Below are 41280 nucleotides of genomic sequence, written 5' to 3'. Positions count from 1 at the left end.
CCACCCGCTACGACAAACTCGCCGTCGTCTACCGCGCCGCCGCCGTCCTCAACGCAGTCATCGCCTGGACCCGACATTTGTCAGACATGCTCTAGGGCGTGTCGGACGGATAGAGCAGCTCCGGCGGTCGAGCGCGAAGGCGAAGCTGGTCCGGTCGAGATCGACGCAGAATCAAGCAGGCGGCTGCCCGCTTGGTGGTGCTGCTCCTCGCGACGATCCCGCCATTCACACTGCGCCATGTGCAGCGTGCGCCAGAGTCCCAAGAAGGCTCATCCGAAGCATTGCGGTGAGACCGACTGCACGCCGCCGATCTGCTCTTGGCACCTCTGCGAGCATGCTCGGCGTGGTGCCCACAATCATGGCGACCCTCCCTCGAGCCTTGCCTGGCCGCTTCAGTCGCGTAATCTGTGCTTCCCTGCCGGCTTTGAAGGACGGCTCTGGACTTCGGCGTACATTGACTTGATGCCCCGGGTGACAACGTGACAGCAAACGGCAGATGAGTACTGATCCGACTTTGACAGCGGCTGAGGCTGAGGCGGTCATCGCTCGCAGGCTTGCCGAGGTTCTTCCTCCTCGACAGCCCTCGCGTGGTGTGGGCGAACGGCCGCGTTTCGTCGTACTCGCCGGACAGCCAGGCGCCGGGAAAACGACGGCTCAGGACCAGATTCGGACGATCCTCGGCCCGGAGACCGTCGCGGTGTACGACCTGGACGACAATCCCTCGGCCCACCCGCGCTACACAGCGATCATGCGGGCGGCCGGGCTGAACGGCGACAATGTGGTGCGGGGGTCTCTGCCGCGAGACCTGGGCGGGCGTTGTCTCGAGCCGGTGCGCCTGGGAGGGTACGACGTGATCATGAGCGCACCCCTGGTTACCGAGGTCAGCGCAGCGCAACTGGCGGAGGGCTGGAAGGCCGACTACCGGACAAGTGCGGTCTACGTCGCCACGAGCAGGGCGGACAGCACCCTCGGCGTCGCCAACCGGTATCAGCAAGGACGAGACGCCAACGGCGTGGGCAGATGGATTGCCCTCGCCGACACTCAGTACCTCTTCGAGCCGATCGTGGAGACCATCGCGGCGGTCGAACGTACCGCAGTCTTCGACGATCTCTACGTGGTCGACCGGCTTGGTCGTGTCCTGCACGAGAACCATGTGGCCGAGGGTTCGACCCAGCTCTCGAGCGACCCACGTGCCGGCGAGGCGATCGAGCGCGAACAGAACCGGCCTCCGACCGAATCCGAGGATCGCCTGTTCCGGCAGACCGCGTTCCACCTGCTCCAAGGTCGAGACCCGAGGCTCGGCCCCCTGCACCCCCAGGTCGAGGAGATGGTCCGTACGGCGATGCGCTGGCACCACGACCGAGGCACACCGATTCCGGACCGCCTACTGGCGAACCCGTCCCTGCCGACGATCGGCGAGCGTCTCACGGGCGGGCACCAAGCCTTCACTGCCTCCGAACGAGCCGGCATCCGAGCAGCCATGCCACCACCATGCGGCGCGGCCGCGCGTGGATCGAGTCCGGCGGCAGAGCAACCGCGAGTACAACGCCCGAACGCCAGCCGCTCGGCTCTCCACAGAGACGTCTGATTGCCGTCAGAAAGTCGCGGCGACGTGCAGGCGGTGCGTGCCGGAGATGGCGGTATCGGTGACTCGCCTGCACTCGAACGTTGCCTCAAGCATTCGATCAGTGGCTCGGCGACGGCACCGTCGAGTTCATGAGCACGAGACCGACAGGCTGGTCCTCGCGGTCGAGCAAGAGGGATTCAAGCGCCTCGAGGAGACCAACCGCATCGCGGCGGCGATGCCCGCCACTCCCGGCTGGAATCTCAAGAGCTGGGACAGGGACGCTCCCGGCACATCGACCTTCGTCGCACCGGTCACGGCCCGGTTGATCACCGCAACCGGTCAGGTGGTTCCCGTCTCCAGCAGCAACGACGACTACCTCCTCTCCGCACCCAGCTCAGCCAGATCCATGCACCAGGCGAGTCCACCGACTGAGCCGATCGTGGGAGTAGATCTGATGACCGAGATGATGTCTGGCGTGGAGCACGCTGAGGAGCCGAAGCCCGAGCCGGGGCTGGATGGTCTGGACGAGCAGTTGGTCGAGCAACTGGTGGGACAGGCCAGGGCTGGCGGGCTGCACCTGCCACCCCTCTTCAACCCGAGTTACACCGTCCGTTTGACAGTCCCTGGGGACGTTGAGCGAGCACGTCGAACGGTCGTGATCAAGCCTGCGCAGCGACGTCAATCGGTGCGCAGTGCGGCGCAAAACCTCGAATACGCGCCCCGCGTTCCATAACCAGCTACTTATCATCGCAGGTCAAAGAGCCGGTGAGGGGACTCGAACCCCTAACCACCGCTTTACAAGTGCGAGGGTTGCCGTACGGCGGGACGTCTCCCGCCGGAAACTCTGCAATCTCGGCTGTCTCCACTGTCGGATCTGCCCCCAGATGACCGGGCTTCATTGACAGAGCCATTGACAGCGTAGCCACAGCTAGTGCACGAGCTAAAGGTCACTGTCCTCGAAGAAGTCGTCGTCTACGGACTTGAGTTGGAACGTCTCCTTGACGGCTACACCGACGCCGTAGCGAACCATAAGCCGGGTCAACTCAGTGCCATCGATGAGGACGAGTCGAAGCGGGACCTGTTCAGCGAAGAGCCGAGCACCGCCGCTGAAGCGGCCAGTCGTGACGAAGACACCACGACTGGTCTGAGCACCTTGCAGGGCACCGACGAACGCCTGCATTTCGGGTCGCTGGACCGAGGAGTCCCTGTCGTACCGCTTGGCTTGGACGCCCACCAGGTCCAGGCCCAACGCATCCTGGCGAATGATCCCGTCGAGGCCGGCGTCGCCCGGCTTGCCCGTGTGCGTCAGCAATGCCTCCTTGCCGCCGTAACCCATCGCCTTCAGGAGGCGCAGCGAGAGCCTCTCCAGGAATGCCGGAGCTTGAGCAAGCACACGGTCCAGTAGCTCCGCTGCGATGGCGTCGTCCGCGTCAGCGATCAGACGCTCGATGGCTTCCGTGGGAGAAAGCGCTGCCACTGTGGTCGACTGGGGGTCGCCTTGTAGGCCGACAGGCTCGCCCTTGTCATTCCGCCTGGTCTTGAACTCCAAGAACTCTGGAAACTGTGCGAGGACCTTGTTATCCACCCGGTCAGGTTGACCATCGAGTACGTGACGTCCCCGATCCGTGATCAGGTACACGCCGCGCTTTGGCCGGCTAACAAGCCCGGCCTGAGACATATATGTCAGTGCCCACCCCACTCGGCTGCCGAATACCGTCGCCTTACCGCTCGGAAGCATTCGCTCGAGGTCCTCGCCGAACACGCCCGCCACCGGAGCGACAGCCTCACGGAGCTGTCCCCGCGTCTTAGGCTGACCGTCCGCCAGCGCCGCCAGGGTCGGCCTCATCAACGTTTCGTAGTCAGGCACCGCCATAGACCGGACAATAGCGGCTCAGCCACCCGGGTGGCGGGCCGCCGCGACACGGTGTGCCCTGTGCGGCGCCCGGCGTTCGTCCTCGAGGCGGCGGATCGGGTCTGACGGCGCCGTGCCCGAGCCGATGCCGAATCGGACGGGCGCTGTCGACTCCACCCGTGTGTGCCATGGTCGAACCTCGGGCTGATGACCTTCTCATTACGAGGAGGAACGACACCGGCGAATCTGGCCTCTACCAGCGACTTTGCCATCGCCTGCTTCGCACCACGGCTACATGTCCCACATGAGTTGACGCCAGTTCGCACCACGATCCGCACCACGCCTAAGCGGCCTGCCGCAGCCCGCCACCTCTGTGGATAACTTGCCGCACTCGTTCCGAGGATGATGCATCCTGTTGATGGATCTCCGGGCCGAGGCCACCGCCGCCGCACCCGTCACGTGACCGCACATGCCGGCTTCGGGGTTGAGTTCGGCGGAAGGCCGCCCGGAGATTCCACGTACCGCCGGATCCTGGATCTCACGCGACCTACGGCGTGACTTCATATGCGGACCACGGATCCCCTGTACGCAGCACAACGATCGAACTCATGCACCGCGTGGGGCACCAGGGATCGGCGATTTGCTGGCACAGTAGGCGCGTCGCGATTAGCATTCATGCTATCGAACATACATTCGATTTTGGGAGTGAGTTATGGCGACCCGGAGCACCATCGAGTGGACCGAAGTGACCTGGAATCCGGTGACGGGTTGCGATCGCGTCGCGGCCGGCTGCGATAACTGCTATGCGCTTGCGCTGGCCAAGCGGCTGAAGGCGATGGGCGCCGAGAAGTACCAGCAGGACGGGGACCCGCGCACCTCCGGACCGGGGTTCGGCGTCGCGTTGCACCCCGCGGCGTTGCGGCAGCCGTACAGGTGGCGTAGTCCGAGGGTCGTCTTCGTCAACTCCATGAGCGACCTTTTCCACGCCCGGGTTCCGGTCTCGTACGTCCGCGACATCTTCGACGTCATCCGGGAGACTCCGCAACACACGTACCAAGTACTTACGAAACGATCGCATCGAATGGCGCGTTTGGCCGACAAGCTCGAGTGGCCGCACAACCTGTGGATGGGTGTCTCGGTGGAGTCCGCGGAGGTTGTCAGCCGAATCGATCACCTGCGCGACACTCCGGCCAGCGTCCGCTTCCTGTCCTGCGAACCTCTCCTCAGTGCGCTACCGAATCTGAATCTCGATCGCATCGACTGGCTGATCGCGGGCGGGGAATCCGGGCGTCGAGCTCGACCGATCGAGCCAGCCTGGGCGCTCGATGTTCGGGATCAGTGCCGAGCTGCCGGCGTCGCGTTCTTCTTCAAGCAGTGGGGCGGCCGTACGCCGAAGGCGAACGGTCGCGAGCTGGGGGGCCGTACGTGGGACGAGATGCCTCAGCTCGCGACCGCCTGACGATCGGAGCGCCCCTCAGCTGGCCTTGCGGATGACGTGCTGGTGAGGCTTGTTCCCCTTCTCGACGTACTCGACCTCGCCCGCGGCAACGAGCTGCCGCAGCGCCAGGCTGAACGTCTTTTCCAGCGCCTCACCCCAAACATCACCGAAGATCGTCGTCGTGTGCTCGACCACCTTCTTCGGCTTGCCGTCGGCAACCAACTCCCGGACGTTGGCCGTGATCTCCTCGGCCGCCTGCGTCTGCTCCGACTTGAACTGTTCCTCGACCGCATCGAACAGCATTCCGTCGCGGGTCTCCTGGTCCGGCCCCAAGAAGTCGAGCCACTTCTGGCGCGCCTTGGCGGCGGCGGCACCGAAGACCCACAGACCGTGCGGATCCATCGTGAGGAAGATCAGGAAGTACACCGGCTGGTGATGCATCTGCCGCCGGACGGGCGCGACCACCCAGCCGAACGGGGTGTTCCTCGTCAGCCGCCGCCCGTACTCCACCGCGACCGCCTCGGCCGCTGCCTCCCAGTCCTTCTCACCGGACTCGATGTGCGCCTGGAGGGCGAGCTCGCGCCACCACTCGCCGCCACAGACCTTGTCCAGACTGGCGATGCCCGGCTGGTCAAGCTGGCCCTTCTTGTACTGCCCGCCGGCGCGGCGGACGAGGTCGGCGTTGAAGTTCATGAGGAACTCGGTCCGGGGCCAGTTCGGCCGCCCCTTCACGATCTCCGACAGCGTGTCGAACGGCAGCATCGCGCCGCACGGGTCGAGGAAGAGGAACAGGCTCGCGCCCTTGGCGTAGGTCACTACCTCGTCGAGGTAGTCCCCGCAGTCCCCGTAGCGAGTCTCGATGTCGAAGCCCTGGCCGCGGTATTGGTCGGCCACGGTCTCGAGCTGAAGGTAGTCCTCCTTCTTGCGTTCGACGAGGAAGATGTCGATCTGGGTGCTCTTCTTCATCTTCTGGGCGGCCAGCATCATCTGCTCTGCCGATGCGGCCTGGCCGCCGTCGAACCTGCCACGGCCGGCGAATCCGTCGAACAGAACCGCCCGCTTGGGGTCGAGCCTGCTCGCGGTCATCGTGGCGTAGCGGATCGCGTGCTGCTCCAGGATCCCGTGCTTGTACACCGACTGCGGGCGCGGGCTGTCGAGAAGCCCGGCATCTGTTCCAGTGGCCATCACACCTCCATAGGTTCTTGCGACGTGCGCGAGAACCTCGGCGACGCAGCCGGAAGAGCATCGCATTGAATAACAGTGCAATAACTATTCCCGCTGAATCTACCGGTTGGTGTAGACGGAGCCGTGGAACCCAGTACGGTCTGATGCGTCACGGCTAATGACAGCAACGAGACCTCGGGCGGCACCACGTCGACCGGGGTCTTCGCGTTTTCCGGAGATGACCGTACACCCGGCGACCTTCAAGTCCCGTACCCCAGATTCCACTGATGTAATTACGCCATGCATCCGGCCGAGAACGTTGAGTCATTTCCAACAAAATCCAACATCTCGTGAATTGCATCACAACAGCTGCCCTTGAAGGCGTTGACGCGCTGGGAAAGCGCTCGCTATAGCACCGAGCGCATTCGCAGGTGGTACAAGGCGTCACTGGGACCTGTTCACAAACGCACATCCACGGCGTGACCGAATTGTTATGTAAAGGCCTCTACACATGTCCGCCGCGAGGGTGATAAGCGAATCAGGCGACTCGATTGATCACTCAACGAGTTCGACTTTGTGCGGAAAGTAATGCCGCCACGACCGACCCGTCCCCCACATCCAGGCCCCGGCGTACTCCGGCTCGGCCATACTCAAGGGCAAAAGCCTCAGCTGCCCGCACCTGACGGTTTGCGTGGCCAACCGTCTTCGGCGGTCCAGATCCAGCGGGTGCTGCCGGGAGACTCCTGCCGGTACGCGAGCGGCCAGCCACAGAACTCGTCGGCTGTTCGGCCCATGTTCTCCGCGTCCCGGCGGGTGTCTTCCCAGTCGGAGGCGTAGTAGACCATCCGGTCCCAGGGTCCGCCGACCAGAGTGATGACGGACTCGCGCAGCGGACCGGGCATCAGCCGCTGTTGTTCGCGCGGTTGGTCGCGACACCGTCGTGGCTGGGGGCTGGGCGGATGTCGTTCTGGTCAATGAAGGCCACCCGGCCATCGGCGCGTCGAACGCGGCCGAGCCAGCGGCCTCCTTCATTGACCCAGGCGTCCAGCTGGCCGGCGCTCGGCGTCCAGGCGTCAACTGTGATCGGTGGGTCGACGCGGCGAACATTCGCAGGGTCGCGCGGTCCGTGGACGGTGTACTGCAGCTCCAGATCTGCAGCGAGCGCGTTGGCCTCGACCTCGGTCCGGTACCGGCGCAGGTGACTTGTTCGGCGGTTGTCGTATTCAGTGGCGCTGCCCAACGGAGGCAGGTCTGGGCAGGTGAAGAAGGCATCAGGCGTGTCGAGGTTTTTGGATGAGGTGTAGGAACCTTCATCGTCGGAAGACCTCGACTCCTACGACGACAACGATGCGCCACACCCGCTCTACACAGTCAACTGTGAAGAGCCTCGTGTGACGCCGTTAAGCCCGGGGTGTTGCGTGCGGGACTGCCGTGCCATGGTGAGGGGCGCCGAGGCCTTGCTGGCAAGGCCACGGCGGATCGACTTCAGTCCCGGTTGGCGGCCTCAACCCAGTCAACCAATTCTTGGACAGCCCATCGGGCGTGGTTTGGCACCGCTTGTTCGTGGTATTCACTCACCTTCTCGACATACTGTCGCAGCGTGCGCGTCAGGACCTGCGTCTCATCACGTCCTGATCCCCTCACGAGAACATGGCCTGAGTCGGTCGGGATCAACTCGAGGCGCTGTCCCGAGTCATCCCAGCCGACGTACTCTCCGCCGGCCACGTCGATCGCCTCGACCCAGCCATCGAGATCCTCGACGGACCGGAAGACGTACACGTTCTCACCAGAGTCACGAAGTATGTACTTGGTCACCAGAACCTATGCCACCACTTCTTGTCGTGTTTGCTGCTCTCCCATGGACGATGCCGGCCGATGCCGCCCCCAGGGGGAGTGTTTCCACCGCCGTCCACGCGACGGTGATGATAGTGCGGGATATAGTTGTACCAATGCTTGCCCTTGCGATTGCCCCAAGGAGCAATACGCCAGTTGTTGTTCAGCTTGAACTCGTAGCCGCGCCGGACGTGGGTGTACGCCTTCTTTCCGAGGCTCCAGGACTTCTTCCCGAACCACTTGGCGCCCTTCCAGGCCTTCTTGCCACCCCATTTTGCCGCACGCCAGCAGTACCGAACGCAGGCGCGCACTGCCGCTCGCGCCGCGATTCGGACGCCGATGCCAATGGCGATGGCGGCGAACCACCACAGGTTTCCGTCCAGATCGTAGGCGTTTACCGGATCTGTCGGGTAGGCGTATCCATTTGCGCCGCCGCCGCGGACCGGATCCATTGACAGGAACAGACCGGTCGCCGGGTTGTATAGGCGTACCCCCATGAGGGTGAGGCCAGAGGTCGACGTGGCACGCTGCTTGCCGCCAACCCATCCGTAATTGACGAGCCCTGTACTGGCATTTGCGTTTGTGACGTTTCCGTACTCATCGTAGTTGTTCCAACCGTCGATGCCTTCTGCTACTGCGACGCCGGGTGGGAGGACAATTGTCGTAACGACGTCGCCGTGTGGGTTGGCGACCGTGAGGTCGGCGGATCCGGCCTGGTCGACGGTGAGGGCGAGGTCGCTGCCAATGAGTTCGGCGTACCGCTCGATGGTTGCGCCTCGGCTGACCCAGGTGGGGTTGTCAGAGGCGTCGGTGTAGTGGCGAACAGTGTCGGTCGACCCCGAGCCATTGGTCACAGTTTCCGTGGCGCGGCGGTCGAGTGCGTCGAGGGTGAAGCTGGTTGTGGTGCCGGCCTGGGCGATCGAGCGCGCGAGGTTGTTGTCGTAGTACGACAACGCGATGTCACCGTCGATCGGATGGGGCGCGTCCGACGCCGGCAGGGCAGTGGTGCGGCCGAGGGCGTCATAGGAGTAGGTGCCTACGCCATTCGCGCCCGTGGCTGGGCGGTCTGCGGTGTCGAAGGCGCGGGTCACTGTGGTGGCGCCGCTGGTGGCGCAGGAGCCGTCGGCCGCGGCCGGGGCGGTGGCTTTGGTGACGCGGTTGTCGTTGGCGTCGAAGCCGTAGGTGCGGGTGACGCAGGCTGGGGCCTGGGCCGGGTCGGTGATGTCGACGCCGGAGGTTGCCGCGGTGCGGTCGTTGACTTGGGTGAGGCGGCCGGCGTTGTCGTAGGTGTAGTGCCGGTCGTACGGGATCGCGCCGCCGGTCGCGGTGGTAAAGGCGTTGCCGTCGGGGGTCCACTCATGGGTCACGCGGCCGCTGACGTCGTTCTCGAGGGACCAGGACAGCCAAGGTCCGTTGGGGTCGACTGTGATGGAGCCGTCGGGGTTGGTGGTGGTGACTTGGCCGGTGTAGCGCAGGCCGGTGGGTTCGCCGGTGTTGTCGATGTCGTTGTACTGGGTGACCCCGCCGGGCAGTTTCTGGACGATCAGGGAGCCGTCGGAGTCGTAGGCGCCGGTGGAGGTCCAGGTGGAGCCGGCGGTGGTGACGTCGACCTTGGTGACCTGGCCGCGGTGTTCGGTTTTGCCTGCTGCGTCAGTGCCGTCGTAGGTGTAGCTGGTGGTGCCATTCGGGTCGGTCACCGATGCGACGTCACCGGCGGCGTTGTAGACGGTGGTGGTGGCCGCGTCGCCGGAGGGTTGGTAGCTGGTTTGGCGGCCCCAGGTGTCGTAGCCGGTGGTGATGGTGCCGGCGACGGTGGTGTCGGCGTTGGTCGCGGTCACTACGGTCGGCTGGCCGCTGGTGGGGTCGTAAGTGGTGGTCTTCTTGGTGTTCGGCGTCGACCCGGTCAGGCCGCTGACGGTGGTTGCGGTGGTCTCGGTGCGGCCATCGCGCAGGTAGGTCGTGGTCGTGGTGCGGGTGACGGTCCCGGAGGTCTCGGTGACGGTCTTCGGCGACAACAGGTAGGTGAAGTTGGATGTGGTTGTCGAGGGCAGGGTCGGGCCGGAGCTGGGCGCGGCGGCGGGGTAGGTCTTGCAGACCAGGCCCGCCCACTGCGGCTTGCCGCCGCACTCCGGGAAGCTGGTGTTGGCGGCGGTCGTGTAGTAGACGGTCTTGGTGGTGCCGGCGTCGGCTCCATTCGACTTCGGTTGCCGGGTCTCGACAACCTTGCCTTCGGCGTCGTAGCGGGTGATCTTGACGATGTCCCCGGCGCTGTTGAAGCCATCCAGGTCGACGTCGGTGATGATCTTTCCCGGCAGGCTCCGCGACCACCCGTCGGTATCACCGGCCACGGGTGCGGAGTAGTCGGTCAGGGTCTGGCCGGTCATCTCCAGATCGGTTGCGGTGCCCGGGTCCTGGGCGTACGACGTCTCGGTGGTGGCCAGCCGGTACGGGAGGCTGGTGTCGAGGTTGATGCCGTTGTTCGGGGCGCCGTCGTCGTACTTGGTGTGGGTGTGGGGGCGGACCCAGGCGATGGTGCCGTTCTTGAGCGCGGCCCAGCGGGCCGGGCCGTAGGTGTCGGTCACCAGGGTGCCGGCCGGGGTCACCACCGTGTCGCCGGCGGCGTTCTTGATGTCGTCGTTGTAGACGGTGATGCTCGCGAGCTGGTCGGCGGACGCGTTGTTGTCGATGACGGCGCGCAGGGCGCGTTCGTCGAGTTGACGCGCGGGGTTGCCTTGGTCGTTGTAGTCGGTGGCGGTGAGCTGCCAGTTCCCGGCGCCGTATTTGGCGGTGTTGACGGTGTAGTTGGCCGCGTTCGTGTATTGCAGGTCGGCGTACTGCCAATCGTCAGCGGTCGGCGCACCCGACAGGACATGATCCGGTCCGAAGACCGCATAGCCGTGCGCGGGCACGGTCTTTTGGTTCCACTTCGCGACCGCGGTCGACGACAGGTCCGGTGCGCCGGGCCCGGACAGCGGGACGTTGTCGTAGACGTACTTACCGAGGGTGGCGGTGCCGCCCGCCGGGTCACCGGCGGGCCGGGCGCGGGTGACCGTGTCGAGTTTTTGGCGGTTCTCGGCGGTGACGTAGTTGAACTGGTAGGGCACCTGTCCGGCGGGTTTGATCGAGGTCAGGTGGTTCGCGGCGTCGTAGGTGTACTCCGTCGACAGGCTGTTGCGCGGGTCGGTGACCTTGGTGAGTGTGGCGGTGCTTTGGTCGTAGGTGTAGGCGGCGACCTGGATCGAATCCATCCCCGCCCCGCCGGCCTTGTCGGGGTTGTAGATGTCGAGCCACGCTGCGGCGATCCGGACCTTGGTGGAGCCGATGGTGGTGTAGGTGAACCGGAGCGCGCGGCAGCCGGGGTTCATCCCGTTCAGCGGGTTCGCGGGGTCGTAGGTGCCGCAGGTCACGCCGGGCGGGGCGGGCGCGATGATGCGCACGACGCGGCCGGTGCCGTCGTAGGAGAAGGTGGTCTTGCCCGCGACACCGGGCTCGGATATCCCGGCCGGCCGGAACTCCGCATCCTTGCCCGCGACGGGCGCGGCCAGCAGGTTCCAGGTCGTCACGGTGCCGTCGTCCTCGGTGTAGGACAGACCGGTCGACGCACCCGAGCCGGTGACGGTCAGCCGTGACCCGTCTTCGGCGGTGTTGTCGTCGGCCGGGACCCAGTCACCGATCGCGAACGCGGCCGTCGAACGGCGCTGACCGTTGGGTGACTCGTAGATCAAGGTGGTGCCGTCGCCGTCCATCAACACGATCGTGCCGTCGAGGCGTGTGGAGTCGATCACCTGCATGCCCGCGGCGCCGGACTCGGCGCCGTCGAACTGGGTGCTCCAGCCGTCACCGAACACGTTGTAGACCGGCGTCCGCGGCGTCTCATAGGTCATGTGCGACCGCGAGATCGACAGGTCGCCGGTGTAGCCCGGCACCGAGATATCGGTCGCGGACACGTTGAGCTCGCCGGTGGACAGCGCGACCTGGCCCGGGCCTGCGTCGGCGGTCGGGTACCCGTCGCCGAAGGCGTGCGGCAGCCGCTGGATCGCGGTGTCCGGGGTTTCCGACCACGTGCATTGCACGGTCGCGTTGTAGGTGAAGCAGACCTGAATGTCGAGCTTGACCGGGACCCTGGCGTTCAGCACGGTTTTCTGGACGTCGGGGGTGTCGGGATCGGAGTCCAGGTAGAGGTCTTCCTTGGCGTTGTTGGTGTCCCAGGTCGTGTTCACCGAGACCCCGCCGGAGCCGTTGTCGACCACCGGCAACACCGTGGCGTCTTCGTTCCAGCCGACCAGGTCGTCGGCACCGCCGTACCCCGACACCCGCCACCGCACCCGCGCCGAGACGGACGGTGCGGTGCCCTTCGGCGGCCCGGCCGCGATCAGCCGGATCGTGTCCGCGGTCGTGACCGTGGGGTCGGCGGTCGGTGAGGACAGTGACGCGCTGCCCCAGCCGAGCCGCTGGGTCGCGGTCGTCGAGTAGTTGCCGCCCGGTGTCTGCGCCTCGGCCACGATCGTGTGCAGGCCGGGCTCGGTGTGCTTGAACGTCACGAAGTACTTCGCCACCGCCGGGTCACTCGACGGCGTGATCTTGACCGCGCCACTCGTGTCGTTCGACGCCGGGCGCTTCCCGTCGATGAACATCCACAGGTAACCAGGCGCGCTGTACCCGGTCCCGGTCGCGGTCACGGTGCAGGTCACGTCCGTGGTCGGGGTGGTGTCGGTCCAGGTGTTGTTCACATCGTACGGCGCCGGGCACGACACCACCGGCTGCGCCGGCGTCGTGGCACCGATCCGCAACCGGGTCTGGTAGCTGGTCCAGGGCCCGTCCTTGCGGCCGTCGTTCGCCTTCGCCCGGATATACACCAAAGTGTTGTCCGGCAAATCCGCCGATGGGCTGCAGCCTGCCGTGGTGCCGGAGGCGTACACCGACGACGTACAGGTCCCGACCACGGTGGTCGAGTCGGTCATGAACTCGAACACGTACTTCACGGTGTTCCCGTCGGCATCGGTGGCCTTGGTCCGCACCCACGGCCGCCGCGTGCCCGAGTACATGTAGGACGTCGCGTCGCCCGGCGCCGCGAACGCCGCCGCGTACGGTGTCTCGACCGTGGCCGGCGCGTTCGGCGGCCGGTTCCAGGTCAGCGAGATGTACGGGACCGCCGGGCCTTCGGACGAGTAGAACCGCTTCCAGGCGTTCGCGTCGGTCTCGTTGGCGGCCTTCAGCATCACTGCGACCGTCGCGTCGGTCTGGGTCGACCAGTACTGCGCCAGCCCGGTCATGTCCACATACACCCGGTCGGCCGGGCAGGCGCTCGAAAACCCCTTTGCCGCTGACACCGAGCCCCAGACCTGCGAGCTCGTGACGGGCATGTTCGTCCACCGGGTCGCGGTCGACGCTGGCAGCGACGCGTGCAGGTTCATCTGTGTCGCCGTGCAGGTGGTCGCGCCCCATTGCATCAGCGACAGCGAGGCCGACACGACGTCCTTTCCCTGGAAGGCCGAGCCCGGGAAGTTCAGGAACGAACGCTCCGTCGTGGTCCCGTTCTTACCCACCCGCAGATCGGTCGTGGTCGACAGGTCGTTGGGCCAGCCCGACTGCACGAACGTGTCGAAACTCGACAGCACCGACGTGTTCGCGTATACCGGATCGACCGTCACCGGGTAGACCCGCGCCGGGTCCAGGAACCACTCCTTGTCTGGCGCGATGACCAGGGTCGCCTTGCCGGGCGATGCCTGCTCGATCGACATCTTCACCGCGGCCGTGTTCACCGGCATGTGGTTCGTGTCATCGGTGACCGCGTCCCACATCTGACCGACCGGGATCCGCGAATGCACCACGTCCTTGGCGTCAACGAACTCGATCGATCCGTCCGCGGCCTGCCGGGCGGTCAGGCCCTTCGTGCGCAGCGGGATCCGCCACACCGGTGCCACACCGTCAGCCGGGCGCTGCTTCACCACGAAGTCGGACTCGAACCCTGAGCGCCGCGCATCCAACCGCAGATCCACACCTGGCTGGACCTCGGCGTACGTCGCCGTCGTTCCGTCCAACGTCGGCGCGGGCAGCTTCCACGGGGACAGCCACTCCACCTGCCGCCCCGTACCAGAAGCGGACAGTGCGAACGGCTGCCCGGCGGCGCCGTTGCGCTTGCCGAGCTGCAACCCGTACTTGTGGCCACGCGGCGCGACTGTGCCGTCCTGCCCCTCCTGCAGCGTGAGGTCGATGTCGCGCCACTTGCCCGAAGGATCCTTGAACCGGATATCGCCGGCGTTCAGCTCGGTGGTCATTGTGCCGTCCGGATTCGCCCATGTGGTGGTCGTCTCGGTCCGCAGCGCGAGGACCTCGACCTTGGAGCCCTGGGCCCGCGCCGACACCACCGCCGAGACCAGATCCGGCCGCGATTCCACCTTCGCCACAGGTGGCTTCGGATCCGCCGCCGGAGCAGCAACCGCCCGCTCCCGCGCCTCCAGACCGGTCGCCAGCAACGCGAACGAAACCAGCACCGCCACGAACCGCACGAACAACTGCACGCGGGCACGCCGGGAACGAGACATGACAACCTCCGCGTCACGCCGACCCGGGACAAAGCACCGATGACCGGGCGGGGCACGGGCTGGGCCAGCATCGGCTACATCGCGACCGAGGTTCCGGGTGTTACCGGAATTGCAGCAAGCTGCAGATCACATTGACGAACGCATCGATCCGGCTGTAGAAGCTGCCCACCGAATGCGATGGAGCTGACATCGGGCGGCGCGGGGTCGCGGTGGTGGGGACAATGTCACCGACCGGCACGAGGGCCGTCCGGCGATGCCTGACATTGCCTTGCTGGCCGCTGCTCCGAGGCGCGGCGGTCACACTGCGACGGTGCGGGCTGGGAGGATGGTCGCAGGCGCAGTTTGCTGTTCGCCTGACCACTCACAGGACCTCAGCGGGTCTTCGCGGTTCGCGTCGTCATGACGCGTCCTTGGTCGGCCGGACGTCGTTTCCCAGGACGAGGCTGACCCGGCCTGAGGGGTCGCGGAATTTGGCGTACCAGGCGCCGGTTCCGGTGTCGCGGACCCAGGCCTCGATCTGGCCGTCGGACCAGGTCGCGCGGCGCACCGGTTGCGGGGCCGGGAGGACTCTGACCGCGTCCGCGGGGCGCGGGCCGTGGGCGTCGTACTGGATCTCCAGCTCGACTGCCTTTTCGGCCGCCGCGAGTTCGTCGTGGAGCCCGCGCGCCCGCCAGCCGCAGACCGCGCCATCCCAGATCGCATAGCGCCCTTCGGCCTCGTCGTCTGGCCGCACCGTGAACCGTCCGAGCATGCCGTCATCGTAACTCATATTCGAAGATATGTGCGAAGGGCCGGTTCCTGCTCCGCGCGGCCGCCGTGCGACGGCCAGGTCACCGTTCGGCGATGTAGGAGGTCCAGTCGGTCTTGGTTTGGCGGGCCCAGTTGATGGCGGTGGAGATGTGGATGTTGAGCAGGTCGGCGAGTACGGATGCGGGTAGCTGTTCGGCTAGGGCGCGGAGGGCGGAGTTGCGGGCGGCGTATGCGGTGATGCCGTGCCGTCGGAGTTTGTGGGTGAGTGCGGAGGGGCTGCTGGGCTGGCCGGCGATCATGCCGGGAAACAGGTAAGGGGTGGAGCCGGTGACGTGGCCGGTGCCGTGGCTGATGGCCGACGGGTCGCTTCGTTGGTCGAGCAGTTGCTGGATGAGGCGGGTGAGTGCGGGTGGTAACTGTAGGGGTGTGTCGCCGAGGGTCAGGCAGGTCGGGAGGTCTCGTTGCTCGTCGTCTTCGGTGGCGGCGTCGGTGGTGATGTTGTCGGTGGTGAGGGTGGCGATGCGTGGAGCGGGCACGCCGAACAGCAGGATCAGCGTGCCGGCGACGCGGACGTCGAGTGGCAGTGTGGTGTCGTGGATGCAGCGGCGCAGTTGGATGGCCTGTTGCTCGGTGTCGAGGAATGGTCCGGGGCTCTTGGCTCGCCGGGTGGGGATGGTGAGTGGGGTTGCGGTGAGGTGGTGGCTGGCTGCCCAGTGCAGGAACTGGGCGGCCTCGTAGCGCCGTGGTGGTCCTGTGCTGAGCCATCGGTCGATGTCGTGCTGGTCGATGCGGTCCAGGGTGGTGCCTTCGTCGTTGAGCCAGTTGAGGAGCTCCAGTGCCGCGAGTACCTGGACTCGGGGTGTCCGTGCCGAGTAGATGGTGAATCGGCGGCGCCGTGCTCGGCGGCGAGCCCGGGGCAGAAGGTGCCAGTGCGTGAACGGGCGGATGAGGTGGGCATGTTGCGGCTGCTCGGCCAGCAGCCGGTCGGCCCAAGGGCCGATCCGTTCGAGGTGCTCGTCGCGTTCGGCCAGGACTCCGGTGCGGACAAGGATTCCGCGCAGGTAATGGGCTGCCTGAGTGTGCGGGGACCGGTCGAGGTAGTCGTGGCTGATCAGGTCGGGCTGCCGCGCGAGTTCAATCAGAAGCCGCGCGGCGGGGCATCTGCGCAGCCAGTGGAGTGTCGACCGCGGTCTCGGGACGGCCTGCAGCGCCTGGCGCAGCGGTTCCAGGCCGGCGTCGATGGCGCCGTCAGGGCCGGCGAGGAGGTCGACGATGCGTTCCTTGAGGACGCAGCGGTCACACGCACCCTCCACGTACAGGTCACCTGGCTGCCCGCAGGTGCGGCATTTGTAGTCGATATCGGCTCCCGCGCACGGCCCACAGACCGGAGCGCCGGCGGTGTTCTTGCCGATCAGGACGCGGCGGGTCGAGCAGTCCGCGCAGGCCGCGGGGCTCGCGCGGACAATCTGGTAGCAGGCTCTGCAGACCGGCCCGGCTGGCCAACTGGCGCGCAGGCGTCTGATCTGGTGGCAGAAGCTACACAGACGCTGTGGTTCTGGCCGGCAACCGTCGCAGACGGGTTCGCCCGTTGCGTGGTTGCGGCGGCACAGCCGGATCCGCCCGCAAACCGTGCACGCTTCCTCGACTCCCTGATAGCAACTGCCACACAGATCCGGGGTGTCGACGGTCGCGCGATGGTAGATCCGCCTGATCCGGCCGCACCCGCCGCACAGGCGCTCGGGGTGGCGGTAGCAGCTGGCGCAGACCGGGCCATCCCTGCCGAAGGCCTGCGCCACGGCGGTCTTGCCACAACTGGAGCAGACGTACGTGGGTTTCGGTCGGCAGACTTGGCAGAGTCCGGAGCCGTCGGCGAGGCGGCGCGCGACGCGGCGAGTGTGGCCACAGCTGGCGCAGGGTTCGTGTCTGGAACGGTCGGTCTGATAGCAGCGGGAGCAGATCCCGCCTTCCGGCCGGCGTGCGATCACCCGATCGGGTCGGCCGCACCACGCACAAGGCCGCTTGCTGGTCCGGGCGTGCCTGCATCTCTCGCACAGCCGGCCACCCGTGGCGTCGACGGACGGCATCGTTGGGTTCACGTTGCCGCACCCTGCGCAGGTTGGCAGGGCGACGTCTTGCCTGCACTGGTTGCGGAGGGCGTGCGTCAGCCGGACGAGCGCGACCGGGACGTGCGACGACACCGTCAGCAGTGCCTCCGGGTGCTCCTGTAGATAACGGGCCAGCATCATGAGCGACCGGGTCGAGTTACAGCTACTCGCCTCCAGCGCGCTGACTGCTTCCCGATCGCTCAAGCCGGGAAGGGACCGCCGTAGGTGGTCGACCACCTCGGCCCTGGCTGCGGCCTGGTCGATGTGTGGCTTGGTCACGACAGATCAGGCCTGCGGATGGTCGTGCGGCGAACAGCGGGCGCCGGCTTACTCATCTGCCCTGAGTCGCCGGCAGTCTTGCGGACATCGGCGTTGACGACGTCGACCTCGATCAGGTCGTTCGGGGTGCAGTCGAGAATGTCGCACAGCGCCGCGAGGGTGTCCATCGACAGGCGCTGCGGCGGCTGGGTCACCAGCCGGAACACCTGCTCGCGGGACAGATGGATCCCCCGCTCGGCCAGCAACGGCACCAGATCGGTCGTCTGGAACAGATCGCGAGCCGCCATCAGGTGACGCAGACGCCACTGGATCTTCATCTTCTTGATCACGAACGGTCCTCCCACAGGTCGGCGTGACGAGCCTTCAAAGCGCGCTGCAGCAGCCGGTTGCGGTACTCGTCCGACACCCCGGAGTAGATCGCAGTGGTGGAGGCGTAGGAGTGGCCGACCTGGTCCTGCACGAACCGCTCCGGGTAATCGAACTCGATCAGGTGCGTGACATACGAATGCCGCAAGCAGTGCAGGTCGAGCTCGCCCGGCAGCCCAGCATCGGCGCGGACCGTTTCGAAGGCCTCGTCCAGCCGCCGGCGCGAGATCCGGCCCCGCTTCTCCGTGACCCACAACGCCGGATGCTTGCCCGGCGAGAACAACGGCCGAACCTCGGCCAGGTAGTGCTCGAGTATGTCCACGATCCAGTCGAACTCCGGGACCGTCAGCACCGTGCGCCGCTTCGGCGCCCCGCCCTTTGACGCCTTGCCGTGCCGGACGAACAAGCCACCGAACCGCCCAAAACCAGGAGCTCTCGGGTTGTGCCGCAGATCCGCCAGGTCCAGCATCGTCGCCTCCTGCCGGCGCAGCCCGAACGCGTACACGGTCTTCAAGATCGCCGCGTCCCGCAGCGCCGCCAACGCACCCTTGCGGCGCCGCGACCGGATCTGTTCAACCCGGCCGTCGGCCGCGTCGAACAGCACCTGCACCTCGTCGTACGTCAACGGCCGCCGCCCAGGAGCACCCTCGTAATCGTTGGTATGGGTGACGGTGTTCCACTCATGCAGAATCTGCGCCGGCGCCTCGCCGAACAACTCCAGACACCGCGCCGGCCACCCATACCGAGCGTCAGTGACGTACTCGCCGAACAGCCGCAACCCGTTCTGATAGTTCCGGGCCGTCGATACCGCGAACCCCCGGCCCTGCTCACGCCGCCGCGCCCGATGCCAGTCCATGAACGCCTCGACATCCTCGGCACGCCACCGCCACGGATACTCCCCCGTGAACTCCGCGAACCGCCGCACCAACGTCAACCGCGGCTTGATCGTGCCCTCCACATTCAGAAACCGCGTCCGCTGCTGCCGCGCCCACCCCTCCAACATCGCCTCGAACACAGCCTCAGCCGGATCCAGGTGCACAACCCCATCGGCCAGCACCAGATGCGCGGCGCCCGGTAGGTCCACTTCACCCATGATGCATTCAACGCAACATCGTTGAATCCGTTACGGGTGGGCTGTCGGACAGCCCACCCGCCGTCCGCGAGTTGGCACCATGAACGTTCTCACCTGCGGATACTCCGGTGTGCCATGCGTGCTGTAAGCCGGATCAGATGCAATGCCGCTCAGAACAGCGCCCGCGGTGGCCGTTCACCGCGTTGTCCCACACCAGCCAGTCGCCGTCCCCGTTGTCACCGGGCCGGACATTGAAGCGTCCCACCATGACCTCATCATGACATTAATCGAACTCATGTTCTAGTCGGTCTGCCCTCGGGCGGCCTTCAGCCGACAGTCGGGAGATCTTCCGGGCGTAGGTCGGCCCGTACTCGGATGTAGCGCATGCCGTGGCGGACCTGGCCGGCCTGGGTCGCGGCGTCGGCGCTTACCTCGGCGACGACGGTCGGCTGGACCTTCACGAGCAGCAGCTGCGCGCCACCGGCCTCGCGGTCACCTGATCAGGTCGCCGGGAGCGTTTCGACGTCGGAGGGGTCAAGGTCGCTGCGGTGCCGAACCAGCCGCAGCGGATGCCGGTAATGGCCAGCCTGCAGCGCTGCGTCGGCGGCCACCTCAACCACGACAGCCGGGCGGACCTTGACGATCGAGGTCTTGCTTCCGCGGCCCCAGTGGGTGCTGATCTGATCCGGCCAGGGATGCCTGGCCCCGGCCGGTTTCAGTAGCTTCCCGATCGCGGCCGCCTGGTCGTCATGCAGCTGCACTGTCCGCCCGACCACCTCGAGCTCCTTGCCTCGGTACCGCCCCACCACCAGCAGTTCCGGGTGTCGCAGCGACCCCGTTACGGCGCCGATGATCGCCTCGATAGTGTCCCTGGTCTTCCATTTGACCCAGTCCCGGCGGCCGGGCTGATACCGCGTCGTCGCGCCCTTGACCACCAGGCCCTCCACGCCGCTGGTTTTGAACGCCTCCAGCCACTCCTGAGCCTCGGCTATGTCGGCGGTCGTCGGGGACAGTTGCAGCGGTGGCCGCCACCGCTTGGCCAGTTCCTCCAGCCGGGTCCGGCGGGCGGTCCAGCGCATCGGGCGGACGTCGACGCTATCGACCGCGAGTACGTCGAACACCACCAGCGAGGCTGGTTGCGCCGGCGCGAGCCGCCGCCGCACGGTCGCCGCGGTATTGACCATCCGCTGTTGCAGCGCGTCGAAGTCAAGCCGGGCGCCGTCCCAGACGACCAGCTCGCCGTCGAGAACACAGTCCACGTCGACCTGCGCCTGCAGCGCCGCCTGGACGTCGGGGAACTTCGCGGTGAAGTCCTTGCCGTTGCGCGACCACAGCCGCACCTCGCCAGCTACGCACACCGCGCCGGCCCGGAATCCATCCCACTTCAACTCAAAGCGTGAGCCACCGGGCATGGCATGCTCGCCCGGCAACTGCTCGACTGCCCTGGCGAGCTCCAGCGCGACCGGCCCGGTCAAGTCGGGCGACAGGTTGCCCATGGCCACAGTTTCGCCCCGTGCACGGCCCTGGGGCACCCGCAGTCGCGTCCCAGTTCAGCAACGGCGTCCGTTCTGGACGCTGCGTGTCCATGCTCGGCGCTGGGTCGTGGCAGCTGGTGTCTCGGCTTCGGGACTTGACTCTGTAGTTGGGTCCAGGGTTGAGGATGGGGTTATGCGAACCAGCGAGCTGGCCGGCCAGGCCGGTGTGAACACCGAGACGCTGCGCTACTACGAGCGTCGCGGGCTGCTGACCCAGCCGCCGCGGACTCCGGGTGGCTACCGCGACTACCCGCCCACGGCGGTGGAGTTGCTGCGGTTCATCAAACGAGCCCAAGAACTCGGTTTCACCCTCGGCGAGGTCGAGGAACTGCTGCACCTGGACACCGGCGGTCCGGACAGCTGCGACGCAGCCCGTGTGCTGGCCGAGCACCGCCGCGCCGACCTGGCGCGCCGGATCCAGGACCTGCAACGGATGCACGACTCGCTCGCTGATCTGGTCGCGACCTGCGATCTGCCGCGCGCCGACCGGAGCTGCGCGCTGCTCGACGCGATCGATCACCGCCAGGAGACCTCATGAAGCTCGAGGTCCTCCACGTCCCGGACTGCCCGCACCTGGCCCCGATGCTGCAACGGCTCGCCGAGGCCAGCGACCTGCCCGTGGCCACCCGGTTGATCGAAACCGACGCCGACGCGGCTGAGTTCGGCATGGCCGGCTCCCCGACCCTGCTGATCGACGGGGTCGACCCGTTCGCTGCCGGTGACGACTGCGGCTGCGGGGTTTCGTGCCGCCTCTACCGCGACCGCGACGGGCGAATCGTGCCGGCGCCGTCTGTCGAGCAGTTGCGCGCCGCGATCACGGCCGCCGACCAGCCTCACGACACCACCACGCCCGGGGACGTGCTGAGCGCGTGGCGGACCCAGGCCCTGCCGCTGGACCCCACCGAGAAAGCGGTGCAGCAGGCGATCCTGCGCGCGTTCGCCACCACCGGGCACCCGCCCGCACCGAGTGACCTCGACGCCCTCACCGCCGACAGCGGCCGCGGCAGCACCGAGATCCTCACCGCCTTGCACGACGTCGACGCGATCCAGCTGGCTGCGAACGGCCACATTGCGCTGGCCTACCCGTTCTCCGCGACCCCGACCCGCCACCGGGTCCGCATCGATGACCGGGTCGATGTCTACGCGATGTGCGCGATCGACGCACTCGGCATTGCCGCCATGCTCGACAAAGACACCCGGATCGAGTCCTTCGACGTCACCACCGGCGAACAGGTCACCGTCACCACAACTGCCGGCCGAGCCGTCTGGGAACCGTCCGGTGCGGTGGTGTTCGTCGGCGCCGACGCAGGCGGCGGGCCGTCGGCCGACTGCTGCTGCGACTACCTCAACTTCTTCGCCAGCAATGCGGCCGCCGAAGCCTGGACCACCGAACACCCGCAGGTTCCAGGCCAGATCCTCGGCCAGGCCGAAGCCGAGGAACTCGGCAACCGCCTCTTCGGGCACCTGCTCACCACAGCCTGACCGGGCTACGGCAACCGCCGGTCGATCCGCCGCAACAGGCCACCGATCACCGGAAGCTCGTGCCAGCGGTGGCCGATCACCCACTCCCGCGCCGAGCGCACTATTCCCCGCAGCCGCGTCCCGCGGGACGGGCGCAGCTGGTCTTCGCGCTCCTCGGCCCTGCGTTGCAGGAACCGGGCGCACCCCAGACAGACACCGACCTCGGGGTGGGCACCCAACCGCACCAGGTCTCGATCATCGAACTCACGGGCACAACACCAGCACACCGTTGTCGATTGCTGGACACTCTCCGGCGCAACAGTCATACGCCCATCCTCCGCGCCGCCACCGCCAATAGCTATCTACCCGAACGGGCCCATCCACGATCGCGCTCACGAGTCCTACGCTCGATGCAGGTCACCAACCGGCGAGGTGGAAGCGATGTTGACGCGAACTCCCCAGTTACGGATCTCCGGGCACGGTGCAGGACTGCGCCTCAGGCACCGCAGCAGCTGGCAGCGCGATCCGCTCCAGGCGGTCCAGGAATGCTGCCGAGCATCGATCGCGCTCGACAAGGCGCTCGGCGAAGCTGTCCGAGAAGCCCTCGCGACAGGCGCCTCATGGCGCGACATCGGACTGGCGCTCGGCGTCGCCGAGAACGCCGAAACAGATCAAGACGTCATCAACGCACTCGGCCAGGCAAAGCGCGCCGTCTGGACCCGGTTCTGGAACTAGCCCCTCGCGGGCCCAGCACCGGCGGTTGACAGAGTTCAGTGAAGGTAGCCGTCCCATTTCACTTCGTAGCGTGATCCGCCCGGCAGGGCATGCGGTCCGGGGATTTCGTTCGCCGACTTCGCCAAGGCGACCTCGACGGGCCCGGCCAGGTCGGCCGGGACATGCGGAGGTGGCACCTCACGGCGTGGTCTGGCCGGTGTCATCGTCTCGCCTGTTCTCGCGCCGGCGGAAGGGTGGCCAGACCACGATGATCACTCGCCGTACCGTGAGCTTGGTGTCACGGTGTGGGCAGAAGCGGTGGTGCTCCGGAACGTTCGCCCCGTCGCACTTCCCGCACCGCCATGCAGCGCCCACGACACCAGCATGCGCCTGGCTGTCAGCTCATGTCGCCGTACGGTGACCGGTTCGGCGGTGAGAGGGTGATCCCTTCGGCCTGCGTCTTGGACCGGATCGCGCCCTCGGATCGGCCCAGCTTGACGCTCATCACGCCAACGGGCGTGTTCGCTCCCGCCAGCTCACCCAACTGCCGGATCTGCTCCTCGGTCCACTCCTCGCCGCTGTGACCGCCTGACTTCGCCTCGGACACGGTGATTCCCTTCGCCGTCGGAGTAGTTGCTCCTGGCATCCAGTACCCGGCACGACACCCCGCTCACGCAGATTGCTGGGGTCCAGCGGTGGCCCGCTCCGATCCGGCGAGGGTAGAAACTGTCGGCAGTCGGTGGGATCGTGTTGTGGTATGGAGCTGACGGCCCGGGATTTCGAGCGGATACCGCGGCACAACCTGCGTGTCCCGGTGCGCGAGTTCGCCCGGGTCTGGTTGGCCGCGGAGCGTCGTGGTGACGCAGAGGAAGCGGCGGGACTGCCCGAAGACTCCTACCTAACCGGCGTACAGACGACGTGCCGGTGGCTCGCAAATGCCATCGTCACGGTTCACCGCCCGAATGGGCCGGTACGGCAGTGGGCGCACGCTCCACTCACTGATACGTCCGAGAACGCGTACGAGGAGCTGGTCGAGCTGGAGACTCAGGCCGCGGAGCTTGCGGTCGCTCGTAGCGGGTCCGGGCAGCCGGGCTTCGAGGACGGGGCGCTCGCGACGCTGGCGTGGGCGTGGCGTCGATCGGGTGTTCCCCCGATCGAGGTGGATCAGACTTCGGCCAAGCAAACTGGCTAACTGGACCGTGCCTGGAAGGGGTCTCGGGAAGCACAGAACAGCTTCTCTGAGGCCCCTTCTCCGTTAGGCGGTTCGCTGTCGCGGGTGGCGTGCGCCGGCGGTGAGTCCGGAGGCGATTGTGCGCTCGGCTTCGGCGTGCGATAGACCGATGCGGGCAGCGGCCGAGAGGAGTTCGTCGCGTGCCATGTGCTGGTCGAGCAGTAGCGCACCGACGAGTTGGCCGAGTGCGAAGGCGGCACGGTTCAGGGTGTCGTTGCGGTGGCCTGAGGTGGCGGCCAGTACCTTCTCAAGTTCCCCGGCGAGGGCAGCGAGGGTGTAAGCGCTGGCGTTCCTCAGCGCACGGGTTTCGCTGGGCGCCGTGGTGGCTGGCGGTGTGGTGTCGAGGGCGGTGAGGATCCAACCGGGCAAGGGCTGTGGTGCGGTGGAGACGACCGCAAGGTAGCGGCCGGTGGAGGTGATCGATCCGGCGCCGACGACGTAGCCGCCGTGTCCGCGGGTGTCGATCTTCCATCCGATGCGGCCGGCGCTGTTGCCGAGCTGTTCGCCGGCGCGCTGGCGGTAGTACAGGTGTTGTCCGCCCGAGGGCGTGGCGACGGTGTAGGTCGGCCGCACAGAGCCAGCGTCATGGTCGGCTGCCACGAGTGCCAGTACGTCGGCTCCGCCTGCTGCACCGCGCTCTCGCCACCGTGCGGGGGCTTCGTCACTCGGGTCCTTGGGCTGGTCCAGGTCCACGACAAGTAGCGTTGACGGTCCGGTTGCGACGCCGATGTTGTACGCCGCTTTGCGCCATGTGCGGGCGATGGCGAGGTGGTTGGTGGTGGCGGCGGCTTCCCAGTCAGCCACGGCCGGGTTCTTGCGTCCGGGTGCCAAGGGAAAGACCGAGAACCCTTGATCGGCGTGCCAGTGCGCGGCCCGGCTGAGCGCCTGCTGGACGGGATCGGTGACTCGTTGCTGTGGCCGAGTGGTGCTCACGGTTCGACCTCGTTGCGGTGGGGGTGGACTCGTTCGCTGCGGACCCGTTGCGGTGCGCTCTGGTCGGTGTGTGCGGTGTTCTCGCGCAGTTCGAGGTAGACGCGGACGCCGAGGGAGCCGTGGTTGGGGTAGGCGCGGTCGCTGCCGGCGACCTCGAAGTGGGCGCGGAGATGGTCCACGAGGTGGGCGATTTCGTCGGGCTCTCCGGACAGCCGGACCTTGATGGTCACCGGTCCTCCTCCCCACGCATGCTTGTCGGCAGGACCGTGAGGTCGCCGTTGAACAGCACGTACAGCGGTCCACGGACTCCTGGCAGGTCGTCGAGGTCGTACCGGTCCGGGAGGTCGTCGTCGGGGCATTCCATGGTGCCGGCGTAGGCGTCGCCGTCTTCGGTCTCGAACAGGATCCAGCTGACACCGGCGGAGTCGAGCACGGCGGGGCAGTTCCCGCGAGGCGCCCAGTTGATCAGCCGGTGAAGGTCTCCAACGGCGCTCACGACGGCCCCGTTCGGGATCAGAGACGGGAAGTGGCGCCCTTCCCAGCTGTTGCTACCCGGGCACGGCCACGGCTCGGCGCAGCGGCGGCATGTGACGCCATGAGTAGCGGCGTGGCCGGCTGCGTCCGTGAAGTCGGTTGTGTCGCTCATCAGATCAGCCCTCCGGTCGACAGGTAGTGGTCGATGAGGACGGGCAGGCAACCGCAGTCGGTGAGTTCCATGTGGTGGAACCCGTTCGCGCACCGGTCATCGGTGCAGCCGCACAGGTCGCCTGTCCAGGTCAGGGCCTGATCCGCCGGCGGTACGTATCCGTACCAGGAGGCCTCGATCCACTGCTGCGGCGTGATGCCGGCCATGGCCAGGGTCGCGATCGCGACTGGGGTCAGACCTGCGGACTGCTCGAAGTCGGTGCCTCCGCAGTGGGCGCAGGTCACAGCTGTGCTCGGTACCTGTTGAAGGCTTGTTGCGGTCGCGGCTGCTACGTCGATCTTGGTGTCGCATTCGATGCAGCGCCACTGTGATGGGATTTGGTTCGGGATCGGCTGGGTCATTTGTCGGTTTCTCCTTGCGTAGTTGACGGTTACGTGTCAGGTCTGGGTCAGGCGGCCAATGCGAGTTGTTCGCCGCTGATGGCTTCGTAGAGGGCGGACATGAGGACTTCGGCGACCGGTGGGGTGACGGCGTTGCCGTAGCCGCGGACGTGGTCGGACGGTTTGCCGGCGGTCTTGTAGCCGAGTGGGAAGGCCATGCCGGCGCCGATCTCGGGCGGGGTGAGCATCCGGATCCGGCAGTCGTCGACGCGCAGGCTGTCGGGCACCTCGATCAGCGCGTACCGTGCCCGGGTGGTCAGGGTGCGGAGCGGTTCGGTGACCGCGTGCGGAACTCCGTTGCTGTAGTAGGGCAGCAGCAGGTGCCGCCAGTCGATCCCTTCGGTTCCGGGTGGGGTGACGAGTGCATGGTGGTAGCCCTGTGCCGAGAACGTGGCCAGGGGTTTGTCGATCCCTCGGACGGTGGAGCCGCCGCCGCGCAGCTCGGCAATGAACGGGCGCATGAGACCGGTCCGGCGGATCCGCTCCAGGCCGATCTCGACCTTCGCCTTCGTCGCGTCGACGATCGCGCGGTCCTTGCCGGACTTGGAGGTGCGCTCGCCGATCGGTTTGCCCATGGGGATGCTGAAGTCGATCACCTCGACTGCCGGCACGACGTGGGGCTCGATGACCTCGAAGCGGCAGGTCGAGTGCGGGCACCGGTACATGTACTGGCCGTTGGTCTGCCCGTAGCGGCCCATGTCGTTGCGCAGGTTCTTGAACACCTGCATCGCGTACACCTGCCCGTCACAGGTCGGGCAGTACGCCTTCGGGCGCAGCCACTTGTTCCAGTCCGGGGTACGCCGTAGCGACCTCAGCCAGAACGCCACATACAGCCGGTCCCTCGACTGCGGTGCCCGCCGGGTGTTGACGCCGGCCGCGTGCATCGAGTTGAACGCGATCACTTTGGTCTCGTAGCCCTCGGCCTGGATCTCCCCGATCCACCGAGGCCATTCGTCCCACCGGCGGCATTCCACGACGTTCTCCACCACGCCGGCCAGGACCGGCTTGCCCTTCAACGCCATCGCCCGCAGATACCGCGGGACCTCCTCCATCAGCGCACGGGAGCGCACGACCTCGGGGTCACTGACCACTCCCAGCTCGTCGTCGAACATGACGCCCTGCAACGAGTTGTCGAAGTCCCGTGCCACCCCCCGCGCGTTCGACCACTTCGGGCACGCCGGCGAACCCCAGTACAGATCCGCCCGCGGCAACCGCGTGATGTCAGCCTTCGCGACGTCACCGCAGTAGTGGTCGGCCCGCGGGAAGTTCTTGCTGTGGACCTCGATCGACAGCTGGTTGTGGTTCAACGCCATCATCAGCTCGATCCCCTGCACCGCGGTTGCACCGCTGGAGCTGCCGCCCCACCCGGAGAACTCGTCCAGCAACGTCAGCGTCATCGCCGGCCACCCTTGCTGGCCTGTGCGCCGGGGAGCTGCTGGACCTGTCGGGACCAGTCCTTGTGCAGCCGTTCCAGGGACCCGTTCAGCCGCTCCCAGCGGCGTTGCAGGGCATAGGCCTTGAGCCAAGCGGGATCTTCGATCACATGGGCCGTGACCTGCTCGTCAGTGGCGTCCGCCGCGGCCGTCTGCTCGGCGAGTTCGCTGCGCCGGTCCCTGAAATCGAGCATGACTCGGTTGATCCGGGCTGTCAGCGCATCCATGTCCTCGCGGATTTCGGCGACCTCTCGCGCGACCCGCCGGTCCCACTGCTCGTCGTAGCCCATCACTTCACTCCCTTGCGTTTGCGCGGGTTCCGGACGGTGTAGACGCCCGGGCAGCAGTACGGCGAACCGCACGGGACTCGCTTGGTGCACCAGGGCTGGCACGCGGTGCTGGACACGCCCTTGATTCGTTTCGTCCTCATCGGATCTGTCGCCTCCCCGCTGGTGGGCTTATGTGACGGCAGCCCCCGTCCTTTGGGGCCTGCCGGCAGCTGCCGTCTGCCAGGCCGCTAGAGGCTCCGAAGTCAAGGGGTTCTCGGTTGGTGGACAAGGAAATAAGGGAGCGCAGCGAGCGCCGCCGTCGTCCAGGCGAGAACCCCTTGACTTTGGAGGGGGCGGTCTGGCACCCGCCCGCCAAACCCAGCCACAGAAGGCTTTTCGCCCGGCCGAAGGTCGGGGTTGCTCTCCCGCCCGCCAGGGCGGGAGAGCCTGGACTGCGCTGTTAGTCGTCGTAGCTGCCGAGTTCCATGACTGGCTCGCTGTCCTCGGCTGCCTGTGCCTCCGTGGCGTCGCGGCTGGTCTCGGCATGCGGCGTGTAGTTGGCGGTGTGGTCGTCGTGGTGCCAGCGGGCGAGTTCTTCCTCGCGCGCGGCTTCGTCGTCGGAGTGACGTTGTTCGGACTCGCGGCGGTGCTGAATCTCGATCAGTGCCCGCTGCGCTCGGCGTACTGCCTCGGCGGTCTCGTCCGCCGTTGGAACGCGCGGCACATCGGATTCCGCGACTTGTTCCTCGGCCGCGGCGACCTCGCGGATGTCGAGCGGGGCCAGCGCGTCGCGTGCTGCCTGCGATGCGGCTTCGTCGAGCTCGGCGGCCGCGCGGATCTGCTCGCCGTCAGCATGGTCGACGACGATGTCGGCGTCTGGGATCTCGTCCAGTGCCACGTTCTCGACGCTGCTCGGCAGCTGATCGTTGACGAGTTCGGCCTCTACGAACTCGTCGCCCGGCTGCGCGGTCTCGAGGTCCCGGGCACGGGCCTCGGCGACCTCGGTCAAGTCGTGCTCATCGACGACAGCCAGATCGTCGTGCGCTTCGTCGGCGTCGAGCCATTCCTCAGGTGTGGGTCCGTCGTCGGTGTTGTCGACGCCGCGGGTCTCCAGCTCGAAGGCGGCGCGTTCGGCGGCGGCGCGGGTCTCGGCGGTGTGGGCGAGCCAAACGGCACGGGCGTCGTCGGCGGCCTGGAGTTCGGCGGCGCGGGCGTCGAGTGCCTCGGCCAGCGCTTTGGCCTGCTCGGCTTCGGTGCGCAGCTGGTCTCTCGCCGCGTCGTCCAGGTCGTTGTCGCTGGCGTCGGCTTCGGCGATTCGGAGGGCGGCGGTGCGGCGCTCGCGTTCGGCGGCCTGCCGGGTGCCGGCGAGTTCCTCGCCGACGTACGGCGGTGCCCAGGCCTTCTCGCGCTCGTAGGCGCGGACCCGAACACGCAGCTGGCCGTTCGACATCTCGGCTTCCGCGCGGTCGGCTTCCGGTTTGTCGAGTGCTCGCCACGCGGCGCGCCATGAGGCGTACTGCTCGACTTGGCCGGGTTTCGGCGGCGTACCGAGTGCGTCGTCGCCGGCCTCGTGGCTCATCACCTCGCGGTGCGCCGCCACGATGCCGGCGCGCAGCGTCCAGGCGCTGCGCTGGCCCACTTCGGCCGCGGTCGGCGGCTCGCCGAACGCTTCGAGCGCCCACTGGGGTCGCTCGGCGGCGACCTGCTCGCCGAGCTGCGCGGCGCGGCGGTCGGCTTCAGTGGCGAGGCTGGACAGGTAAGCCGACCACTTCGGGTCATCGACGTGTGGAAGCCGATCAGCGAAGCTGTCGCCGACTGGATCGAGGCTGCCGGTGGCGTTCTTGATCCGGTCTTGGATGACATGGCTGATCTTGCGGGCGTCGTGCAACGAACGCTGCTGGATCGCGTCCGTCAGGACCTGGCGCGGGTCGTGCCCGGCGAGTTCCACCCGGCGCAGGAGCGTCTGGAGCGTTCCTGCGCCGTCCTCGACTGCCAGCTTTGTGCGCTGGTCAGTCGTGAGAACACCGGCCTCGGTCAGTTCGTCCAGCCAACTGGCCGTCCGGCCGGCGGTAGCAAGTGCGATGCCGTCGGCGAGAAGTTCGGCGGGCGTGCGAAGCCGGTTGGCTTCCGCGGCGTCCTCCGCGGCGGTCTGCAACGCCGACAGCTGCGGGTCGTCCATGTCGAACGCGCCTCGCAGCACCGACAAGGCCGTCCGCTTCTCTGCGGTGCTGGTTTCGCCGTACTCGGCTTCCTTGGCCAGCGACTGGGTGACGACGTGCGCGGTGTTCGCGACCCGGCCCCGGGTCATCGCGACGTACAGCGCGTACACGGATGTGTTCTGGGTGGCGACCAGGTGACTGGTGTCCACGGTCAGGCCTTGGGATGAGTGGACGGTGGCGGCGTAGGCCAGCGACACCCAGTCTTGGACGTAGTGCGCAGGCAGCACCATGGTTTCGTCGGGTACGGGTTGGCGGCTGCCGCGGATCAGCGGCGCGACCCGCAGGGCGCCGTCGTCCAGTACCTCGACCACCTTGAACTCGTCGCGGTTGAACGCGGCCCGCTTGTTTCCGCTGTAGCCGTTGAGGTGCCAGGCGTTGAGCCGGGTCTGGATCAGGTCGCCGGCGCCGACCCGGTTCCCGGTCGAAGACAGCCAGGCGGTGCGCTCGTCGTCCACCTGGCCGTACCCGACCAGCCGCGCGCGCAGCTGCGCGGACAGCTCGGCAGCCTGGGCGTTGCTGTCCACGATCAGCAGCGCGTGGCGCCCGTTGAGATGGTCGGCCAGCCACGCGTCGGCCGCAGACCGTTGCGCGGCCTCGAGGTGGCCGCCGTCGAGAATGCGGCCCTGCTTGTGGTACTCGCCCAGCACCGACTCGTCGCCCTCGCGCAGCCGCAGCGACGCCGGGCCTTCCCATCCGGCGGTGAAGCGGCGGGTTTCGCTCAGCTCGTGGTGCAGCGCGTTGGCGGTGACCAGCCGCATGCCGCCACCGGCACCGACAGCGGCGAGCTGCCGGTGGTCGCCGACCAGAAGCAGCTTCGCGCCGGCGGCGTCACAGTACGTCTGGATCTGGGCCAGGTCGGTCGTGTTCGCCATCGCGGACTCGTCCACCACGACGAGGTCACCGTCGCGCAGCGCCCACGCCTGATCCTCGGTGGCGGCCGAGCCGTCGGCGAGCCGCTGCTGGGTCATCAGCCACCGGGTGATGTTCTTCGCGGTGACCCCGTCGGCCGCGAGGATTTCGGTCGCGACCTGCGACGCGGCCAGCCCGACCAACCGGCGCTGCTGTCCGCCCCACAGGCTCGGGTCTTCCCATGCTTTCGCGAGCGCGCCGACGACGCGGGACTTGCCGGTGCCGGCCGGGCCGACCAGCGTCTCGACCTTCGCGCCGGAGGTGAGGACGCCGCGCACCGCGGCCTCCTGATCGGCGCCGAGCTGAAGACCGTCGGCGGCCAGCCGCTCCACGAACGCCTGCACGCACGGCGGGCTCATCGCGGCAGCGCCGCGGGCGTAGCCGGCCGTGGCGAGCTGCCGTTCGGCCTTGACATGATCCGGAGTCACGTACCGGGTCGCGCCCGGCGCCGAGTACGCCGACGACCCATCGCCTCGGCGTAGCTCGTCCGGCAGCGCCGCGAGCTCGTCGGGACTCTGGCCGGGCCGATCGGCGTCGACCTGCTGCGCGAGCTTGAGGCCGCGCTCGGTCAGCCGGTCCAGCAGCCGTTCGATCCTGGCCGGGCGCATGTTGCCGAGGTTGTCGGGCAGGGCATCGCTGATCGCCTTCGTCAGGTCGGCAGCGCGCCAGGTCGCCTGCTTGGACTGCACCTCGGCCAAGGCCGTCTCGAGCACCTTGGCCTGGTTGATCCGGCCGGGGAGCCACTGGCGCTGCTGCAACGCGAGCACGTCGCGGGCGACCTTGCCGAGTCCTCCGCGGACCTCGGCGCGCAGCTGACGGTCCCAGCGTTCCAGGCGCTGCTCGACGGTCTCACCGGTGTGCGACTTGGCCTTGCGGGTCGCCAGCGACGCCTGTTGCTGGATGTAAGCCAGCTCCAGGTTGTTCGGTTCGCGGCCCTTCTTGGCCTCGAACGCGCGCACCATCGGCGCGGTCTTCTTGGTGATCGCCTTGCGGCGCGAGGAGAACATGTCCATCACGGCCTGGTCGATGCCGACGATCTCGCGGGCCTTGCCGTCGGGCCGGGTCTTGAACTGCACCCCGAGCGCCTTGATCAGGTGCTGTTCCATGACCCGTTCGCCGACGGCCGCCGCGGCGGGCTGAACCCGGTGCAGCGCCTTGGAGTCGACCGTGCGCCACTTGCCGTCCGGTCCCTGCACGCGGTTGAGGATGGCGTTGTGGATGTGCAGCTGCGGGTCGTGCTCGCGGCTGTCGTGCTGGAAGAAGGATGCGATCGTCCAGCCGTGGGCGTCGGCCCAGCGGCCGGACACTCCCCCGAAGTGTCCGACGCGGGTGTAGCCGGCCTTGTCCTGGAGGTAGTTCAGCGCGGCGCGGTTGCCTGCCCAGATCGCATCCTCGACCGCCTGGCGGTGCTTGCCCCAGTGCACCGCTTCGCGCTCCGCGCGCTGCACCGCAGTGCGGTGCAGGTGCACCGCTGCGCGGTTGCCGGTGCGCTCCGCGTCGGCCAGTGCACCTTCGAGTGCACCGCGCGCCCGCTCCGCTTCGGTGCGGGCCTGCACCTCTTGCGCCTCGAACGCGGTGTGCAGCACCGTCACCGACTTCTGCGGACTGAACGTGGCGTCATGGAACGACACGTTCTTGCGCACCGCCTTACCTGCCAGTGCACGCAGTTCGGCGCGGCGCTCCGGGGATGCACCGGGCTCCTTGGCCAGTGCATCGGCGTACACCTGTTCCTCGGATTTGTAGTTGCGGCCGGTGTGGCCGAGGGTCTCGGCCTCGTCCCACCGCGCCGGGTCCCGGAACGCGTCGCTGCGCGGGTCGATGAACCGCTCGTACAGCGCGGTCATGTCCTGCGCATCGACCTCGCCGGTCAGCCCGAGCGCTTCGGCGCCCTTGCCGAACCAACGCCCGGGCGGCTCGCCGGCCGCGACCGCGCCGGTGTAGTAGTTCTCCCGTCCCGACGCGACCGCGCCGGTCAGGTAGTCGGCCCGGTGACCACTGCGAACGCTCACTACAGCCATGCCGCACCCCCACATACGACCGGCGCGACAGCGTCGACGGCCGCCGCAGACGGCAAGCCGATACGACGACGCGAAGCGGAGTCGAGGCTCCACTTGATCGTGATGCCTAGGTGTGATCTGAGTTCTTTGATCCTGCTGCTGCCTGCTGGCTGCTGCTGAATCATCAGATCGCTCGACTGCTGCATCGGCTGGGTCTTGGTCGCTGCGAGTCGATTGCTGTGCTTCTTCGTAACGTCTGGATTCGTGCTGTGGATGCTCATCGGCTGTTGCTCGATTCAAGTTCGCGGCTGGTGCTGGTCTCGTCGGAGTCGTTGGGTTCGTTGACGAGTTGGAGTTGTCCCCTGACCTGCGGAGCAGGTGACGCCGTGTCGGTGTTCTCGGCGGCGGTGGGCTCGGCCCACCCCGCCAACTCCTGGAGCCGCTTCGCGCGGCCGAAGCCGACCGGCTTCCCGAACGCCTCCTCGGTGGCGCGGCGGATCTCGCGCTGCCCCAGAGGCGCACCACCGTGCTCGGCCGCGTGGCGCACCACCGCATCGAGCAGTTCGGCATCCGACGGCCCCGCCGTCTTACGCGGTGCAGTCTCAGCGGCCCCACGCGCCGCAAGGCCAGTGCGGTGCGGTTCGTGCACCGGTGCAGGTGCACCGTTCGGGGCGGTGTCGTGCACCGGTGCGGCCGGTGCAGTGCGGTCCTCGCGGTGCACCGGTGCACCCACCGGCGCAGTTGCCCATGCACCAGGTGCAGTTCCCGGTGCGGGTTGCGATGCGGTGCGCAGTGCACCGAGCAGGTACGCGAGCAGCCAGACCGGTGCAGCCGACGGCTCAACGCGCTCGGCGCTGCGGCCCTCAGCGCTGTTGGCTGCGGCCTGGTCGGTGGTAGCGGGGCCGGTGAGGCCGAGCGCGGCGGAATCGACCAGCGCGAGCAGTTCGCCGGGCGTCAGCCGCCCGCCGGCCGGGAGCAGAGCGGCCAGCTCGCCGGCAGACAGCAGGCCGTCGCGGATCGTCTGGAGCGCGGCGGTCCGGGCGGCCCGGGCTGCGTCGAATGGCCACAGCTTGCGGCTCGGGCACAGCGTCGCCAGCCGCGACGCCATGCGCACGACCTGCTGGACCAGCGCCCGCGCGGCGGCCGAGTCGTCGGTGCCGGTGCGTGACAGGTGCAGCCACACGCGGGTGGTGATGACCGGCGAGGTGATCCAGGTCAGCGCCGACAGCCGCGGCTTCGCGGGCTGCGCGAGCCGCAGGTACAGCCGCAGCAGATGCGCGAGCATCTCGACCAGGACGGCGTAGGCCAGCGGGGCGAGCGCGTGCGCGACCGCGTCCGCAATCCCGTGCGCGGTGTCGATGTTGAGCCACACAGTGCCGCCGATGAACACATAGGTCGTGACCAGGGCACCGGGAATCCGCCAGCCGCGAGTGAGCGCGGCGAGCCGCAGCGCGGTGCAGGCGACGATCATGCCGTCGGCAACCAACGGCACCAGCGGGCTGTCGAACTTGGCCGACACCGCACCGAAGGAGCGGGCACCGCCGACGCCGGCCACGCCGAGTGCGGCGATGATCGCGACGACGATCAGCACGCGCCGCGTGGTCAGTCGCCCGGTCTCGATCGCGGCGGCGAGGGTGCGCCCCGCCCGACGAACGGCCAAGGTCAGGCCTGTCAGAACAGCTGCGGCGACGAGTAGCCCAGCGGCGCCCGCGGCGATCATCGGCCAGGTGAGCTCGTCCAGCTGGTCGAGCCTGTCGAACAGCCCGACCGACAGTGTGCTGGGCAGGATGGTGGACTGGGTGGTCATCGCTGGCCTCCAGCGGTCGTGTTCGGTACGGCGGCCAATCCGCGGTCACCGCGGCGGCCGGCCTTGATCTGCTCGGGCGTCGGCGCGGGGCCGTGGGTGTCGCGGGCGGTGGCCCACCAGGTCACGAACGGGTCGGCGTCGACCGCCAGCGGAACGGTGACGGCTGGCTGCCCCGCGTCATCGCGGTGGGTGAGGACGTCGCAAGCCGGGGCGTACTCGCCGATGCGGCGGGTGACGCCGGGGCGCTGGCGGTCGTGCCAGTCACCGACGAGCTTGTTCGAGGCCTCGTCGCTTTCGTAGGCGGTGGTCCAGGCGTCCATCAGCCACAGCAGTTCCTCGACGATTTCGGGGTGCCACAGCCAGCACGGCGGCAGCGTCTCCCGTGCGGTCGCGTACCGCAGATAGATGGACTCCATCCACGGCAGCAGCTCGCTCAGTACCGCCTGCACGACGGCCTCGTCGCTCTCGGGCAGGCGCAGCCACGACCGCACCGGCTCGACCGAGCTACCACCGGCGGCGGCCTTGCTGCCGCTGCTCGGCTTGGTGGCCAGTCGGGTGAGTAGGTCTTCGAACGCGGCGACCGTATTGCCAAGTGTGGCGACGGTGTCGTTCAGCCGCGCGACGGCGGTCTTGCTGGCGGTCTGGCGAAGACCGGTCTTCATCGCGGCCACGTCGCGGGTCAGGGCCTCGACCGAGCGGGCCAGACCGGCGACCGCCGCGAGCGCGGCGGTTGCGGGGTCCTTCTCGTCGTCGTACTGCATCAGTCGTCTCCCTCGGCGTACAGGTCCACCAAGCGGTCTTCGAGCACGACCGGGTCGATCGCGACCCACCCGGTCGGCTGGCCGTCGCGGTCGTACGCCGGGACCGCCTCGAGGTCGAGGACCTCGGCGAGGTAGTCGCAGCTCCATCGCGCACGCAGCTCGTCGCCGGGTCCTCCGGCCGGGGTCGTCACGCCGCACTCCCGTCCGTGTCGCGGCTGTTGCCGACCAGTTCGCGGGGACGGCCGGTGTGACGGGCCGCGAGGCCCGCGCGGGCCTTGCGCATGGCGCCGGCGAGCCGAAGGCGGGCGAGCAGTTCGCGCGCCGGGTCGGTGGCCTCCAGCCACGTCACCGCCGCATCGATGCGTGCCGCGATCCGTCGCACGACCGGGCCGGTCAGCCGCTGCCGTGCGGTGCTCATCCGGTCGATCCCGACGAGCAGTTGGTCACGCACCCAGGCGGCGTCGCCGAGCATCCGGTCACCGACCCGGTTCTCGAGCGCGGCCAGATGGCGGGTGACCCACTGGACGGTGCGGTGGTTGTGGAACCGTTCCATGCGCAGGTCGCGCCGGTTCCACGCCATGCGCACGCGGCCGATCGCGGGCGGCATGCCGCGCGTGATGATCAGTGCCTGCCCTGCCCGCAGTTGCGCGACCTGGCCCGGGGTCAGGACCGGGACGCGGCGGTCGCTGATCGACACGCCGCCGGTGGTGCGGTCGCGGGTCGCGACCTGCTCCAACCGCTCCCCGCACAGCGTGGACCAGAACTGCAGATCGTCGCCGTCACTGGTGCCCGCCAGCACAACCTTCGTCGTCACGTTGGTCATCAGCGCACCGGTGGCGGCCTCGCCGAACCGGTCGCGCAGCTGGGCGCGGGACTGCGCGGAGATGTGCAGCGTGATCCCGCGGGACCCGAAGTCACCGGTCCAGCGGTCCAGCGGGATCAGGCAGATCAGCGCAGCCTCGTCCAGCACCATCGTCAACTGCGGGTCCAACCGGCGGCCCGGCGTCCGTACCGCAAGGGCCTTGGCATGGCGGGCGATGTGCGCCGTCAGCGCCGTGACCAGCGGCGCGGTCTTCCTGTCCTCCGCACCCAGCAGATAGACGGTGCCGGTCTCGGCCAGCAACCGCTCCACATCGAACGGCACCCCACCAGGCGCCGCGGCAGCAGCGGCGGTCGGGACCGACAACCACGACAGGGCAGGCATGATCGTCGTGGAGATGCTCGAGCGGGTGCGCTCGTTGTTGGTGAAGAACTGCATCGCCTGCTGCTCGAACCCGGCCGCGTTCGCGACCCGCAGCTCCCACAGCACGTCGTTCTTGGCCTGGTCGTCGGGGTGCGCGATCCACCGCTGAACGTCGGCCATCGTGTAGCTGCCCAGCGCGGCGGCGTGCATGAGCGCCGTCAGCGCCTGCCGGGCCAGGTTCAGCCAGTGCTCGGCATCGTCGGACTTCGCGCCGACACCGTCCAGCAGATCCGACGCGCGGTCCATCACCACACCCGCATCAGTGCAACCCTTCAGCGGGTCGAACGTGATCGTCGACCCGTCCCCGGTCAGTCCGTCAGGGTCGAACACCCACACCGGTCCACGCTTGGCGCGCTGAGCCCGGGTGACGTCGAGAATGTCCGTCTTCGTGGAGGTCGCGATCACCGCACCCGGCGCGTCCAGCAGATGGTTCATCATCAAGCCGGTCTTACCCGCCCGCGGTCCCGCGACCGTCAGGGTGTGGTCCTCGGCAGACGACCGGACCTTGACCCAGCCGACCGTCGCCACGGTCGCGCCGAGCTGCGTAAGCGGCACGAACCGCCGCCTCCACGCGGGCACCTCGGCCAGCGAGGGGCGCACGATCTTCGCCTTCTTGCGCAGCATCCGCGCCGACGACACCCGACGCACATCCCACCCCGACGCCAAACCATCCGTCACCCGGCCGGCGCGGCCCAGACGACGCAGCAGACCCCGCGAACTGGACCGCGACCGCAGCGTGAACCCCGCCGTCCCCAACAACACCACCCCGGCCGCCAGCAGCAACTGCCACCAACGCCCCGACACCTCCACACTCGACGGCAACGCCCGCAGCACAAAACCGGCGTACGCCAGCCACAGAGCGAACGCGAGACCCCCACCGACCGGACGGTTCACCGCCACCAGACCAAGGGTCAGCAGCAACAACGCGCCACCGCCGATCACCCAGCCCGATGCACCGCCGGGCGTACCGAGCCGCAGCCCGACCGCACCGGCCAGCAGCACCCACAACGGCGTGGCGATCAGCGCGCCGTGCAGCAGCCGCCAACCCAGCAAGCCAGCGGTCACCAAACCGACCGCCCCAGCCGCCGCCGTCCAGTAGCCCAGCTCCGTCAACGCAGGCGTCTTGTCCCACACAATCGCGACCACGCCCACCGCGAGCAGCGCGGCCATCGCGAGCGTGTAGCGCGGAACCAACACGCCCTCGGTCCTGGTCGGCCGCCGCATCATCGCGCACCACCGATCAGCACACCGGCCACAGCCAGCACCGAACCCGCAACAGCCGCGACGAACGACACCCGCACCCACTGGTACTTGGTCCACGCGATATCAGCCAGCCGCTTCGCCTGATGCGTCACCGCCACTAACGGCGCGGCCACCTTGGCCGCCGTGAACTGTGGGTCGATGTGGTGGTCGACCAACTGGTCAACCGAACGGCGGCGGACTGCGCCGAAGTACAAGAACTCACCCGGCACCAGCGCATCGGCTGGCCGATAGAGCCGGGGCACGACCACGAGCAGTGCCGATCCCAGCGCCACCGCCAGCGCGACCAGCGCCACACCGAACAACACCCGCGCCGCCAAAGGCGCACCACCCGACTGCGACACCAGCGTCAGCGCCACCGCCGCCAGAGCCGTCTCCAACGTCGCCGCGATACCGGCCTTCGTGTCGGCCTTGTCGATCTCCGCCGCGGCCGAGTCCAGCATCCGCCACGCCAGATCCATCTGTGTGCGCTCGCTCATCACGCACCACCCGCGTGATCGGCAGGAGCGGCCTCGGGCTGAACGCTGTCGCCGTACGACATCAGCGCTTGCCACCCGGCCAGGTGCGCCGGAGTGATAGCGCAGGCAGTCGCGCTCACCGACCCCATGGCTCGCTCGGCGGTGTAGTGACTTCCCCCCGCGCCGGTCACCGGCGTAACTCCCAGCACGGCGGCCAACTGATCCACGAACGCTCGAGCAGCAATGTACTGCTCCGCCGCCGACAGTTCGCGGTCGAACTCAGGCGGCGTGCGGAAGGTCGCCCGCACCATCGGGGCGGGCAACTCCGGGTGGTCCGCCACGAACGCGGCCAGCTCGAACAACCCACGAATCACCGCGACATGCGCGCCCGGCAACTGCAACAACCCAATCGGCGGCACCCACTCCGTGCCGGTCTGCCCTACGTCAGTCATGCTGTAGACCTCTCGAACTCGTTGCTGAGTGATGGGAGAACCGGCCCTGTTCCGTGGTTGGCGCCCTGAGCAGGGCCGGCTCATCGATCTGTCTGAATCGGTCATGCGGCACCGCCCGTCACAGAGCGATGCCTCTCCTTCCACTGCGACGCCCAGTCCGTGATCTCCAAGGACGTCCCGAACTCGAGCAAGTCGCTCACCGCGGCCGCGGGCACGGAGTACTTCTGGCCAACGCGCACCGCAGGAAAGGCATCCGCGCGCACCAAGCGATAGAGGGCTTCTGGCGAAATGCTCAGAAGCGCCGCCGCTTCCGGCACGGTGTACGTCGGAACGCCGCGGCCGCGCTTGTCGAGTGCGCTCTCGAGCGCACGTAGACGCGCCGCGGCTCTGAGCATGGCCCCTACTGATCGCCCGTGGGCAGCATCGCTGCCTGCGGGCTCGTACCCCTCTTCCACCGGCAGATCTGTAGTGCTGGTCATGTGTGGTTTCCCATCCGCCTCGGCTGCCATGTTTGGCTGCTCTGTATGGATTAGTTAAGCACCCCTTAAGTCGCGATTTCAAGGGGGTCTTAAGACTGAAGTTGAGAGGCACTAGGATGGGTGGATGCAAGGAGGTGATCTGAGTGGATGAGCTTGAGCGGCTCCGGGCGCTTGAGGATCCGGTCGAGCAGTTCATCTACTCGGGCGACGTCCTCAACGCGCTTGATGCGGCCATCAACGAGGTCGGCGACATCCGGCGCTCAGCGCTGGACAAGATGCGTCAGGACGGCATGACGCTCGCGCAGATCGCTGAGCGCGTCGGCCTCTCGGTGGCACGGCTGTCACAGCTGGGAGCTCCGCGCCGCCGGCCAGAGAGAGTACTGCTCAGCAGCGGCGACACGGTGCATGTCGTCTTGCCGGTCGAGCAGGCGCCGTACCCAGAAGGTCCGCAGCGCCCGGTCGTACACGAAAGCGACATCGCATTTCGGGACGACATCCAGCGGCTCGCAATGGAGTTCGGGCTTGAGACGGAGACTGAGCACCTGCCTGCAGGTGCGTACGTCGATCTCAACCGCGACGGCCTGGTCGTGACCTGCGGCCCTCGGCAGTCGCCGTGGCTGACTCAGATCCTTGCGTCAGATAACGCATACGGCTTCGAGCGAGACGACGAGAGCTGGTACTTGCTCGACAAGTCCACCGGCGAGAAGCTGCGGTCACCGAGGCATCGAAACGAGGGTGGCGATCTGGCGTATCTGGGAACCCTCCCCCGCCCAGACGGCAAGGGGACTTGGCTCTACTGCGCCGGCATCCACGCACCCGGGTCCCGCGGCGGAGCGCTGTACCTGAGCGAGAACATCGCCAAGTTGTATCGCGAGACTCGCAACCACCTTTGGTCCTGTCTCGTCCAGTGCGACTACGACCCCGAGACGCAGGAGATCAGCAATGCAAGGCTCGTCGCCCCAGTCCGCCGCCGTGAACGCCTCCGCCAACGCTGACGGCTCGGGCATGCGTGTAGTGGTCCTCGGCGCATCTGGGTTCATGGGACACCATTGCGCGCAAGAGTTGGCCGACCGCGGGATCGATCATCTTCGCGTCGGTCGAAACCCTGGCCCGAAGGTAGACGCCAACCTCGACCTCGTTGAATCACCGCAGAGAGAACTTGTTGATCTGCTTCGTTCATATGCCCCGACAGCCGTGATCAACTGCGCCGGCGCCGTGCGCGGTACCGCCAGCGAGATGATGCGAACGAATGTCGCAAGCGTGCACAGTCTCGTGTCAGCTGCACGGACCGCGGCACCGGCAGCAAGGATTGTGCAGCTGGGGTCGTCCGCAGAGTACGGCGCGCCAGAGGGTCGACGCCCGATCGATGAGGGTGTCGAGGAACGGCCGAGTAGTCCATACGGCTACTCGAAGCTGGCTGCTACCCAGGTCGCCCTACATGCGCGAGCACAGGGCCTAGCTATGACGATCCTTCGGATCTTCAATGTCAGCGGGCCTCTGTCACCGACCAGCACGATGCTGGGCGGGGCAGTGGCGAGGCTACGAAGGGGTGAGCCGGTCATCGTGGACTCGCTCGACGGCTGGCGCGACTACGTGGATGTGCGGGACGTCGCAACTGCGGCCGTCGCGTCTATCTCCGCCGCGGACACCCCTCCGCTCTTGAATATCGGCTCAGGGCACGCAGTCCGGACCGGTGACTGGCTGAAGCAACTGATTGAGATTAGCGAAGCCGGGGTCGAGCCAATCGTCGGCGACGACCCTCAGAGAACACACAAGTCCTCGGCAGCCGAGGTCTCATGGCAGTGCGCTGATATTTCCCTCGCCCGGCGCAGCCTAGATTGGTCACCCCGGATCACTCTTGACCAGTCGCTCAGAGATACATGGATCGCCTCGGCTGCTGACTAAGCCTCGATCCACCGATCGGCTTGGCGTGATGCGCTGATTCCGGTTTGGCGTGGTGCTGGGCCGGGTGGGCGTGGTGGGGTGTCCCGCCTCGCTGCGGGTGGGTTCCACTTGGGGTTGGTTTGGTCGGGCCGTGGTTCGGCGGGGTGGTCAGCGCGTG

Annotated in this window: 37 protein-coding genes; 9 read left to right on the top strand and 28 right to left on the bottom strand. The window is 67.6% G+C overall.

All coding sequences use genetic code 11. From position 1 onward, the window contains the following. Positions 1–496 precede the first annotated feature (496 nt). Together AB0B82_RS26380 and AB0B82_RS26375 are read left to right on the top strand one after the other, a co-directional pair. Positions 497–1588, top strand: coding sequence for a zeta toxin family protein (locus AB0B82_RS26380; protein WP_360173887.1), 1092 nt, complete (start codon positions 497–499; stop codon positions 1586–1588). 37 nt (positions 1589–1625) lie between these two features. After that, complete coding sequence (locus AB0B82_RS26375; RefSeq protein ID WP_360173884.1) at positions 1626–2300, top strand: hypothetical protein; 675 nt, start codon at positions 1626–1628, stop codon at positions 2298–2300. 207 nt (positions 2301–2507) lie between these two features. Here AB0B82_RS26375 and AB0B82_RS26370 read toward each other — a convergent pair whose 3' ends face one another. Further along, positions 2508–3440: a restriction endonuclease gene (locus AB0B82_RS26370; RefSeq protein ID WP_360173881.1), complete on the bottom strand. Its 933-nt coding sequence runs from the start codon at positions 3438–3440 to the stop codon at positions 2508–2510. A 691-nt stretch (positions 3441–4131) separates the two neighbouring features. Between AB0B82_RS26370 and AB0B82_RS26365 the strand changes: the two genes are divergently transcribed. Next, positions 4132–4878, top strand: coding sequence for a phage Gp37/Gp68 family protein (locus AB0B82_RS26365; RefSeq protein ID WP_360173878.1), 747 nt, complete (start codon positions 4132–4134; stop codon positions 4876–4878). Positions 4879–4893: 15 nt separating this feature from the next. Here AB0B82_RS26365 and tcmP read toward each other — a convergent pair whose 3' ends face one another. The 10 genes from tcmP to AB0B82_RS26315 all read right to left on the bottom strand — a co-directional run bounded on the left by tcmP (position 4894) and on the right by AB0B82_RS26315 (position 20467). Next, entirely contained in the window at positions 4894–6042 is a 1149-nt protein-coding gene (gene tcmP, locus AB0B82_RS26360) for a three-Cys-motif partner protein TcmP (protein WP_360173875.1), read from the bottom strand. Between the two features lie 644 nt (positions 6043–6686). Further along, positions 6687–6923 carry a hypothetical protein gene (locus tag AB0B82_RS26355; RefSeq protein WP_360173873.1) on the bottom strand — a complete coding sequence of 79 codons (237 nt, stop codon included), beginning with the start codon at positions 6921–6923 and terminating at the stop codon, positions 6687–6689. Continuing rightward, positions 6923–7261: a hypothetical protein gene (locus AB0B82_RS26350; protein ID WP_360173870.1), complete on the bottom strand. Its 339-nt coding sequence runs from the start codon at positions 7259–7261 to the stop codon at positions 6923–6925. Before AB0B82_RS26350 ends, AB0B82_RS26355 begins: the two co-directional genes overlap by 1 nt. Before the next feature lie 245 nt (positions 7262–7506). Continuing rightward, complete coding sequence (locus tag AB0B82_RS26345; protein WP_360173868.1) at positions 7507–7836, bottom strand: hypothetical protein; 330 nt, start codon at positions 7834–7836, stop codon at positions 7507–7509. Then, a complete protein-coding gene (locus tag AB0B82_RS26340) occupies positions 7833–14399 on the bottom strand; it encodes an RHS repeat-associated core domain-containing protein (RefSeq protein WP_360173865.1) in 6567 nt (2188 codons plus the stop codon). The genes AB0B82_RS26345 and AB0B82_RS26340 overlap by 4 nt, the downstream gene beginning before the upstream one ends. A 397-nt stretch (positions 14400–14796) precedes the next feature. Continuing rightward, positions 14797–15168, bottom strand: a complete 372-nt coding sequence (locus AB0B82_RS26335) for a hypothetical protein (protein WP_360173862.1) — start codon at positions 15166–15168, stop codon at positions 14797–14799. Positions 15169–15229: 61 nt separating this feature from the next. Beyond that, a complete protein-coding gene (locus AB0B82_RS26330; protein ID WP_360173859.1) occupies positions 15230–16945 on the bottom strand; it encodes a hypothetical protein in 1716 nt (571 codons plus the stop codon). A 584-nt stretch (positions 16946–17529) separates the two neighbouring features. Further along, complete coding sequence (locus tag AB0B82_RS26325) at positions 17530–17862, bottom strand: helix-turn-helix transcriptional regulator (protein WP_360173856.1); 333 nt, start codon at positions 17860–17862, stop codon at positions 17530–17532. Further along, positions 17859–18992: a tyrosine-type recombinase/integrase gene (locus AB0B82_RS26320; protein ID WP_360173853.1), complete on the bottom strand. Its 1134-nt coding sequence runs from the start codon at positions 18990–18992 to the stop codon at positions 17859–17861. Before AB0B82_RS26320 ends, AB0B82_RS26325 begins: the two co-directional genes overlap by 4 nt. Positions 18993–19471: 479 nt before the next feature. Next, positions 19472–20467, bottom strand: a complete 996-nt coding sequence (locus AB0B82_RS26315) for an ATP-dependent DNA ligase (RefSeq protein WP_360173851.1) — start codon at positions 20465–20467, stop codon at positions 19472–19474. A gap of 172 nt (positions 20468–20639) precedes the next feature. Between AB0B82_RS26315 and AB0B82_RS26310 the strand changes: the two genes are divergently transcribed. Further along, positions 20640–21044, top strand: a complete 405-nt coding sequence (locus AB0B82_RS26310; protein ID WP_360173848.1) for a MerR family transcriptional regulator — start codon at positions 20640–20642, stop codon at positions 21042–21044. After that, complete coding sequence (locus AB0B82_RS26305) at positions 21041–21988, top strand: alkylmercury lyase family protein (RefSeq protein WP_360173845.1); 948 nt, start codon at positions 21041–21043, stop codon at positions 21986–21988. Before AB0B82_RS26310 ends, AB0B82_RS26305 begins: the two co-directional genes overlap by 4 nt. A 5-nt stretch (positions 21989–21993) precedes the next feature. On the opposite strand, the gene AB0B82_RS26300 is transcribed toward AB0B82_RS26305, so the two are convergent. Then, on the bottom strand, positions 21994–22293 hold the full coding sequence (locus tag AB0B82_RS26300; protein ID WP_360173842.1) for a hypothetical protein: 300 nt from the start codon (positions 22291–22293) through the stop codon (positions 21994–21996). 115 nt (positions 22294–22408) lie between these two features. Between AB0B82_RS26300 and AB0B82_RS26295 the strand changes: the two genes are divergently transcribed. Further along, positions 22409–22702, top strand: coding sequence for a hypothetical protein (locus tag AB0B82_RS26295; RefSeq protein ID WP_360173839.1), 294 nt, complete (start codon positions 22409–22411; stop codon positions 22700–22702). 376 nt (positions 22703–23078) lie between these two features. On the opposite strand, the gene AB0B82_RS26290 is transcribed toward AB0B82_RS26295, so the two are convergent. Continuing rightward, positions 23079–23288, bottom strand: coding sequence for a hypothetical protein (locus AB0B82_RS26290; protein ID WP_360173836.1), 210 nt, complete (start codon positions 23286–23288; stop codon positions 23079–23081). 150 nt (positions 23289–23438) lie between these two features. Here AB0B82_RS26290 and AB0B82_RS26285 point away from each other — a divergent pair, with 150 nt between their 5' ends. After that, positions 23439–23873, top strand: coding sequence for a hypothetical protein (locus tag AB0B82_RS26285; protein ID WP_360173833.1), 435 nt, complete (start codon positions 23439–23441; stop codon positions 23871–23873). A 63-nt stretch (positions 23874–23936) separates the two neighbouring features. Here AB0B82_RS26285 and AB0B82_RS26280 read toward each other — a convergent pair whose 3' ends face one another. The 15 genes from AB0B82_RS26280 to AB0B82_RS26210 form a co-directional block, all read right to left on the bottom strand. Further along, positions 23937–24845: a bifunctional DNA primase/polymerase gene (locus AB0B82_RS26280; RefSeq protein WP_360173830.1), complete on the bottom strand. Its 909-nt coding sequence runs from the start codon at positions 24843–24845 to the stop codon at positions 23937–23939. Continuing rightward, on the bottom strand, positions 24842–25075 hold the full coding sequence (locus tag AB0B82_RS26275) for a hypothetical protein (protein ID WP_360173827.1): 234 nt from the start codon (positions 25073–25075) through the stop codon (positions 24842–24844). The genes AB0B82_RS26280 and AB0B82_RS26275 overlap by 4 nt, the downstream gene beginning before the upstream one ends. Beyond that, a complete protein-coding gene (locus AB0B82_RS26270; RefSeq protein ID WP_360173824.1) occupies positions 25072–25341 on the bottom strand; it encodes a hypothetical protein in 270 nt (89 codons plus the stop codon). The genes AB0B82_RS26275 and AB0B82_RS26270 overlap by 4 nt, the downstream gene beginning before the upstream one ends. A 149-nt stretch (positions 25342–25490) precedes the next feature. After that, positions 25491–25892 (bottom strand): hypothetical protein, encoded by a 402-nt coding sequence (locus AB0B82_RS26265; RefSeq protein WP_360173821.1) that lies wholly within the window; start codon positions 25890–25892, stop codon positions 25491–25493. A 47-nt stretch (positions 25893–25939) separates the two neighbouring features. Further along, a complete protein-coding gene (locus AB0B82_RS26260) occupies positions 25940–27328 on the bottom strand; it encodes a DNA cytosine methyltransferase (RefSeq protein ID WP_360173818.1) in 1389 nt (462 codons plus the stop codon). Then, on the bottom strand, positions 27325–27654 hold the full coding sequence (locus AB0B82_RS26255) for a hypothetical protein (protein WP_360173815.1): 330 nt from the start codon (positions 27652–27654) through the stop codon (positions 27325–27327). The genes AB0B82_RS26260 and AB0B82_RS26255 overlap by 4 nt, the downstream gene beginning before the upstream one ends. Before the next feature lie 439 nt (positions 27655–28093). Next, positions 28094–32779, bottom strand: coding sequence for a MobF family relaxase (gene mobF / locus AB0B82_RS26250; protein ID WP_360173812.1), 4686 nt, complete (start codon positions 32777–32779; stop codon positions 28094–28096). Continuing rightward, the gene (locus AB0B82_RS26245) at positions 32770–33039 is read right to left on the bottom strand and encodes a hypothetical protein (protein ID WP_360173809.1); all 270 of its coding nucleotides are present in this window, start codon (positions 33037–33039) and stop codon (positions 32770–32772) included. The genes mobF and AB0B82_RS26245 overlap by 10 nt, the downstream gene beginning before the upstream one ends. Continuing rightward, entirely contained in the window at positions 33036–34565 is a 1530-nt protein-coding gene (locus AB0B82_RS26240; protein WP_360173806.1) for a DUF2637 domain-containing protein, read from the bottom strand. Before AB0B82_RS26240 ends, AB0B82_RS26245 begins: the two co-directional genes overlap by 4 nt. Then, positions 34562–35326 (bottom strand): hypothetical protein, encoded by a 765-nt coding sequence (locus tag AB0B82_RS26235; RefSeq protein WP_360173803.1) that lies wholly within the window; start codon positions 35324–35326, stop codon positions 34562–34564. The genes AB0B82_RS26240 and AB0B82_RS26235 overlap by 4 nt, the downstream gene beginning before the upstream one ends. Continuing rightward, a complete protein-coding gene (locus tag AB0B82_RS26230; RefSeq protein WP_360173800.1) occupies positions 35326–35517 on the bottom strand; it encodes a hypothetical protein in 192 nt (63 codons plus the stop codon). Before AB0B82_RS26230 ends, AB0B82_RS26235 begins: the two co-directional genes overlap by 1 nt. After that, entirely contained in the window at positions 35514–37766 is a 2253-nt protein-coding gene (locus AB0B82_RS26225; protein ID WP_360173797.1) for a type IV secretory system conjugative DNA transfer family protein, read from the bottom strand. Before AB0B82_RS26225 ends, AB0B82_RS26230 begins: the two co-directional genes overlap by 4 nt. Before the next feature lie 26 nt (positions 37767–37792). Continuing rightward, positions 37793–38308, bottom strand: coding sequence for a Pycsar system effector family protein (locus AB0B82_RS26220; protein WP_360173794.1), 516 nt, complete (start codon positions 38306–38308; stop codon positions 37793–37795). Continuing rightward, the gene (locus AB0B82_RS26215) at positions 38308–38739 is read right to left on the bottom strand and encodes a hypothetical protein (RefSeq protein ID WP_360173791.1); all 432 of its coding nucleotides are present in this window, start codon (positions 38737–38739) and stop codon (positions 38308–38310) included. Before AB0B82_RS26215 ends, AB0B82_RS26220 begins: the two co-directional genes overlap by 1 nt. A gap of 101 nt (positions 38740–38840) precedes the next feature. Further along, positions 38841–39248: a helix-turn-helix domain-containing protein gene (locus tag AB0B82_RS26210; protein ID WP_360173788.1), complete on the bottom strand. Its 408-nt coding sequence runs from the start codon at positions 39246–39248 to the stop codon at positions 38841–38843. 113 nt (positions 39249–39361) lie between these two features. Here AB0B82_RS26210 and AB0B82_RS26205 point away from each other — a divergent pair, with 113 nt between their 5' ends. Then, complete coding sequence (locus AB0B82_RS26205; RefSeq protein WP_360173785.1) at positions 39362–40213, top strand: hypothetical protein; 852 nt, start codon at positions 39362–39364, stop codon at positions 40211–40213. 10 nt (positions 40214–40223) lie between these two features. Then, positions 40224–41123, top strand: coding sequence for an NAD(P)-dependent oxidoreductase (locus AB0B82_RS26200; protein WP_360173782.1), 900 nt, complete (start codon positions 40224–40226; stop codon positions 41121–41123). Positions 41124–41280: the final 157 nt, after the last annotated feature.

Source organism: Kribbella sp. NPDC048915, from assembly GCF_040649595.1.
Taxonomy (GTDB): domain Bacteria; phylum Actinomycetota; class Actinomycetes; order Propionibacteriales; family Kribbellaceae; genus Kribbella.
Note: the sequence above shows the minus strand (reverse complement) of the source record. Positions and strands in the feature narration are given on the sequence as shown.

What these genes read in the sequence shown, in the direction of transcription:
- AB0B82_RS26235 (WP_360173803.1), bottom strand. Translation starts at nt 35,326, where the DNA reads ATGCAGTACGACGACGAGAAGGACCCCGCAACCGCCGCGCTCGCGGCG.
- tcmP (WP_360173875.1), bottom strand. Translation starts at nt 6,042, where the DNA reads ATGGCCACTGGAACAGATGCCGGGCTTCTCGACAGCCCGCGCCCGCAG.
- AB0B82_RS26220 (WP_360173794.1), bottom strand. Translation starts at nt 38,308, where the DNA reads ATGAGCGAGCGCACACAGATGGATCTGGCGTGGCGGATGCTGGACTCG.
- AB0B82_RS26285 (WP_360173833.1), top strand. Translation starts at nt 23,439, where the DNA reads ATGGAGCTGACGGCCCGGGATTTCGAGCGGATACCGCGGCACAACCTG.
- AB0B82_RS26365 (WP_360173878.1), top strand. Translation starts at nt 4,132, where the DNA reads ATGGCGACCCGGAGCACCATCGAGTGGACCGAAGTGACCTGGAATCCG.
- AB0B82_RS26210 (WP_360173788.1), bottom strand. Translation starts at nt 39,248, where the DNA reads ATGGCAGCCGAGGCGGATGGGAAACCACACATGACCAGCACTACAGAT.
- mobF (WP_360173812.1), bottom strand. Translation starts at nt 32,779, where the DNA reads ATGGCTGTAGTGAGCGTTCGCAGTGGTCACCGGGCCGACTACCTGACC.
- AB0B82_RS26340 (WP_360173865.1), bottom strand. Translation starts at nt 14,399, where the DNA reads ATGTCTCGTTCCCGGCGTGCCCGCGTGCAGTTGTTCGTGCGGTTCGTG.
- AB0B82_RS26310 (WP_360173848.1), top strand. Translation starts at nt 20,640, where the DNA reads ATGCGAACCAGCGAGCTGGCCGGCCAGGCCGGTGTGAACACCGAGACG.
- AB0B82_RS26260 (WP_360173818.1), bottom strand. Translation starts at nt 27,328, where the DNA reads ATGACGCTGACGTTGCTGGACGAGTTCTCCGGGTGGGGCGGCAGCTCC.
- AB0B82_RS26305 (WP_360173845.1), top strand. Translation starts at nt 21,041, where the DNA reads ATGAAGCTCGAGGTCCTCCACGTCCCGGACTGCCCGCACCTGGCCCCG.
- AB0B82_RS26255 (WP_360173815.1), bottom strand. Translation starts at nt 27,654, where the DNA reads ATGGGCTACGACGAGCAGTGGGACCGGCGGGTCGCGCGAGAGGTCGCC.
- AB0B82_RS26240 (WP_360173806.1), bottom strand. Translation starts at nt 34,565, where the DNA reads ATGACCACCCAGTCCACCATCCTGCCCAGCACACTGTCGGTCGGGCTG.
- AB0B82_RS26370 (WP_360173881.1), bottom strand. Translation starts at nt 3,440, where the DNA reads ATGGCGGTGCCTGACTACGAAACGTTGATGAGGCCGACCCTGGCGGCG.
- AB0B82_RS26215 (WP_360173791.1), bottom strand. Translation starts at nt 38,739, where the DNA reads ATGACTGACGTAGGGCAGACCGGCACGGAGTGGGTGCCGCCGATTGGG.
- AB0B82_RS26380 (WP_360173887.1), top strand. Translation starts at nt 497, where the DNA reads ATGAGTACTGATCCGACTTTGACAGCGGCTGAGGCTGAGGCGGTCATC.
- AB0B82_RS26265 (WP_360173821.1), bottom strand. Translation starts at nt 25,892, where the DNA reads ATGACCCAGCCGATCCCGAACCAAATCCCATCACAGTGGCGCTGCATC.
- AB0B82_RS26245 (WP_360173809.1), bottom strand. Translation starts at nt 33,039, where the DNA reads ATGAGCATCCACAGCACGAATCCAGACGTTACGAAGAAGCACAGCAAT.
- AB0B82_RS26295 (WP_360173839.1), top strand. Translation starts at nt 22,409, where the DNA reads ATGTTGACGCGAACTCCCCAGTTACGGATCTCCGGGCACGGTGCAGGA.
- AB0B82_RS26200 (WP_360173782.1), top strand. Translation starts at nt 40,224, where the DNA reads ATGCGTGTAGTGGTCCTCGGCGCATCTGGGTTCATGGGACACCATTGC.
- AB0B82_RS26320 (WP_360173853.1), bottom strand. Translation starts at nt 18,992, where the DNA reads ATGGGTGAAGTGGACCTACCGGGCGCCGCGCATCTGGTGCTGGCCGAT.
- AB0B82_RS26355 (WP_360173873.1), bottom strand. Translation starts at nt 6,923, where the DNA reads ATGCCCGGTCCGCTGCGCGAGTCCGTCATCACTCTGGTCGGCGGACCC.
- AB0B82_RS26315 (WP_360173851.1), bottom strand. Translation starts at nt 20,467, where the DNA reads ATGGGCAACCTGTCGCCCGACTTGACCGGGCCGGTCGCGCTGGAGCTC.
- AB0B82_RS26335 (WP_360173862.1), bottom strand. Translation starts at nt 15,168, where the DNA reads ATGAGTTACGATGACGGCATGCTCGGACGGTTCACGGTGCGGCCAGAC.
- AB0B82_RS26300 (WP_360173842.1), bottom strand. Translation starts at nt 22,293, where the DNA reads ATGACTGTTGCGCCGGAGAGTGTCCAGCAATCGACAACGGTGTGCTGG.